The sequence below is a fragment of the Streptomyces sp. NBC_01433 genome, from assembly GCF_026340105.1.
Classification (GTDB): domain Bacteria; phylum Actinomycetota; class Actinomycetes; order Streptomycetales; family Streptomycetaceae; genus Streptomyces.
Genome location: NZ_JAPEPM010000001.1, coordinates 1,488,535 through 1,545,860, shown reverse-complemented (window position 1 = coordinate 1,545,860; position 57,326 = coordinate 1,488,535). Strand labels below are relative to the sequence as shown.

At 70.2% G+C, this 57,326-nt stretch carries 52 protein-coding genes and 1 pseudogene (2 of these 53 only partly in view); 33 read left to right on the top strand and 20 right to left on the bottom strand.

From position 1 onward, the window contains the following. From nuoL to recQ, 4 genes are all read left to right on the top strand, one after another. Positions 1-1,619, top strand: partial view of an NADH-quinone oxidoreductase subunit L gene (gene nuoL, locus OG413_RS06830; RefSeq protein WP_266803482.1) — the 3' portion only. It extends 277 nt beyond the left edge of the window; 1,619 of the gene's 1,896 nt are visible here — the last part of the coding sequence; its start codon lies beyond the left edge, outside the window; it ends in the stop codon at positions 1,617-1,619. 5 nt (positions 1,620-1,624) lie between these two features. Beyond that, positions 1,625-3,196 carry an NADH-quinone oxidoreductase subunit M gene (locus tag OG413_RS06825; RefSeq protein WP_266803481.1) on the top strand — a complete coding sequence of 524 codons (1,572 nt, stop codon included), beginning with the start codon at positions 1,625-1,627 and terminating at the stop codon, positions 3,194-3,196. Beyond that, positions 3,193-4,854 carry an NADH-quinone oxidoreductase subunit NuoN gene (gene nuoN, locus OG413_RS06820; RefSeq protein ID WP_266803480.1) on the top strand — a complete coding sequence of 554 codons (1,662 nt, stop codon included), beginning with the start codon at positions 3,193-3,195 and terminating at the stop codon, positions 4,852-4,854. Before OG413_RS06825 ends, nuoN begins: the two co-directional genes overlap by 4 nt. 202 nt (positions 4,855-5,056) lie before the next feature. Continuing rightward, positions 5,057-7,138, top strand: a complete 2,082-nt coding sequence (gene recQ, locus OG413_RS06815) for a DNA helicase RecQ (RefSeq protein WP_266803479.1) — start codon at positions 5,057-5,059, stop codon at positions 7,136-7,138. 40 nt (positions 7,139-7,178) lie between these two features. Here the strand turns inward: recQ and OG413_RS06810 are convergent. The 5 genes and pseudogenes from OG413_RS06810 to OG413_RS06790 form a co-directional block, all read right to left on the bottom strand. Beyond that, positions 7,179-7,778 (bottom strand): annotated as a pseudogene (locus OG413_RS06810) (Uma2 family endonuclease); the annotation flags it as partial. A 123-nt stretch (positions 7,779-7,901) separates the two neighbouring features. Then, positions 7,902-8,588, bottom strand: a complete 687-nt coding sequence (locus tag OG413_RS06805) for a GPP34 family phosphoprotein (RefSeq protein WP_266803478.1) — start codon at positions 8,586-8,588, stop codon at positions 7,902-7,904. Then, the gene (fahA, locus tag OG413_RS06800; protein ID WP_266803477.1) at positions 8,585-9,814 is read right to left on the bottom strand and encodes a fumarylacetoacetase; all 1,230 of its coding nucleotides are present in this window, start codon (positions 9,812-9,814) and stop codon (positions 8,585-8,587) included. Before fahA ends, OG413_RS06805 begins: the two co-directional genes overlap by 4 nt. A 147-nt stretch (positions 9,815-9,961) precedes the next feature. After that, the gene (locus tag OG413_RS06795; protein WP_266803476.1) at positions 9,962-11,956 is read right to left on the bottom strand and encodes a CocE/NonD family hydrolase; all 1,995 of its coding nucleotides are present in this window, start codon (positions 11,954-11,956) and stop codon (positions 9,962-9,964) included. Positions 11,957-11,965: 9 nt separating this feature from the next. Next, positions 11,966-13,465 (bottom strand): peptide MFS transporter, encoded by a 1,500-nt coding sequence (locus OG413_RS06790; protein WP_266803475.1) that lies wholly within the window; start codon positions 13,463-13,465, stop codon positions 11,966-11,968. Between the two features lie 156 nt (positions 13,466-13,621). Here OG413_RS06790 and OG413_RS06785 point away from each other — a divergent pair, with 156 nt between their 5' ends. From OG413_RS06785 to OG413_RS06760, 6 genes are all read left to right on the top strand, one after another. Beyond that, entirely contained in the window at positions 13,622-14,632 is a 1,011-nt protein-coding gene (locus OG413_RS06785; protein ID WP_266803474.1) for a polyprenyl synthetase family protein, read from the top strand. 218 nt (positions 14,633-14,850) lie between these two features. Next, positions 14,851-16,125, top strand: a complete 1,275-nt coding sequence (locus OG413_RS06780) for a DUF2092 domain-containing protein (protein ID WP_266803473.1) — start codon at positions 14,851-14,853, stop codon at positions 16,123-16,125. A gap of 124 nt (positions 16,126-16,249) precedes the next feature. After that, positions 16,250-17,311 carry an ABC transporter ATP-binding protein gene (locus OG413_RS06775; protein ID WP_266803472.1) on the top strand — a complete coding sequence of 354 codons (1,062 nt, stop codon included), beginning with the start codon at positions 16,250-16,252 and terminating at the stop codon, positions 17,309-17,311. Continuing rightward, positions 17,298-18,257 carry an ABC transporter permease gene (locus tag OG413_RS06770; RefSeq protein ID WP_266803471.1) on the top strand — a complete coding sequence of 320 codons (960 nt, stop codon included), beginning with the start codon at positions 17,298-17,300 and terminating at the stop codon, positions 18,255-18,257. The genes OG413_RS06775 and OG413_RS06770 overlap by 14 nt, the downstream gene beginning before the upstream one ends. A gap of 274 nt (positions 18,258-18,531) precedes the next feature. Further along, a complete protein-coding gene (locus OG413_RS06765) occupies positions 18,532-19,122 on the top strand; it encodes a TetR/AcrR family transcriptional regulator (protein WP_266803470.1) in 591 nt (196 codons plus the stop codon). A gap of 372 nt (positions 19,123-19,494) precedes the next feature. Then, the gene (locus tag OG413_RS06760; RefSeq protein ID WP_266809947.1) at positions 19,495-21,528 is read left to right on the top strand and encodes a SpoIIE family protein phosphatase; all 2,034 of its coding nucleotides are present in this window, start codon (positions 19,495-19,497) and stop codon (positions 21,526-21,528) included. Positions 21,529-21,586: 58 nt separating this feature from the next. Here OG413_RS06760 and OG413_RS06755 read toward each other — a convergent pair whose 3' ends face one another. The 3 genes from OG413_RS06755 to OG413_RS06745 form a co-directional block, all read right to left on the bottom strand. Further along, the gene (locus tag OG413_RS06755; RefSeq protein ID WP_266803469.1) at positions 21,587-22,393 is read right to left on the bottom strand and encodes an HAD family hydrolase; all 807 of its coding nucleotides are present in this window, start codon (positions 22,391-22,393) and stop codon (positions 21,587-21,589) included. Positions 22,394-22,567: 174 nt separating this feature from the next. Further along, on the bottom strand, positions 22,568-22,912 hold the full coding sequence (locus tag OG413_RS06750; RefSeq protein WP_266803468.1) for a hypothetical protein: 345 nt from the start codon (positions 22,910-22,912) through the stop codon (positions 22,568-22,570). Between the two features lie 223 nt (positions 22,913-23,135). Beyond that, the gene (locus OG413_RS06745; protein ID WP_158074362.1) at positions 23,136-23,309 is read right to left on the bottom strand and encodes a hypothetical protein; all 174 of its coding nucleotides are present in this window, start codon (positions 23,307-23,309) and stop codon (positions 23,136-23,138) included. Between the two features lie 232 nt (positions 23,310-23,541). Between OG413_RS06745 and OG413_RS06740 the strand changes: the two genes are divergently transcribed. From OG413_RS06740 to OG413_RS06695, 9 genes are all read left to right on the top strand, one after another. Continuing rightward, on the top strand, positions 23,542-25,137 hold the full coding sequence (locus OG413_RS06740) for a recombinase family protein (protein ID WP_266803467.1): 1,596 nt from the start codon (positions 23,542-23,544) through the stop codon (positions 25,135-25,137). Beyond that, entirely contained in the window at positions 25,122-25,283 is a 162-nt protein-coding gene (locus OG413_RS06735; RefSeq protein ID WP_266803466.1) for a hypothetical protein, read from the top strand. The genes OG413_RS06740 and OG413_RS06735 overlap by 16 nt, the downstream gene beginning before the upstream one ends. A gap of 882 nt (positions 25,284-26,165) precedes the next feature. Next, positions 26,166-26,402: a hypothetical protein gene (locus OG413_RS06730; protein ID WP_266803465.1), complete on the top strand. Its 237-nt coding sequence runs from the start codon at positions 26,166-26,168 to the stop codon at positions 26,400-26,402. 2 nt (positions 26,403-26,404) lie between these two features. Continuing rightward, positions 26,405-26,902 (top strand): hypothetical protein, encoded by a 498-nt coding sequence (locus OG413_RS06725; RefSeq protein WP_266803464.1) that lies wholly within the window; start codon positions 26,405-26,407, stop codon positions 26,900-26,902. Between the two features lie 1,085 nt (positions 26,903-27,987). Continuing rightward, positions 27,988-28,233, top strand: coding sequence for a hypothetical protein (locus OG413_RS06720; RefSeq protein ID WP_266803463.1), 246 nt, complete (start codon positions 27,988-27,990; stop codon positions 28,231-28,233). After that, positions 28,202-28,726, top strand: coding sequence for a DUF6879 family protein (locus OG413_RS06715; protein ID WP_266803462.1), 525 nt, complete (start codon positions 28,202-28,204; stop codon positions 28,724-28,726). The genes OG413_RS06720 and OG413_RS06715 overlap by 32 nt, the downstream gene beginning before the upstream one ends. A gap of 12 nt (positions 28,727-28,738) precedes the next feature. Beyond that, a complete protein-coding gene (locus OG413_RS06710) occupies positions 28,739-29,590 on the top strand; it encodes a helix-turn-helix transcriptional regulator (protein ID WP_266803461.1) in 852 nt (283 codons plus the stop codon). Positions 29,591-30,315: 725 nt separating this feature from the next. After that, a complete protein-coding gene (locus OG413_RS06700) occupies positions 30,316-30,771 on the top strand; it encodes an NUDIX domain-containing protein (protein WP_266803459.1) in 456 nt (151 codons plus the stop codon). Between the two features lie 59 nt (positions 30,772-30,830). Beyond that, positions 30,831-31,757, top strand: coding sequence for a hypothetical protein (locus OG413_RS06695; RefSeq protein WP_266803458.1), 927 nt, complete (start codon positions 30,831-30,833; stop codon positions 31,755-31,757). Positions 31,758-31,803: 46 nt separating this feature from the next. Here the strand turns inward: OG413_RS06695 and OG413_RS06690 are convergent, their stop codons facing one another. Further along, the gene (locus tag OG413_RS06690; RefSeq protein ID WP_266803457.1) at positions 31,804-32,076 is read right to left on the bottom strand and encodes a winged helix-turn-helix domain-containing protein; all 273 of its coding nucleotides are present in this window, start codon (positions 32,074-32,076) and stop codon (positions 31,804-31,806) included. A gap of 161 nt (positions 32,077-32,237) precedes the next feature. Here OG413_RS06690 and OG413_RS06685 point away from each other — a divergent pair, with 161 nt between their 5' ends. Further along, positions 32,238-32,543, top strand: coding sequence for a hypothetical protein (locus OG413_RS06685; RefSeq protein WP_266803456.1), 306 nt, complete (start codon positions 32,238-32,240; stop codon positions 32,541-32,543). A gap of 298 nt (positions 32,544-32,841) precedes the next feature. Here the strand turns inward: OG413_RS06685 and OG413_RS06675 are convergent, their stop codons facing one another. After that, a complete protein-coding gene (locus tag OG413_RS06675; protein WP_266803455.1) occupies positions 32,842-33,288 on the bottom strand; it encodes a VOC family protein in 447 nt (148 codons plus the stop codon). Between OG413_RS06675 and OG413_RS06670 the strand changes: the two genes are divergently transcribed. Next, positions 33,287-33,922 carry an ABATE domain-containing protein gene (locus tag OG413_RS06670; protein ID WP_266803454.1) on the top strand — a complete coding sequence of 212 codons (636 nt, stop codon included), beginning with the start codon at positions 33,287-33,289 and terminating at the stop codon, positions 33,920-33,922. The genes OG413_RS06675 and OG413_RS06670 overlap by 2 nt on opposite strands. 100 nt (positions 33,923-34,022) lie before the next feature. Here OG413_RS06670 and OG413_RS06665 read toward each other — a convergent pair whose 3' ends face one another. The 3 genes from OG413_RS06665 to OG413_RS06655 form a co-directional block, all read right to left on the bottom strand. Next, a complete protein-coding gene (locus tag OG413_RS06665; protein ID WP_266803453.1) occupies positions 34,023-34,541 on the bottom strand; it encodes a hypothetical protein in 519 nt (172 codons plus the stop codon). An 18-nt stretch (positions 34,542-34,559) separates the two neighbouring features. Continuing rightward, a complete protein-coding gene (locus OG413_RS06660; protein ID WP_266803452.1) occupies positions 34,560-36,251 on the bottom strand; it encodes an FAD-dependent monooxygenase in 1,692 nt (563 codons plus the stop codon). Positions 36,252-36,334: 83 nt separating this feature from the next. Beyond that, complete coding sequence (locus OG413_RS06655) at positions 36,335-36,745, bottom strand: helix-turn-helix domain-containing protein (protein WP_073718981.1); 411 nt, start codon at positions 36,743-36,745, stop codon at positions 36,335-36,337. Positions 36,746-37,135: 390 nt separating this feature from the next. Between OG413_RS06655 and OG413_RS06650 the strand changes: the two genes are divergently transcribed. Beyond that, the gene (locus OG413_RS06650; RefSeq protein WP_266809943.1) at positions 37,136-38,569 is read left to right on the top strand and encodes an MFS transporter; all 1,434 of its coding nucleotides are present in this window, start codon (positions 37,136-37,138) and stop codon (positions 38,567-38,569) included. Here the strand turns inward: OG413_RS06650 and rarD are convergent. Continuing rightward, positions 38,512-39,549: an EamA family transporter RarD gene (gene rarD, locus OG413_RS06645; RefSeq protein WP_266803451.1), complete on the bottom strand. Its 1,038-nt coding sequence runs from the start codon at positions 39,547-39,549 to the stop codon at positions 38,512-38,514. The two genes, OG413_RS06650 and rarD, sit on opposite strands and share 58 nt — an antisense overlap. Before the next feature lie 221 nt (positions 39,550-39,770). Continuing rightward, positions 39,771-40,631 (bottom strand): SDR family oxidoreductase, encoded by an 861-nt coding sequence (locus OG413_RS06640; RefSeq protein WP_266803450.1) that lies wholly within the window; start codon positions 40,629-40,631, stop codon positions 39,771-39,773. A 110-nt stretch (positions 40,632-40,741) separates the two neighbouring features. On the opposite strand from OG413_RS06640, the gene OG413_RS06635 reads away from it, so the two are divergent. Further along, positions 40,742-41,125 carry a helix-turn-helix domain-containing protein gene (locus OG413_RS06635; protein WP_266803449.1) on the top strand — a complete coding sequence of 128 codons (384 nt, stop codon included), beginning with the start codon at positions 40,742-40,744 and terminating at the stop codon, positions 41,123-41,125. Positions 41,126-41,280: 155 nt separating this feature from the next. On the opposite strand, the gene OG413_RS06630 is transcribed toward OG413_RS06635, so the two are convergent. The 5 genes from OG413_RS06630 to OG413_RS06610 all read right to left on the bottom strand — a co-directional run bounded on the left by OG413_RS06630 (position 41,281) and on the right by OG413_RS06610 (position 48,398). Then, on the bottom strand, positions 41,281-42,339 hold the full coding sequence (locus tag OG413_RS06630; protein WP_266803448.1) for a 2-oxoacid:ferredoxin oxidoreductase subunit beta: 1,059 nt from the start codon (positions 42,337-42,339) through the stop codon (positions 41,281-41,283). After that, the gene (locus OG413_RS06625; RefSeq protein WP_266803447.1) at positions 42,332-44,287 is read right to left on the bottom strand and encodes a 2-oxoacid:acceptor oxidoreductase subunit alpha; all 1,956 of its coding nucleotides are present in this window, start codon (positions 44,285-44,287) and stop codon (positions 42,332-42,334) included. Before OG413_RS06625 ends, OG413_RS06630 begins: the two co-directional genes overlap by 8 nt. Before the next feature lie 249 nt (positions 44,288-44,536). After that, a complete protein-coding gene (locus OG413_RS06620; RefSeq protein ID WP_266809941.1) occupies positions 44,537-45,196 on the bottom strand; it encodes a response regulator transcription factor in 660 nt (219 codons plus the stop codon). Between the two features lie 453 nt (positions 45,197-45,649). Next, entirely contained in the window at positions 45,650-47,005 is a 1,356-nt protein-coding gene (locus OG413_RS06615; protein ID WP_266803446.1) for a sensor histidine kinase, read from the bottom strand. 205 nt (positions 47,006-47,210) lie between these two features. Next, positions 47,211-48,398, bottom strand: coding sequence for a sensor domain-containing protein (locus tag OG413_RS06610; RefSeq protein ID WP_266803445.1), 1,188 nt, complete (start codon positions 48,396-48,398; stop codon positions 47,211-47,213). Between the two features lie 175 nt (positions 48,399-48,573). Here OG413_RS06610 and OG413_RS06605 point away from each other — a divergent pair, with 175 nt between their 5' ends. From OG413_RS06605 to OG413_RS06560, 10 genes are all read left to right on the top strand, one after another. Then, entirely contained in the window at positions 48,574-48,969 is a 396-nt protein-coding gene (locus tag OG413_RS06605; protein WP_266803444.1) for an NADH-quinone oxidoreductase subunit A, read from the top strand. Further along, a complete protein-coding gene (locus tag OG413_RS46875; RefSeq protein ID WP_323137815.1) occupies positions 48,960-49,649 on the top strand; it encodes an NADH-quinone oxidoreductase subunit B family protein in 690 nt (229 codons plus the stop codon). The genes OG413_RS06605 and OG413_RS46875 overlap by 10 nt, the downstream gene beginning before the upstream one ends. Positions 49,650-49,768: 119 nt before the next feature. Then, a complete protein-coding gene (locus OG413_RS06595; protein WP_323137908.1) occupies positions 49,769-50,866 on the top strand; it encodes an NADH-quinone oxidoreductase subunit C in 1,098 nt (365 codons plus the stop codon). After that, on the top strand, positions 50,863-51,831 hold the full coding sequence (locus OG413_RS06590; protein ID WP_266803443.1) for a complex I subunit 1 family protein: 969 nt from the start codon (positions 50,863-50,865) through the stop codon (positions 51,829-51,831). Before OG413_RS06595 ends, OG413_RS06590 begins: the two co-directional genes overlap by 4 nt. Beyond that, on the top strand, positions 51,831-52,454 hold the full coding sequence (locus tag OG413_RS06585; protein WP_266803442.1) for an NADH-quinone oxidoreductase subunit I: 624 nt from the start codon (positions 51,831-51,833) through the stop codon (positions 52,452-52,454). The genes OG413_RS06590 and OG413_RS06585 overlap by 1 nt, the downstream gene beginning before the upstream one ends. After that, positions 52,451-53,167: an NADH-quinone oxidoreductase subunit J gene (locus OG413_RS06580; protein ID WP_266803441.1), complete on the top strand. Its 717-nt coding sequence runs from the start codon at positions 52,451-52,453 to the stop codon at positions 53,165-53,167. The genes OG413_RS06585 and OG413_RS06580 overlap by 4 nt, the downstream gene beginning before the upstream one ends. Next, positions 53,167-53,592, top strand: coding sequence for an NADH-quinone oxidoreductase subunit NuoK (gene nuoK, locus OG413_RS06575; RefSeq protein WP_266803440.1), 426 nt, complete (start codon positions 53,167-53,169; stop codon positions 53,590-53,592). Before OG413_RS06580 ends, nuoK begins: the two co-directional genes overlap by 1 nt. Beyond that, entirely contained in the window at positions 53,589-55,589 is a 2,001-nt protein-coding gene (locus OG413_RS06570) for an NADH-quinone oxidoreductase subunit L (RefSeq protein WP_266803439.1), read from the top strand. Before nuoK ends, OG413_RS06570 begins: the two co-directional genes overlap by 4 nt. A 27-nt stretch (positions 55,590-55,616) precedes the next feature. After that, positions 55,617-57,182, top strand: coding sequence for a NuoM family protein (locus OG413_RS06565; RefSeq protein WP_266809937.1), 1,566 nt, complete (start codon positions 55,617-55,619; stop codon positions 57,180-57,182). A gap of 101 nt (positions 57,183-57,283) precedes the next feature. Next, on the top strand, positions 57,284-57,326 hold the 5' end (the start) of the coding sequence (locus OG413_RS06560) for an NADH-quinone oxidoreductase subunit N (RefSeq protein WP_266809935.1). 1,514 nt of this gene lie beyond the right edge of the window; the window shows 43 of its 1,557 coding nt (coding positions 1-43); the start codon lies at positions 57,284-57,286; its stop codon lies beyond the right edge, outside the window.

Here is a 57,326-nt window from a genome sequence, read left to right as displayed (position 1 = left end):
TGATCACCGGTGTGGGCACACTGATCCACATCTACTCCATCGGCTACATGGAGCACGACGAGCGCCGACGCCGCTTCTTCGGCTATCTGAACCTGTTCCTCGCGGCGATGCTCGTGCTGGTCATCGCCGACAACTACCTGCTGCTGTACGTCGGGTGGGAGGGCGTCGGTCTGGCGTCGTACCTGCTGATCGGCTTCTGGCAGCACAAGCCCACCGCGGCCACCGCCGCGAAGAAGGCCTTCCTGGTCAACCGGGTCGGCGACATGGGCCTGTCGATCGCCATCATGCTGATGTTCACCACCTTCGGCACCTTCGCCTTCGGGCCGGTGCTGGGGGCGACCGGCGAGACGAGCCAGGGCAAGCTGACGGCCATCGGCCTGCTGCTGCTGCTCGCCGCCTGCGGCAAGTCGGCCCAGGTGCCGCTTCAGTCCTGGCTCGGTGACGCGATGGAGGGCCCGACCCCGGTCTCCGCCCTCATCCACGCCGCCACCATGGTGACCGCGGGCGTCTATCTCATCGTCAGGTCCGGCGCGATCTTCAACGCCGCCCCGGACGCCCAGATGGTCGTCGTGATCGTCGGAGCGGTCACGCTCCTGTTCGGTGCGATCGTCGGTTGCGCGAAGGACGACATCAAGAAGGCCCTCGCCGGGTCGACGATGTCCCAGATCGGCTACATGATCCTGGCCGCGGGCCTCGGCCCCATCGGCTACGTCTTCGCGATCATGCACCTGGTGACGCACGGCTTCTTCAAGGCCGGGCTCTTCCTCGGTGCCGGTTCGGTCATGCACGGCATGAACGACGAGGTCGACATGCGCAAGTACGGCGGCCTGCGGAAGTACATGCCGGTCACCTTCATCACCTTCGGCCTCGGCTATCTCGCGATCATCGGTTTCCCCGGTCTGTCCGGCTTCTTCTCCAAGGACAAGATCATCGAGGCGGCCTTCGCCAAGGGCGGCACCGAGGGCTGGATCCTCGGCTCCGTCGCCCTGCTGGGCGCCGCGATCACCGCGTTCTACATGACGCGGGTGATGCTGATGACGTTCTTCGGCGAGAAGCGCTGGCAGCCCGACGCCGAGGGGCACGAGCCGCACCCGCACGAGTCCCCGAAGTCGATGACGATCCCCATGATCGTGCTGGCCTTCGGTTCGGTCTTCGCCGGTGGCTTCTTCTCCATCGGCGACCGGTTCATGCACTGGCTGGAGCCCGTCACCGGACACGACCACGGCGATGCCCCGGTCAGCGCGACCACCGTCACCGCCGCCACCATGGTGGTGCTCGTCATCGGTGTCGCCATCGCCTGGCTGAAGTACGGGCGCAAGCCCGTCCCCGTCGTCGCCCCGCGCGGCTCGCTGCTCACCCGGGCCGCCCGCCGTGACCTTCTCCAGGACGACTTCAACCATGTGGTCCTGGTCCGCGGCGGCGAGCACCTCACCCGCTCCCTGGTCTACGTCGACCACACCCTGGTCGACGGCGTCGTCAACGGCACGGCGGCCTCGGTCGGCGGGCTCTCCGGCCGACTGCGCAAGCTGCAGAACGGCTACGCCCGCTCCTACGCGGTTTCGATGTTCGGCGGTACGGCCGTGGTCATCGCCGCAACCCTGCTGATGAGGGCGGTCTGATCACCATGTCCTTTCCCCTCCTGACAGCGACGGCCGCGCTCCCGGCGATCGGCGCGATCGTCACCGCCGCCGTCCCGGCCGCGCGGCGCACCGCGGCCAAATGGCTCGCGCTGCTCTTCTCCCTCGGCACGCTCGTCCTGGCGGGCATCGTCTTCGCCCGCTTCGAGCCCGGCGGCGACCGCTACCAGCTCACCGAATCGCACTCCTGGATCGCCGACTTCGGGGTTCGCTACGAGCTGGGCGTGGACGGCATCGGGGTGGCGCTCCTCGCGCTCACCGCCCTGCTGATCCCGTTCGTCATCGTGGCGGGCTGGCACGACGCCGACCCTCTGGAGACGAAGTCCTCGCGCTGGCGGCCCACCCAGGGCTTCTTCGCCCTGATCCTGATGGTCGAAGCGATGGTGATCCTCTCCTTCGAGGCCACCGACGTCTTCCTCTTCTACATCCTGTTCGAAGCCATGCTCATCCCGATGTACTTCCTCATCGGCGGCTTCGGGGACCGGGCCCACTCCGGCAGCGACGAGAACGCGGCGACGCAACGCTCGTACGCCGCCGTGAAGTTCCTCCTCTACAACCTGGCCGGCGGCCTGATCATGCTGGCCGCCGTCATCGGCCTGTACGTCGTCGCGGGGAGCTTCTCGCTCGCCGAGATCGCCGAGGCGCGGGCCAACGGGTCGCTGGAGATGGCGACCAGCACCGAGCGGTGGCTGTTCCTCGGGTTCTTCTTCGCCTTCGCGGTGAAGGCCCCACTGTGGCCGCTGCACACCTGGCTGCCCAACGCCATGGGGGAGGCCACGGCACCGGTCGCCGTGCTGATCACCGCGATCGTCGACAAGGTCGGCACGTTCGCGATGCTCCGCTTCTGCCTCCAGCTCTTCCCGGAGGCCAGCAAGTGGGCGACGCCCGTCGTCCTCGTCCTGGCGCTGATCTCCATCGTGTACGGGGCGCTGCTCGCGGTCGGCCAGCGGGACATCAAGCGGCTGATCGCCTACGCCTCGATCTCGCACTTCGGCTTCATCATCCTGGGCATCTTCGCGATGACCAGCCAGGGCCAGTCGGGCGCCACGCTCTACATGGTCAACCACGGCATCTCGACGGCCGCGCTGCTGCTGGTCGCCGGATTCCTGATCACCCGGCGCGGTTCGCGGCTCATCGAGGACTACGGAGGGGTGCAGAAGGTGGCACCCGTGCTGGCCGGGACCTTCCTGATCGGCGGCCTGGCCACGCTCTCGCTGCCCGGCCTCGCGCCGTTCGTCAGCGAATTCCTGGTGCTGGTCGGCACGTTCAGCGCGTACCCGGTGGCGGGCATCATCGCCACCTCCGGCATCGTGCTCGCCGCGCTCTATGTCCTCGTCCTCTACCAGCGGACGATGACCGGCCCGGTGAAGGCCTCGGTCCGGGGGATGCCGGACCTCAAGGCCCGGGAGCTGGTGGTGGCACTCCCGCTGATCGCGCTGCTGATCTTCCTGGGGGTCTTCCCGAAGCCGCTCACCGAGGTCGTCAACCCCGCGGTGCAGCACACCATGAATGACGTACAGAAGAAGGACCCCCAGCCCGAGGTGGAGGCCGCCAAGTGAGCGCAACAGCTGTCCACAGCCTGTGGACGACGGCGGGCGGGTGGGCGACGGCCGCCCCGGGCCAGAAGTTCGAGGCGCCGAACATCGAGTACGGCCAACTCGCGCCCGTACTGATCGTGATCGGCGCCGCCGTTCTCGGCATCCTGGTGGAGGCATTCGTCCCGCGCCGGGCCCGCTACCACACGCAGGTCTTCCTGACCGTCGTGGCACTCGCCGCCTCGTTCGCGGCGGTCCTCGCCCTGGCGGCCGACGGGTACGCCTCCGATCCGCACCTCGCCGCGATGAAGGCCATCGCGATCGACGGCCCCACGCTGTTCCTCCAGGGCACCATCCTGCTCGTCTCGGTGGTGTCGGTCTTCACCTTCGCCGAGCGGCGCCTGGACCCCGAGTCGCACGGCAACCGGGTCGACTCCTTCGTCGCCCAGGCCGGTTCCGTCCCGGGCAGCGACAGCGAGAAGGCCGCGGTCAGGGCCGGATTCACCACGACCGAGGTCTTCCCGCTGGTCCTCTTCTGCATCGCGGGCATGCTGGTCTTCCCGGCCGCCAACGATCTGCTGACCCTCTTCATCGCGCTCGAAGTCTTCTCGCTCCCGCTCTACCTCCTGTGCGCCCTCGCCCGCCGCAAGCGGCTGATGTCGCAGGAGGCCGCGGTGAAGTACTTCCTGCTCGGCGCGTTCTCCTCGGCGTTCTTCCTCTTCGGGATCGCCCTGCTGTACGGGTACGCGGGCTCACTCTCGTACGCCCAGATCGCCAATGTGGTCGACGGCTCCGTCATCGAGATCGACCCGGCGCTCGCCGACACCATGGGCAACGACGCGCTGCTGCTCATCGGCGGCGCGATGGTCCTGACCGGGCTGCTCTTCAAGGTCGGCGCGGTCCCGTTCCACATGTGGACCCCGGACGTCTACCAGGGCGCGCCGACCCCGGTCACCGGCTTCATGGCCGCGGCCACCAAGGTCGCCGCGTTCGGTGCGATGCTGCGGCTGCTGTACGTGGTGCTGCCGGGGCTCACCTGGGACTGGCGCCCGGTGATGTGGGGCGTGGCCATCGTCACGATGCTGGGCGGGGCGATCGTCGCGATCACCCAGACCGACATCAAGCGGATGCTGGCCTACTCCTCCGTCGCGCACGCGGGCTTCATCCTCTCGGGGGTCATCGCGACCAACCCGAACGGCATCTCCTCGGTCCTCTTCTACCTGGCCGCGTACTCCTTCGTGACGGTCGGCGCGTTCGCCGTCGTCACGCTGGTGCGCGACGCGGGCGGCGAGGCCACGCACCTGTCCAAGTGGGCCGGACTCGGCCGGCGCTCGCCGCTGGTCGCCGCGGTCTTCGCGGTGTTCCTGCTGGCCTTCGCCGGTATCCCGCTGACCTCGGGCTTCTCCGGGAAGTTCGCGGTCTTCAAGGCGGCGGCGGAGGGCGGCGCGGGCGCCCTGGTCGTGGTCGGTGTGATCTCCTCGGCCATCGCCGCGTTCTTCTACATCCGGGTCATCGTCCTGATGTTCTTCAGCGAGCCGAAGGTGGACGGCCCGACGGTCGCCGTCCCGTCCCCGCTGACGATGACGACGATCGCCGTCGGTGTCGCGGTCACCGTGGTGCTGGGCCTGGCCCCGCAGTACTTCCTGGACCTGGCGGGTCAGGCGGGAGTGTTCGCGCGGTAGCCGCACCGCGGCACGCGCCACGGCATCGCACCACGCCACCGTGGCGCCGACACCGTCCGCCGGGCGGGCCCGATCTCCGGGCCCGTCCGGCGTTGTCATCGGTGGCGCTTATCGTGGCAGGAGACGGTGAAGCGGTGAGACGGTGCGGAACAGAGCGGGACGGACCCCGGGGGACAGAGCGATGAGCGGGACGGGCGTAACCATGGATGTGACCGAGAGCGATGCGCAGCGGACACTGCATCGCGTATTCGGGTACGAGTCGTTCCGCGGCGAGCAGGGTGCCGTCATCGAGCATGTGGTGGCGGGCGGTGACGCCGTCGTGCTCATGCCGACCGGTGGCGGCAAGTCCCTCTGCTACCAGATCCCGGCCCTGGTCAGGCCCGGCACCGGCATCGTCGTCTCGCCGCTGATCGCCCTCATGCAGGACCAGGTGGACGCCCTGCGGGCGCTCGGGGTGCGGGCCGGCTTCGTCAACTCCACGCAGGACTTCGACGAGCGGCGCTCGATGGAGGCGCAGTTCCTCGCGGGCGAGCTCGACCTGCTGTATCTGGCACCGGAGCGGCTGCGCCTGGACTCCACGCTCTCGCTGCTCGCCCGGGGCGAGATCTCGGTCTTCGCGATCGACGAGGCGCACTGCGTGGCCCAGTGGGGCCACGACTTCCGCCCGGACTACCTGGCCCTGTCCGTGCTGGGCGAGCGCTGGCCCGACGTCCCGCGGATCGCGCTGACGGCCACGGCGACCGACGCCACGCACCGGGAGATCACCCAGCGCCTGGGGATGCCCGACGCGAAGCACTTCATCGCCAGCTTCGACCGGCCCAACATCCAGTACCGGGTCGTGCCGAAGGCCGACCCGAAGAAGCAGCTGCTGACGTTCCTGAAGGAGGAACACGACGGGGACGCGGGCATCGTCTACTGCCTCTCGCGCAACTCGACCGAGAAGACCGCCGAGTACCTCTGCCGCAACGGCATCGAGGCCGTGGCGTACCACGCGGGACTGGACGCCGGGACGCGCGCCGTCAACCAGGCGCGCTTCCTCCGCGAGGAGGGCCTGGTCGTCGTCGCGACCATCGCCTTCGGCATGGGCATCGACAAGCCGGACGTCCGCTTCGTCGCCCACCTCGACCTGCCGAAGTCCGTCGAGGGCTATTACCAGGAGACCGGCCGCGCGGGCCGTGACGGTGCGCCGTCCACGGCGTGGATGGCCTACGGCCTCCAGGACGTCGTCCAGCAGCGCAAGCTCATCCAGGGCGGGGAGGGCGACGAGGCGTTCCGCCGCCGGGCGGCCTCCCACCTGGACTCGATGCTGGCCCTGTGCGAGACGGTGCAGTGCCGCCGGGCCCAGCTGCTGACGTACTTCGGCCAGGAGCCCACGGCGGAGTCCTGCGGCAACTGCGACACCTGCCTCACCCCGCCCGAGACCTGGGACGGCACGGTGGTCGCGCAGAAGCTGCTGTCGACCGTGGTGCGGCTGAAGCGGGAGCGCGGGCAGAAGTTCGGCGCGGGCCAGATCATCGACATCCTGCTGGGCCGCAAGACCGCGAAGATCATCCAGTTCGACCACGACCAGCTGTCCGTCTTCGGTATCGGCGAGGAGCTGGCCGAGGCCGAATGGCGCGGTGTGGTGCGCCAGCTGCTGGCCCAGGGGCTGCTCGCCGTCGAGGGCGAGTACGGCACGCTGGTGCTCACCGAGGAGAGCGGTACGGTGCTCGGCCGGGAGCGCGAGGTGCTGCTGCGCAAGGAGCCCAAGAAGCCCACGTCCCGGTCCACGAAGAGCGAGCGCACCTCGAAGGCGGCGGCCGCCGTCGCGGAGCTGCCCGAGTCGGCCGTCCCGGTCTTCGAGGCGCTGCGCGCCTGGCGCGGCGCGACGGCGAAGGAGCAGGGCGTCCCGGCGTACGTCATCTTCCACGACGCGACGCTGCGGGAGATCGCCGTGCTGCGCCCGGGTTCGTCGGCGGAGCTGGGCGGCATCAGCGGCCTCGGCGAGAAGAAGCTGGCGACGTACGGGGAAGGCGTGCTGGCCGTGCTCGCGGAGCTGGGCCCGGCGCCGGACCAGCCCGAGACCGTGCCCCCGGCCGCGGTACCGGCCCCGGCTCCGGCACCTGCTGCGGTACGGACCCCGGCTCCCGCACCGGCCGCGGTACCGGCCCCGGCTCCCGCACGGACCCGGGCCGCCGCGCCTGCGGCCCGTCCGTCCGTGGCCCGTCCGTCAGCTGCCCGCCCGTCCGCCCCGGACAGCGATGCGGAGTTCGGCTGGGACGAGGAACCGCCCGAGTACGAGTGAGTACCGGGCGGTGACGGGAGGGCGGTGGGACCCAACCCAGGTCCGCCGCCCGGTGGCGAGGCGTGATCGCCGTGAGGTCCAGGTCGACGGGGAACGGCACCGACACCTTCATCCGGTCGTGGAAGATCCCCGTCGAGGTGTAGGCGCCGGTGGCCGGCTCCCGCTCGAAGACGTAGACCACGGCCCGGCCGTCGTGGTTCTCGACCCGCCAGTAGTGGGGGATGGCCGCGCGGGCGTATTTCACGGGCTTGGTCTCCCGGTCGCGGGTCAGGGACTCGTCGGAGACGACTTCGATCGCCAGCAACACGGCTTCGGCGGGGAACCGTGTCTGCTCCAGGCTTTCGACCGCGTCCCCGCGCACGACGACGACATCGGGCTCGGGCCTGTTCTGCCGGTCGATGTCGATGGTGAACCGGCTCACGACCTCCAGTTCGGGCGGAGCCAGAGACTGCAACTGCCAGTCGAAGAAGTCGACCGCCCGCGAATGGAACACGGTCTGGGGGCCGACGAAGACCAGGCTCCCGTCGATCAGCTCCGTGTGCGGAGGCAGATTCGGGAGTGTGTCCAGGTCATCGGCGGTCCAGCCGCCCTCGGGCGGGACCGCCCACCGTGGCTCGGGGGCCACGGGGTCGACGCTCATCGATGCTCCCGTGGGACGGAGTCTCGCGGGTCCGATCAGCGCATCCGCCGGGAACCGGATGCGACTCCCCCGAACGTGTGAGCGTCTCGCGCACCGCTGACCACCGGCCCCGCGGGACAGCCCTCAGTCGCCTCCGCCGCCCCCGCCGCTCCCTCCGCCGTCCCCGCCGCCGCTCCGGTTCGACCTGTCCTGGCTGACGTTGCGGTGCACCGCGTGCGCGGCCCACTCCTCGCGGCGCAGCGTCCTCATCGCCGCCCGTCCGCGGCGGCCGTCCGCGGTCATCTCCGTTGCCAGCCCGGTCGCCGAGAGCAGTGCGGCCAGGAGTCGGTCGCGGCGGTCGGGGAAGCCGGCCCGTTCGGCGGCGGTGAAACGGTCCCGTATCCGCTCGGCGTCGTCCCCGGGGCCCGCCGGGTGGCGGTGGTAGGGGAACAGGCCGAGGAAGCGGCGGGTCTCCCTGCGCAGGGTGCCGCGCTCCACCAGGGAGTCCAGATACAGCCCCCCGGTCTGCCGGGCGGTCTGCCGGATCCAGCGTTTCGCGGACACACCCGAGCCGAATGTGCTCTTCCCCGGTGCGGGCAGGCTGCGCAGGAAGACGGCCAGCAGTGGATCGGCCGGGTCCAGCGGGTTCGCCACCAGCACCCGGCCGTGCTGTTCGGTGATGCGGCCCTGGAGCTCCAGCTCGGCCAGGACCGCCCCCGCCATCCCGTACTCCAGGAAGCGGGCCCGGCACAGGGGCTTGCCCCGCTGCGGGTCCAGGGCGAGCAGCAGCAGTTCCTCGGGGAGCGTCGGCCCGGGTGTGTCCTGGGTCATGGCGCGGGAACGATCCGGCCGGTCACTTCGCCGAGGCCGACGCGCGTCCCGTCCGGGCCCGGGGCCCAGGCCGTCAGCGTCACCGTGTCGCCGTCCTCCAGGAACGTCCGCTTGCCGTCGGGGAGGTCCAGCGGGTCGCGGCCGTTCCAGGTGAGTTCGAGCAGGGAGCCGCGCTGGCCCGGCTCGGCGCCGCTGACCGTGCCGGAGCCGTACAGATCGCCGGTGCGCAGCGACGCTCCGTTCACCGTCATCTGCGCCAACTGCTGGGCCGCCGTCCAGTACATGGTGGAGAACGGCGGCTCGGCCACCACCTGGCCGTTGATCGCGACGGAGATCCGCAGGTCGATGCCGCCCGGCTCCTCCTCCCGCGCGTCGTCGAGGTAGGGCAGCAGCGGGAAGTCGCGGGCGGGCGGTGCGGTGCGGGCCGCGTCCAGGGCCTCCAGCGGAGTCACCCACGGCGATACGGAGGTGGCGAAGGACTTGCCGAGGAACGGGCCCAGCGGCACGTACTCCCAGGCCTGGATGTCGCGCGCCGACCAGTCGTTGAGCAGGGAGAGCCCGAAGACGTGCTCGCGGAAGTCGCCGAGCGCGACCGGGGTGCCCTGCTCGGAGGGGACGCCCACGACGAAACCGACCTCGGCCTCGATGTCCAGTTTCACCGAGGGGCCGAAGACCGGTGCCGGATCGGAGGGGGCCTTGCGCTGGCCGGAGGGCCGCACCACATCCGTACCGGAGACGACGACCGTGCCGGCCCGTCCGTGGTAACCGATCGGCAGGTGCTTCCAGTTGGGCGTCAGTGCGGCACCGTCCGGGCGGAAGATCCGGCCGACGTTGGTGGCGTGGTGCTCGCTCGCGTAGAAGTCGACGTAGTCCGCCACCTCGTAGGGCAGGTGCAGCGTCACCGCGTCGACGGGGTGCAGCAGCGGCTCGATGTCCGCGCGGTGGGCCGGGACCGTCAACCAGGCGGTGAGCGCCCGGCGGACGTCGCGCCAGGCGGTGCGCCCGGCCGAGAGCAGCGGCGTCAGGCTGGGCCGGTCCAGCAGTCCGGCGTAGGGCGAGCCGAGCGCGTGGGCGGCGGCTCCGGCGTCCAGTACATGGTCGCCGATGCGGACGCCGACCCGGCGGTCGTCGGGGTGGCCGGGGGTGGAGAACACTCCGTACGGAAGGTTGTGCGGGCCGAAGGGATCGCCCTCGGCCAGATCGAGCGGGCTGCTCTGCTCGGACATGTGTTGCTGCCTCGCTTTCCAGGTCGCTTGGGGGACACGTTACGTCGGTCCCCCTACCCCGCGGCAGTGCCCCAACTATGCGCAATGCCCGGAAAGTTCTGTGGGGCACCCGGAAATCCGGGTGCCCCACGCGTACCACCGGGCGGCTTACCCCGCCGTGCGCGGAATGCGCTTCTCCCAGGTGCGGTGGAAGACGACCTCGCCGCCGTCCTTGCAGACCACCTCGTTGGACGTGATGAAGTCGTCCGCGTCCGCGCTGATCTCGGAGCGCGTCTCGATCAGCACGTCCCAGGCCATCTCCGGCCGGTGCAGCCGGATCGTCCAGTCGGAGCGGGTCCGGGCGGAGAGCGGGTCGTTCTCCCGGATCGTGTACGTCTCGACCGCGTCCTCGGTGAATTCGAGGCCGTCCGGGTAGACCCGGGTACCGCCGTAGCGCGGGTCGACCTCCATCCGCCATTCGCCCTTGGCGACATCGCGGACCACCAGCCGCTCGGGGCGCTGCTCGTCGAGGGTCACCGGGTAGACGACGCCCAGCGGTTCGGACTGCTCCGGTTCGCCGAAGGTGATCGCGGGGTCCTCCGTGTGGCGGCGCACCGGGAGTTCGACGAAGCTGCCGTCCGCGTCGAGGGTGAAGCCCGCCGAGCCGGCCTGCGGCCAGATCCAGGGCCAGTACGAGGAGGAGATCGCGATCCTGATCCGGTGGCCGGGCGGGAAGGTGTGCCCGATGCCGTTCAGCTCGAAGGTCACGTCCTCGCTCTCGCCGACGGGCCAGTCGTCGCAGCGGTCGCGCCCGTGGCGGGCCGAGAGGTTGAGCACGCCGCGGGTGACCAGGGTGGAGGAGCCGTCCGGGGCCACGTCGCAGAGCCGGGCGATGGCCTGGCCGCGCGGCACGTCCATCCGGACCCGGAGCTTCACCCGGGGGCGGCCCAGGATCTCGATGGGGGAGTCCTCGACGGGGAACTCGAACGACACCGACTTGGCGTCCTCGTCGCGCTGGTCGGGCGGCAGGTCGGCGTCGTTGCCGAACGGGAAGAAGCGGCCCGCGTCCACCCCGGTCTGCTGCGGCGAGCGCACGATCCGCTCGCCGCCCTGGAGGGCGTACGCGACCGGTGCCACGGTCTCCGAGGGCCAGCTCGCGTCGCCCACCCAGCGGCCGGGCAGCGTCTCGTACACCGTGGCGGGCCGGTGCGAGCCGCTGATCCAGGACCGCAGCAGCGGCTCCCGCATCACTCCGGTGTCCTTGTTCTTGAGGTGCTGGTCCCACCAGCGCAGCGTCTCCTGGAGGAAGCCGATCGCCGGCCCCGGCGGCAGCCCCCGGTCCGGGTACTGGTGCGACCACGGCCCGATCAGCCCGCGTACCCGGCCGGGGTCCAGGTGCTCGACGAGCCGCAGCACGGTGTCGCGGTACGGGTCGTGCCAGCCGCCCACCGCGAGGACGTTCGCCTTGATGGCGCCGTAGTCCTCGCAGACGCTGCCGTGCCTCCAGTAGTCGTCGCGGGTCTGGTGCGCCAGCCAGGTGTGGATGAAGGGGTCGACGGCCTCCAGCCGCTTGAGCCACATGGCCTTCCAGTCGTCGCCGACCTGCGCCGGGTCCGGCGGCCGGGAGACGAAGGCCAGCATCGTGGCGGCCCAGGCGTGCATGTCGACGGCGAGGACCGAGCCGCCCATGTAGTGGACGTCGTTGTCGTAGCGGTCGTCGGCCGAGCAGACGGTGACGATCGCCTTCAGCGGCTCGGGGGCGAGCGCCGCGATCTGGAGCGAGTTGAAGCCGCCCCAGGAGATGCCGAACATGCCGACCCGGCCGGAGCACCACTCCTGCTGGGCCAGCCAGTGGATGACGGCGACCCCGTCGTTCAGTTCGGTCGCGTCGTACTCGTCGCCCGGCATGCCCTCGCTGTTGCCGTGGCCGCGGACGTCGACCCGTACGGAGGCGTAGCCGTGGCCCGCGTACCAGGGGTGGCGCTGCCAGTCGCGGGGGGCCGTCCAGTCGCTGAGCCGGTAGGGCAGGTACTCCAGGAGCGCGGGGACCGGCTCGTCCGTGAGAGGCCGCCAGATCCGGGCGTACAGCTGCGTGCCGTCCGGCAGCGGAATGTAGACGTCCTCGCGGAACGTCTCGTACGGGAACTCGGTGCTGATGTGCATGGCGGTACCTCAGTGGACGGGGTGCATGGTGCGCTTGAGCCAGGGGGCGGCGGCGATCATCGCCACACCGGCCACCACCGCGATCGCACCGTTGACACCGAAGTAGGCGGGGTTGGAGACCTCGCCGTACAGCTTCACGATCTGGGCCTGGATGCCGTTGGCGAGGGCCAGCGACAGGAACCACAGCGCCATCGTCTGGCTGGCGAAAGCCTTGGGGGCGAGCTTGGTGGTGGCCGACATGCCGGAGGTCTCCAGCAGGACGTCGCCGAGCCCGAGCAGCAGATATGAGCCGACGATCCACCAGGCGGCCATCTTGAAGGTGTCGTCGGAGTGCCCGGACGTGGGCAGGACCATCAGCAGGAACGAGAGCCCGCCGAGGATCACCCCGAACGCGATCTTGTTGGAGGCGTGCGGCTGGCGGGGGCCCATCCGGGCCCACACGGTGGCGACCACGGGCGCCAGCGCGACCTCGAAGGCGCCGAGCGCGGAGGCGTACCAGCTGGCCGGGAAGTGGAAGCCGAAGATCTCGGTACGGGCGTTGGTCGACGCGAGCAGCATCATCGTCGAGTACGCCTGGAAGAGGATGAAGTTGAAGACGACGGAACCCAGGAACAGCACCACGTACGGACGGAGCCTGCCGCGCTCCTCGGCGCTCACCCGGGGGCTTTTGAACATGACGACGAAGTAGACGACCGGGGCGATCACCGAGATCACGGTCAGGACGTCGACGAACCGGTCCATCGTCAGCCAGCCGGCCAGCGCCAGCACGGTGGCGAGGGCGGCGAACACGACGGCCCCGACGACGATCAGCCGCACGGCACGGCGCATCGGTCCGGGGGCGAGCGGGAACTCCGCCCCGTGCTTACGCCCGGCCAGGTGACGCCTGCCCGCCACGTACTGGATCAGGCCCAGCGTCATGCCGACGGCGGCGGCCGAGAAGCCCCAGTGCCAGCTCGCGTGGTCGCCGAGCCAGCCGGTGATCAGCGGACCGGCGAAGGCGCCGATGTTGATGCCCATGTAATAGAGGGCGAATCCGGCGTCGCGCCGCTCGTCGTCAGTGCGGTAGAGCTTGCCGACCATCGAGGCGACATTGGGCTTGAGCAGGCCCGTTCCGGCGCTGATCAGGCCCAGGCCTACCCAGGTCATGGTGTCGGTCGGCACGGCCATCGAATAGTGGCCGCAGGCGATGAGGATGCCGCCGTACAGGACGGCGCGGTACGAACCGAGGATGCGGTCGGCCAGCCAGCCGCCGGCCACGGAGACCAGATACACCAGGGTGCCGTAGGCGGCGGAGACGGACGCGGCGGTGCCGGCGTCCATGCCCATGCCGCCGTTCGACACCTTGTCGGCGAAGAAGAGGACCAGGATCGCCTGCATCCCCAGGAACGAGAACCGCTCCCAGACCTCCAGCCCGGACAGGGTCATCAGACCCCGTGGCTGGCCGAAGAAGGCGTGGTCGTCCCCGGGCGGGGGCTGGGTCGACTCGGTGTCGTTGGCGGTGTGCGACAAAGCGGCAACTCCTGATCGTATGAGCTGATCCCGAACATACCGGCGGTGGCGGGAAGGCGCCCACGGTGATCCAAAGCGGACCGGATACGCTGAGTTGAGTGATGACAGCGACACATCGACAATCCGTGTGATCGTCAGTAGACAGGAGATCCCCTCGTGACCGTCGTCGGGCCGTTCGGACTGCGCGTGCGGGACCAGGCTCTTGAGGCCGATGTCCAGACGGGTTTGGCCGCTGTCGAGGCGGGGCTGCTCGAAGCGACCAAGAGCGAGGTCCCGTTCATCACGGAGGCCGCGCAGCACCTTGTACGCGCGGGGGGCAAGCGCTTTCGGCCGCTGCTGGTCATGCTGGCGTCCCAGTTCGGTGACCCGGACGCGCCCGGGATCGTTCCCTCGGCCGTGGTCGTCGAGCTGACCCATCTGGCGACGCTCTACCACGACGACGTGATGGACGAGGCGGACGTACGCCGCGGGGTCGACAGCGCCAACGTCCGCTGGGGCAACTCCGTCGCCGTCCTGACCGGCGACTTCCTCTTCGCCCGCGCCTCGCACATCCTGGCCGACCTCGGCCCGGAGGCCGTACGCATCCAGGCGGAGGCGTTCGAGCGCCTGGTCACCGGCCAGATCCTGGAGACCGCGGGCCCGCGCGACGGCCGCGACCCGGTCGACCACTACCTGGACGTCCTGAGCGGCAAGACCGGCTCGCTGGTCGCGGTGTCCGGGCGGTTCGGCGCCATGATGTCCGGCGCCGACGAGCGGGTCGTCGACATCCTGACCCAGTACGGGGAGCGCCTCGGCATCGCCTTCCAGCTCGCCGACGACGTCCTCGACATCGCCTCCGACTCCCACGAGTCCGGCAAGACCCCCGGCACCGACCTGCGCGAGGGCATCCCGACGCTGCCGGTCCTGCGGCTGCGGGCGCAGGCGGCGGCCTACGGCAAGCCGGAGGACCTGGAGCTCGTGGAGCTGCTGGACGGCGACCTGAGCGACGACGGCCGGCTGGCCGAGGCGCTGCGCGGGCTGCGCGGCCACCCGGCGCTTGAGCAGGCCCGTCAGGACACCGTCCGGTACGCGCAGGAGGCGCGGGCCACGCTGGCGCCGCTGCCCGAGGGTTATGCCAAGTCCGCGCTGGCGGAGCTGTGCGACGCCGTGGTGCACCGGGCCGGCTGACACACCGTTCGGCCCTACCCCTACTGGACGGCCGATCCTGAGCCGTCGGTTGTCATACCGGAGCAGTAGACGCAGTTGATCCCGCGGGCTGACGCTTCGTGCCGCCCGATTTGGTCAGATGGAGAACAACCACTCCTGACCACATCGGGTGAGAATGGCGGCAGGGAGTGGATGTGAGCAACCGGACGGACGCCGCCGACCACGGAGGTAAGGCACACATGGCACCGAACGACAGCGCAGAGACCACCGGCAAGGCCACGGGCACTGTCGTGGGCCGTCGCAAGGCCGCGCGATACATCGTCCCCGTCGCGGTGGCGGGGGTGGCGGCCGCGACGATCGGACTCGTCCCGGCCCTCGCGGACTCCGGTGACCCCGAGCTGCCGAAGATCAGCGCACAGGAACTCATCGAGAAGATCGCCGCGTCGGACGAGCAGCAGCTGTCCGGCACGCTCAAGATCAGCACCGACCTCGGCATCCCGTCCCTCGGCGGGCTCGCGAGCTCCTTCGCTCCGGGCGGCGCCGGTACGGACGGCGGCGGTTCCGCCGCTCCGGAGGACAAGCTGATGGAGCTGGCCTCCGGTACGCACACGCTGCGGGTGGCGGCCGACGGCCCCGACAAGCAGCGGCTCTCGATCCTCGGGGGCGCCGCCGAGTACAGCCTCATTCACAACAAGGGTGAGGTCTGGGCGTACGACAGCAAGTCCGGCGAGGCGTACCACGCGACGACGGGCGCCGAGAAGCAGAAGCAGAAGCAGCACAAGGCGCCCGCAGGCGTGCCGACCACCCCGAAGGAGTTCGCCGAGCAGGCACTCGCGGCGGCCGGGGACACCACCTCGGTCACCGTCGACGGCACGTCGCGGGTGGCGGGGCGCGACGCGTACCAGCTGCTGATCAAGCCGAAGCAGTCCGGTTCGACGGTCGCGTCGGTCCGGGTCGCGGTGGACGCGGCCAACGGCGTCCCGCTGAAGTTCACCCTGTCCGCGAACGGTGGCGGCAAGGCCGTGGTCGACGCCGGATTCACCAAGGTCGACTTCTCCCGGCCCGACGCCTCCTCCTTCTCCTTCACCCCGCCCAAGGGCGCGAAGGTGACCGAGGCCGACGACCTGAAGGACGCGGCGGAGCAGCAGGGCGGGGAGGGGAAGGCGCCGGAGGGCCTCGCCGAGCTGGGAGGCATGAAGGGCCTGGAGGGCCTGGACGGCCTGGACGGTTCCAAGGGCCTGAACGTGATCGGCGACGGCTGGACCTCGATCGCCCAGATCAAGGCTCCCGGGGGTTCGGGTCTGCCCACCGGCGGTTCGCAGGGCTCGGGCGACATGCCGGCCGAGGCGCAGGGCTTCCTGGACGCCCTGGGCGACAAGGTCACCGGGAAGTTCGGCTCGGGCACGGTCTTCAAGACCCGCCTGGTGAACGCCCTGCTGACGGATGACGGCACGGTCTACGTCGGAGCGGTGACGAAGGACGCGCTGGTGCAGGCGGCCAACGGCGCCAAGTAGGCGTCGGGGTGCTTCACTGCCCGCAGTGAACGACAGCCGCCCCGCCGCGCGCACCGCGCGACGGGGCGGCCCGCCGGGCCGGGCCGGGGACGGTGTGAGCTGAGCCGAGCTTCGAGGGGTACGCATGACCGGGACAGAGGCGGCCGCGGACGGACGGGCGGCGGCCGGGAATGCGACGGCGGCCGGGAATGCGACGGCGGCCGGGGACGCGGCGGTGGTCGGGGGAGTGGCGACGGCGACCGGGGACGCCGCGGCCGTGATCGAGACCCGGGGTCTCACCAAGCGCTACCGGGGCGGCCAGCTCGCCGTCGACGGCCTCGACCTCACCGTCCCCGGCGGCAGCGTGTTCGGCTTCCTCGGCCCCAACGGCTCCGGGAAGACCACCACGATCCGGATGCTCATGGGCCTCATCGACCCGACGTCCGGCACCGCCCGCGTCCTCGGCCGCCCGATGCCGGGCGGCGCCCGTACCGTACTCCCGCAGGTCGGCGCGCTGATCGAGGGCCCGGCCCTCTACGGCTTCCTGTCCGGCCGGGACAACCTCGTGCGCTACGACTCCGCCGACCCGGCCGCCGACCCGCGTACCCGCCGCGCCCGCGTCGCGCACGCCCTGGACCGGGTCGGGCTCGCCGCCGCCGCGGGCAAGAAGGCCAAGGCGTACTCGCTCGGCATGAAGCAGCGCCTCGGGCTCGCCGCCGCCCTGCTCCAGCCGCGCCGCCTGCTCGTCCTGGACGAGCCCACCAACGGCCTGGACCCGCAGGGGATGCGGGAGATCCGCTCCCTGATCCGGGAACTGGCGGCCGAGGGCACCACGGTCTTCCTCTCCTCCCACCTCCTGGACGAGATCGAACACGTCTGTACGCACGCCGCGGTGATGGCCCGCGGCCGGCTGATCGTCCAGGGGCCCGTCGGCGACCTCGCCGCGGGCGCCCGCGGCCGGCTCGCCGTCACCACCCCCGACCCGGGCGCCGCCGCCCGCATCCTCAAGGAACACGGGATCACCGGCCTGAGCGCCGACGGCGAGCGGCTGACCGGTGACGCCCCGCCCGGCGGCACGGAACTGGCCGACCTCAACGCCGCCCTGGTACGCGGCGGCGTCCGGGTCCGGTCCTTCGGCGTCGAACGGGCCTCGCTGGAGGACGCCTTCGTCGCACTGACCGGAGAGGGATTCGATGTCGCGGGCTGAAGCAACCGGCGTACGGGGTGAGACCGACGGCGTACGCGGTGAAGCGAACGGCGTACGAGATGAAGCCGACGGCGTACGCGGCGCGGGAGCGCCCCGCAACCCGCTATGGACGTTCGGAATCCTCCGTTCCGAAGTCACCACCACCCTGCGCCGCTGGCGGACCCTCGCCCTGCTCGGGGTGCTCGCCGCCGTTCCCGTACTGATCGGGATCGCGGTCAGGATCGAGACGGGCGGCGGTGGGGACGGCGCCGACGGCGGACCCGGGGTCGCGGCGGGCCCGGCGTTCCTCACCCAGGTCACCAACAACGGCCTCTTCCTCGTCTTCGCCGCCCTCGCCGCGACGCTCCCGGTCTTCCTCCCGATGGCCGTCGGCGTCGTCGCGGGCGACGCGATCGCGGGGGAGGCGAGCGGCGGCACCTTGCGCTACCTGCTGGTCGCCCCGGCGGGCCGGACCCGGCTGCTGCTCGCCAAGTACGCCTCCGTGCTCATCTTCTGCCTGGTCGCGACGCTGGTCGTGGCGGCATCGGCGCTGGCCGTGGGGGTGCTGCTCTTCCCCCTCGGTGAGGTCACCACGATCTCCGGGACCCGGATCGGCTTCGGCGAGGGGCTGGTGCGGGCCGGACTGATCGCGGTGGTGGTCGCGGCCTCACTGATCGGCTTCGCGGCGCTGGGCCTGTTCATCTCGACGCTGACCAGCAGCGGGATCGCGGCGATGGCGGCCACGGTCGGCGTGCTGATCACGGTGCAGATCCTGGGCTCGATCCCACAGCTGAGCGCCATCCATCCCTATCTCTTCCCGCACTACTGGCTGTCCTTCGCGGACCTGCTGCGCGACCCCGTCTACTGGGACGAGGTCGTCAAGAACCTCGGCCTGCAGGGTCTGTACGCGGCGGTGTTCGGCTCGGCGGCCTGGGCGCGCTTCACGGCCAAGGACATCACTGCCTGAGCGGGCGCGGAGCCTGAGCGGGACGGGCGGGTGGCGGATGAGCCAGATGCTCGACGCCGAGGCTGCTCTGGCTTGATCCGGCCGGTGCGGGCCCGTCCGCGCCGTCGGCCGGGCGAGCCGTCCCCCGATCGGCTCGTCGCGGCACGAACGGCACGAACGGTGCGGGCAACGGGAACGACACGACACGGTACGTTCCGTTTCCGCCTGGGTATTGTTCGACTTCTGGCGACGACCTGTCAACAAGAGATGGCTTGAAGACCCCTATGCTCACCGAATGATCACATCGCCGAGTTCCCTGCGCCGCAGCGAGAGATCACGACGTGCGACCCTCCAGGCCGCGCTCGACCTGTGTACGGAGAAGGGGTACGGCCGCGTCACGATCGAGGCCATCGCGGCCCGCGCCGGTGTGAGCAAGAAGACGATCTACCGCTGGTGGCCGTCGAAGAGCGCGGTGCTGCTGGAGGCGTTCGCCGAGGCCGTGGCCGACGCGACCCCGTTCGTCGACACCGGTGACATCGGCGCCGACCTGCGCACCCATGTCACGGGCGCGGTGAAGCTGCTCTCGACACCGCCGTACGGCCCGGCGTACGCGGGCATCCTCTCCGAGGTCCACCATGACGACGTCCTCGCGGAGGCGGTCAGGGACCAGTTGGTCGGACCGCGCGTCGAGGGTGCGGTGGGGCGGCTGCGCAGTGCTCAGGAGCAGGGCCAGATCCCGGCGGGCGCGGACCTTCCGCTGGCGGTGGAGATGCTCTACGGCCCCGTCTACTACCGCCATCTGCTGCGCAAGCCGGCCCAGGACGAGGCGACGGTCGCCGCACTGGTGGCGCATGTGCTGCGCTCGCTGGGGGCGCGGGGCTACTGAGGTCCTGCCATGTCGGCGAAGTTCCGCCTGAGCCCGGCTGAGCCCGCCTGAGCCCGGAAGCGCGCCACCCGGTTGGGGCCACCCGGCTGCCGCCATCCGGTGGCAGGGGTGCGTGTGACGGGTGATGCTGTTCTGGCGCGTGGGGGTTCCCCGGTGCGCCGGAGAGCCTGAGGGTGGGGTGAAGCCGTGTCGGACGCCGAGGGAACGGCAGCTGAGGGAACAGCGGCTGAGGGAACGCGAGCCGCCGGGACGGCGCCGGATGCCGCCTCCGACTCAGCTTCCGCTTCCGACCCCGCTTCCGACCCCGCTTCCGACTCCGCCCCCGAGTCCGCCTCTTCGGATGTCTTCACCGTTCCGGGCGCCCCTGCCGTCCTGGACGCGGCCCTCCTCGACGCGCTGTTCGCCCAGTCCGCGGTGGGCCTGATCGTGCTCGATCCGGACCTGCGGGTGCTGCGGGCCAACTCCCTCGTCGACGCCGCCCACGTCCGGGAGATGATCGGCGATCACTTCACCGACGTGTACCGCCTCGACAGGCCGGACAGGGTGGCCGAGGTGCTGCGCGGTGTGCTCGATGGCGAAGGCCCCGTGCACGGCCGTCCGGTCCGCGGCCGGCTCAGGCGGCTCCCCGGACCGGACCGCAGCTTCAAGGTGTCCGCGTACCGCCTCGACGGCCCCGGCGACCGGCCCCTGGGCCTGCTGGCGGCCGTCGTCGATGTCACCGGGCGGGAGCGGGCGCGCTGCCGGGAGGAGTGTCTGGCGGCGGTGCGCGAGGCGGTGGGCGGATCACTCGATGTGGCGGACACCTGCCGGGCGCTCGTCGGGGCCCTGGTGCCGGGGTTCGCCGATCTGGCCGTGGTCGAGGTGGTGGACGACGTCCTGCGCGGTGCGGAGCCGCCGGTGGGGCCGCTCGGGCCCGACGTCCCGCTGCGCCGGGCCGACCCGGACGGCGGTACCCGCCACCTCCCCTTCCGTACGCCGTACGCGCTGGCGGTGTCGGACCTCCGGCCCCGGCTCGTCCAGCTCACGCCGGACACCGCGTGGCTGGACGCGGACCCGGACAGTGCCCGTCTGATCAGGTCGACCGGCGCCCACTCGCTGATCGCGGTCCCCCTGACGCTGCGTGGCGCGGTCCTCGGGCTGGTGAGCCTCTACCGGTGCGGGGACACCGAGCCCTACGGCGAGGACGACGTCTCCCTCGCGCGGACGGCGGCCACCCGCACCGCGCTGAGCATCGACAACGCCCGCCGCTACGAGCGCGACCATGTGATCGCCTCGACGGTCCAGCGTCGGCTGCTCCCGCAGGACGACGGGGACCAGGCCGCCGTCGAGACGGCCCATGTCCTGCTGCCCGGACACGACAGCGGCTGCTGGTTCGACACCATCGCGCTGTCCGGCGCCCGTACCGCCCTCGTCGTCGGCAGTGTGGCGGGGCAGGGCCTCCAGACGGCCATCGCCATGGGGCAGTTGCGTACGGTCATCCAGGCGCTGGCCGGTCTCGACCTGGAGCCCGACGAGATGCTGGCCCGGCTGAACGACACGGCCGAACGCCTCGCCGTCGAACGGGCGGCCCTGCCCCGGGCCGACGCCCTGCACAGCGAACCGCTGGCGGCGGCCTGTGTGTACGGGGTCTACGACCCGTTCACCCGTACCTGCACCCTCGCGCGGGCCGGGAACCCGGCGCCGGTCGTCGTCGCCCCCGACGGGAGCGCGCGGCCCCTCGACGTACCTGAAGGGCCCAGCCTCTTCTCCGCCGACAGCGCGCCCTTCGCGACGGCCACCATCACCCTCGAAGAGGGCAGCCTCCTCGCGTTCTGCACCGAGGCCCTGTTGCCCGACGCCGAGGCCGCCGCTCGTATCGGCGAAGCGCTCGCCGAGCCCGGACGCGGTCTCCGTGACCTGTGCGACGCCGTCGTCTACGGGCTCCCGGCCGGCTCCCGCCCCGACGGCGCCGCGCTGCTCCTCGTCCGCACCGGCACCGTTCCGGCGAACCGGGTCGCGACCTGGGACCTGGCGCACGACCGTACGACTCCCGCCACGGCCCGGGTCCTCGTACGCGACCGGCTCCAGGGCTGGAACCTGGACGAGGACACCATCGACGCGACCGAACTGATCGTCAGCGAGCTGGTCACCAACGCCGTCCGCTACGGCACCCCGCCGCTGCGGCTGCGCCTGCTGCTGGGCGCCACACTGACGTGCGAAGTGCACGACAGCAGCGAGGTGGCACCGCATCTGCGCCATGCCCGTACCGCCGACGAAGGCGGCCGGGGACTGTTCATCGTCTCCCAGCTCGCCACGCACTGGGGGACCCGGCACGGTCCGCAGGGCAAGACGCTGTGGACCGAGCAGGACCTGCCCCTGCCCCCGGGCCGCGCGGGCGCCGGACGCGGCCGACCGCAGGGGGAGTGAGCTCCCGGGGCCCCGGAGCCCCGGACCTCAGGCGACAAGGCCCCCCGGAGCCCCGCCCTCAGCCGAAGAGCCGCTCCAGTACCACCGCGACGCCGTCGTCCAGGTTGGACGCGGTCACCTCGTCGGCCGCCGCCCTGAGCCCCGGGTGCGCGCCGGCCATCGCCACCCCGTGTCCGGAGAGGCGGAACATCGGCAGGTCGTTGGGCATGTCGCCGAACGCGACCGCGCGGGCCGGATCGAGCCCCAGCACCTCGGCGGCCAGCGCGAACCCGGTGCCCTTGTCCACGCCGTAAGGGGCCAGTTCGACCGTGCCGGGGCCCGCCATCGTGACGGTCGCCAGATCGCCCACGGCCGCGCGGGCGGCGGCCGTCAGCGCGTCGTCGCCGAGCTCCGGGTGCCGTACCAGGACCTTGATGACCGGTTCCGCCCACAGGTCCGTACGACGCCCGACCCGTACCGCGGGGAGCGTGGGGTGCGGCATCCGGTAGCCCGGTTCGATCAGGGTCCGGCCGAGTGGGCCGTCCTGGTCCACGGCGGCGAAGACCGCGCCTACCTCCGCCTCGATCTTGCCGAGCGCGGCATCGGCCAGTTCCCGGTCGAGGGTCACCGAGTGGAGCATGCGGTCCGGCCCGGCGTCGTACACCTGGGTTCCCTGTCCGCAGACGACCGGGCCGCGGTAGTCCAGGTCCGCGAGCAGCCGCCGTATGCCGGGCACCGGCCGCCCGGTGACGATCAGGTGCCGAACTCCGGCCGAGGCGGCCAGGGCGAGGGAGGCGCGGGAGCGCGGGCTCACGGTGTCGTCCGGGCGCAGCAGGGTGCCGTCCAGGTCCGTGGCGACGAGGGCATATGCGGGTGGCGTGGGCATGGACCCAGCCTAGGAGGCCACCGATGGCCCCTTGCGCGACCCAAAAAGATCCGGTACGTACGCCCTTCGGCGTCGTACCGGATCTTGGCAGGAGCCCAGGAGCCCAGGAGCCCAGGAGCCCAGGAGTCAGGTAGTCAGGCTGTCAGGAGCGCGGGCCCCTGAAGGCGGCTCGGGTCAGCTGAACACCACGGAGCGGACCTTGAGGCGCTCGGAGGCGTGACCGCCGTTCGGGCGGAGGCTGAAGTAGGGGCCCTCGCAGTCGGCGTCGGCGAAGACCGTGGCCGTGGAGTCGGTGTTGTTGCGCGGGGAGTGGGCGGGCTCGGTCCACCCGTGCTCGACCTCGGGCAGGGTGATGCAGACCCCGCTCGGCGGGTCGATCAGGCCGCCGATGTGCGGGGTGCCGCCCAGGTCGCTGTAGCGGTACGTGAAGTCGCCATCGGCCGCGGAGGCGGAGCCGGGAGCGGCGAGGAGCACGGCGAGGCCGCAGGCGGCGGCGGTGGCGAGGGCGCGCAGGCGCATGGAAAATCGTCCCATTCGTTTGTCGGGGTTCGGTCGGGCCGCCCCAGTTTTCCCCGGAACGATCTTGAGATGGACCTCCGAAGGCCGCAGAAACGATCTTGCATCACTCGTACGAGGGGCTTTTCGGGCTTCGCGGCCGCGCGGCGCACCCGCAGTGCCTCGCCGGGACCCTGTGAGTGCGTGCGGTGCGTCCCCCGGCGGGGGCGGGTGCCGGGGGCGGCGGCTACCGCACCACGTGGGGGCCTTGCTGGGGTACGCAGTGGGTGAGCCCTTCGCTGTCCACCAGTTGGGTACGGCTGTACGCCTCCCATTGGAGGCCGATTCCGCACGCGGCGCAGTCACCCGCGAAACGGCGGTAGCCCGGCGCGGGCTCGGAAGCGTGATCGGCAGTAGTCATCCGCCCACGTTAGGGCACGGCACCGACAGCGGGCGTCGTGCGCCCTGTCGACCGCCCCGGGGCCGCCCCGTCCGCGGTGGCCTTTCCCGCCCGGCCGCGCCCCTACTGGACGCAGAACTCATTGCCCTCCGGGTCTCCCAACACTCCAATCTAGCGGTTCTGGAGTGCGGGCATGGTGGCATCAACGCTGGTCAGGGACGGTAGCGGGAACCCTTCGCTCTCTACAGAGGGCATGGCCAACACATCCCGAAACCCTCTCGCGGGCACGGTCTACGAAACCGAGACCCTTCGGGGTGTCCGGTGCGTGCGCCTGTCCGTCCTTACTGACGAGACCACCAGCCCCGAGCGGCAGCGCGAGGCCGACGACATAGCGGCGGCAGCACTCGGCATTGACTTTGGCGAGGGTGACCAGCTCCGCGAGGCTGTAGACCTTGACGTGAGCGCGTCCGCGTTCGGCCCGTTCGACCGTCCGCAGCTCGGCGGGTGGCTCGCGCGCCCCGATGACTTTGACGCGCTGGTGTGGTGGCGCTTTGACCGCGCTATCCGGTCCATGGCGCACATGCACGAACTCGCCAAGTGGGCGAAGCAGCACCGAAAGATGTTGGTCTTTGCCGAGGGCATCGGCGGGGGTCGGCTGGTGTTCGACTTCCGCAACCCCATGGACCCCATGTCGGAACTCATGATGTTGATGTTGGCTTTCGCCGCTCAGGTGGAGTCGCAGAGCATCAAAGACCGCGTTACCGGCGCCATGGCAGCCATACGGAAAATGCCGCTTAGGTGGCGCGGTGGCGGTCGCCCCCCGTACGGCTACATGCCCGCGCCCATGCCCGCGGAACACGGTGGGATCGGCTGGACGCTCGTACCGGACTCCGATGCGGTCAAGGTCATTGAACGTATCGTCCGAGAGCTGTTGGAAGGCAAGACCGTTTCCGCGGTTGCCCTCGGGCTCAACGCGGACCAGGTCCCGAGCCCGCGCGATCACTGGGCAGTGAAGAACGGCCGTGCAAAGGGCGGGAAGACCGGCGGGGAAACCGGGCTCACTAAGGACGCGTTCAACTGGAACCCGACCGTTCTCGGCCGGATGCTCCGTAACGCAACGTTGCTCGGCTGGAAGATGCACAAGGGCAAGCCCGTGCGGGACGCCGAGGGCAACCCCGTCATGAGCACCGAAACCCCGATCATGACGCGGGAAGAGTTCGACCGTATCGGGGCGCTGCTCGACTCCCGCAGCATCGAGAACGGGGACCGTAAGGACACCGACGCGCTTCTGTTGCGCGTGATCCACTGCGACTCCTGCGGCGGACGTATGTACCTGAACAAGCAGGAGAGCAAGAAGAACCAGGCCCCTGTCTACAAGTGCGACTATCACGCGCGGGGCGACAACTGCGAGGCGCCCGCGCACGTCCGGGGCGATTGGGCGGACGAGTACGTAACCGCCGAATTCCTGCGGCTGGTCGGCAGCGTCCAGACCACACACGTGGTCGAGATCCCCGGGTACGACCCCGAGCCCGAGCTACGCGCCACCCTCGCGGAGTTCGAGGAGCACCAGCAGCAGAAGGGACGCCAGAAGTCCAAGCACGCCGCGCACGCGTGGCAGGAACGGGCCGGCGCGTTGGACAACCGCATAGCCGAGCTGGAGTCCCGCGAAAAGGTCGAGCCGCAACGCGTCGTCACCCCGACCGGCCGCACCTTCGCGGACGAGTGGGCCGAGAAGGACACAGCGGGCCGACGCGCCATGTTGGTTGAAGCAGGGTGCGGCTGGACGTGCGGCGCGGTGTCCGTGGCGGGTGGCGGAAGCTCGACACTCGGTGCGTGGACTTCACCATGACGGGAGAGCTGGACCCCGCCGCGGAAGCACTCACAGCAGTTGCAACGGCGCTGGAATCCGTCGTACGCGGGGACAGCCCGACCCCGGGCAGCAGCGTGCGCCTGGTCGCCCACGCAGCAGCCGAGCGGGTGCCCGTCGCCGCGTAACGGCCCCTGTAGGGCCCGAGACAGCCCCGGTTGGTCCACGGACCGCCGGGGTTTTCTACTGCCCGCAGAGAACGTCTCAGCGGGATGCCGACAGCGAGGATGAGAGGTGGTGGAGTGACGGTTCTACCGGTTTTTTGGGGACAACTAGAAAAACCAAGAGAGAAGAGGGACCGGGTCTCTGTTCGTCATCGCATCACTCACGCTGTCCTTGCCTGCCAACTCGGCGGCAACCGCGAGCCACGGACCGAGCCGTCCGCACCTTTCATCCGAGTTGTTATGTGATGTACACCACACTTGATGTCCCGTTTGCCCGTCCTGGGCGGCTTTGAGGGCAACCACCGCTCTCCATCAATACCGGGAGGGAAACCGGCCTTGCCATCCACGGGCCGAACGCAGGAAACCACCACTCTCCCGTAAAGGACAGAGGGAAAGCCGCGAGGATCAACCCGCCACCATGAATGCAGCGAGGGACTGATGGACACCACACGACACCTTGAAGTGCGCGCGCTGCTGTGGCGCGCCGAGAACGCTGCGCAAGAGGCACTGAACGGCGACCAGGACGCCGCCCGCGCAACACTCCGCCTCGTTTCCAACGCACGGCAGCGCGCCGAGGAAAAGGGCCCCGGGACCTGCGCGCACCCCGATTGCTCTAACGAACTATAGGGGCCCGGGTCGTCCGCCCCGGTTCTGCTCGCCGTACTGCCGCACGGACGTGTACAGGGCGACGCAGATTGCGGCGCGGGAATTGCTCAAGAATCCGGGTATTGCTCCGCAGTAGAACTGACTCCCACACATCAGGTAACGCCCTGAACTATTTTCGTCCCCTGGCGTGATGCACACAGGGGCTTTTTCATGCCCGAACACACAGCAAGGACAAAAAACATGAGTGACACTCTTGGTCGAGTCTCTTTCCTGGACGGCTTTCCTGACAAGGATCGGATGCGCGCGGAAGAATTCGAGAGGGATGAGTGCATGGAAGAACTCGCCACATTGTGCGACTCGCGTCCCGAGGTATTCGACCGGATGGGCACCACGGCCCGAATCGGTCTCGGCTACTACGAGAACGACAAGAAGAATGCTGCCGCGCACGGCGTTGATGTGACGAAGGAGAGCAACTGATTATGACGATCGAAATTGAGAAGGCCGCGGAGCGCGTTGCGAAGCTCCGGGCGCAGGCGGAAAAGCTGTCCACTCCGCTCGCCAACGCACAGGCCGAGTTGGAAGCGGCGCAGGAAGCCGAAACGACCCGACGTGCGGAGCGAGGGGCGGTCTATGACCGCCAGTTTGCCGACACTTGGCACGAACGGGCGGACGAGGCTGCCCGCTCCGGCGACGAGGCCCACGAGCGGTTCATGGAGGCCCTGTCGGTCGAACCGTGGTTCGCCGCATATGTCGAATACCGTGCGGCCCGCTACCGGCGCGGACACGTGCTCACCGAAGCAGAACGAGCGCAGCGAGCCATTAGGGAACCGAACACGGTGCCCGAACAGCGTTGGTATGACGCGCAGATCCTTGATGAGATTCAGCGAGCGGTCGAAACGCAGGCTGCCGAAATCGGTGCACAGTTCGCCGAAGAAATGACGAAGGCTCGCGAGGGTCACCTTTACGGAACGAACTAACGATGGCTACAGACGCACTCGACCCCGGACCGAATGGGGATTACCCGTACTTCCCCCGTGATGAGCACGGCCGGCCCGCATGGGCTGATACGGGAACGCATGCAGAGACCGTAATGCCGAAGGGGATTCAGCGAATGCGGCATGCTGGCCGGCTCACGGTTATTCATCTCACGCCCCGACACCCGGATGAGACTCCGCTTGATCCCCCGGCCATTCCACCTAATGGCCCCCATGCCGCGTAAGCCCGTACCCCCTTCCCGATACCCGGGTGCCCTGAGTTGACGGCAGGGTGGTAGGTCGGCACCTGGGGGCAATCCATTGCATTGCATTACGCATAAATGCAATGCAATGGATTACGTTTAGTTTCGTTCGGGAAACGAAACTAAACGGCCTTGCCGTGAAGGTGGAGAGACTTAGCGTTAATGGGAGTTCGGCGGTGAAAAGCTGCTACGGTCCTCGCCATGGAACCAGCTACCTACGGGCTGCCGATGACTGGATTGGTGGCGCTACTGTCCTCGCTCGCTATCGTCGCGCTGGCGCACCCAGATCCACGAGTAAGGCAGCGCGCATTAGTGATCATCCGCACTGTCTTTGGGCGACGCGAGTGACCCAGGCGGGTGCCCCCATCGCCCGGTCCAAAAGAGCGGCAGGGAGGTGACTTTCTCGCGTGGCTAATTAGAGCGTTCCTGTGGGGGTGATTTCATGGGGTTGCTTGGGATACTCGACCCGCGAGACCTTGCCAGAATGGAAATTCAGTCGCTCCCGAGCGTTGATGGCGTTCCATGCATTCTATGGACCGGTGCTCTCGTTAAGGGATACGGCTGTATTGGCCGGGATGGCAAGACACTTCGGGCACACCGGGTTATATGTACGAGGCTATGCCCGCCCCGGACGCACTGTGCGCTGTCGCACCTGTCCCGGGTCGCCTGCGCCCTTGCCCCCGATTGCTGCCCGCGCTGGGTGGTCGTCGGGGGCTTCGGCATGTCCGGGGCAAGTGCCCAGGGGGCAGGCGGTCTTGACGCTGTGCACCCGACGGGGTAACGCTCGTGCAACCAGGTAGAACCGAGTAGGCAGGGGTCAAGGTCATGGCTCTAATGTTCTTCGGCAAGGACCCGAACACCAACGGCGACAACTGCCCGACCGTGTGGGTAGACGAGAAGTGTGCCGACATGGTGTTCCAGGGGTGGAAGGCGGACGAGGAGACGGAAGCGGAGTGCCTGACGGTCGGGCACATCCCCGACTCTGAGGCGGTGATCCGTGTTCCAGCGAGCATGGTGCATCTGATCAGGAAGGCGTGTGATGAGGCCGAGCAGCGTTCCGCCGTTCAGTGAGCTGATCGGGAACTGTCACCGCTCCGCTGTCCACCTCGAACTACGGGACACTTACGAGGGGTACGACGACGGGGGCCGCTTCGCTGAGTGGAAGCAGGCGGGCGGGATCACTCCGGCCTTTGTCGCGGACTTCCAGGCGTGGACCGATCTAGTGCGGGGAGCGGTTGCCCGTGGCGTGGAGATGCGCCGGGCTCGGGTTGTCTCTGAGCCGGTCACTGACTACATCCGGTTTGAGTACGAGGCAACGCACCTCAACCAGGAAGCCGGGGAACAGGTGCGATGGCTACCGCGCAGGGACGCCGCAACGTTCCTTCTGCCGGGCGCTGATCTGTGGATCTTCGATGACCGGCTGATCAGGTTCGGGCACTTCACGGGAAACGGTGCGCTGGACTGCCAAGAGATGTGCGATGACCCGGTAGTGATCAAGAAGTTCAGCGAGGCATTCGAGGCTGTGTGGCAGCGCGCCACCCCGCACGAGAGGTTCACGGTCTAACCGCGCAAGCTCATGCCCCAGTACCAGTCATCAAGTGTCGAGAGCGCCCGCAAGGCTGTTGCGGCACGGCTCCGGGAAGCGCGCCTAGACGCTGGCTTGAAGGGGCACGAGCTGGCCGCACGCTGCGGCTGGCACAAGTCCAAGACCTCTCGCATTGAGAGCGCCCGCACGCCCCCGTCTGACGCAGATATCCGCGCATGGTGCGCCGCCTGCGGGACGGATGATCAGGCGGCCGACATAGTGGCCGCGTCGCGTACGGCGGACTCGATGTATCTGGAGTGGAAGCGGCTACAGCGCACCGGCCTGCGCCGCCTGCAAGAGGCCCGCATCCCGCTGTATCAGCGCACCAAGCTGCATCGGGGCTACGCCTCGCACGTCGTGCCGGGACTGTTCCAGACGCCCGCCTACGCCGCCGCGCTGCTCTCGTCCATCAGCCGGTTTCATGGCACCCCCAACGACACGGCGGAAGCGGTAGATGCCCGCATGGACCGTGCCCGCGTGCTGCACGAGGGAACGCACCGTTTCGCGCTGTTGGTTGAGGAATCCGTGCTGCGCTACCAGGTGGGCAACTCGGCAGCCATGGCTGGCCAGTTGGGACACCTGCTGTCGATCATGTCGCTGCCCGCTGTCTCCCTCGGGATCATCCCGTTCGCCGCGAGTGAGCGGGGCATGTGGACGCTAGAGACGTTCGACATCTTCGATGATCAGCGCGTTCATGTGGAATTGCTGACGGCTCAGGTGACGCTCACCGCGCCGGGTGAAGTGGGCATGTACGTCAAGGCATGGGGTGACCTAAAGGGGTTGGCCGTCTACGGGTCGGAAGCCCGCGCATTGGTGGCTGCTGCCCTTGGCGCGCTGCGGTGAGAAGTCGCGTGCAACAACGTAGAACTCACTAGGCGTTGGGGTTCCGCACTCCCTAGCGTGGTCGTCATCGGACCACGTGAGGGGACGGCCGGCATGAAGATGCAGACAACACAGGGGAGTCCCGTGAACCTCCCGCTGGGACTGGACCCCGACCCTGCGCCGGTTCCGGGCTGCGCCCACTGTGACAACGTCGCCCAGGAGCGCGACCGGTCCAAGGTGAACGGCGACGCGAGCGGCGTGAGTGATTGCAACGTGAGGTTGCGGCGGCACCTCACGGCGGATCACCAGTGAGCACCCCCGTACGGCCGCAGGGGCGTTGTACTCCGCCCCTCCCGCCCCTGGAGTTGGTGTGCCTCATAGGCGACCCCAATGGTCCGTACGCGGGATCTCCTGCCGGTTGGTGGGATCAGTACGGCGGTGCTGTGGACGGGAGTTCCGGCGTGGTTCACCTTCCCGGCCCGAAGCATCCCCCGTCGTCCTTCCACCCGGACGGCTGCCCCAACTGCATTCCGCGGCGTGGTGACGCGTGAAGTGTGCGCGGCATGTTGCCTGGTCGGTTCTGGTGTTCGCCGCGGCTGCGGCAAGCATCGCGCTGCCCGTACTGGCTCCAACCTGGCCGTCTCTCACTCCGAGCCGGCGGGCTGGGGCGTGACCCACTCCCCACCGCTCCGGTTGAATCAGCTACCGCAGGCGCCCCCGGCGCTTGCCCTATCGAAGGGGTGCGCATGAAAAGGATCGTTGCCCGGGTGTGGAAACTCATTCGCGGGCCTCTGCAATGGCGCGTCCTGTGGTTTGCACACGCCAAATTTATGGTTGGCGTGACGGGTGTGGTGCGAAACGAACAAGGTCAAGTCCTCTTGCTCAAGCACCGAATGTGGCCCGCCGGCCGTCCATGGGGTCTTCCTACCGGATACGCCGTCAAGAGCGAGGAATTCCCGAAGACGATCGTTCGGGAGGTTCGGGAAGAGACCGGCCTCGAAGTTGTTCCGGGAAGACTGGTTCAGGTAACCAGCGGCTACAAACTGCGCGTGGAAATCGCCTACGAGGCGCTTCACACAGGTGGAACTCTCAAGCTCGACGGGTTCGAGATTCTGGAGGCGAAATGGTTCAGCCCGGATGCACTTCCGGAGGGGATTCAAGAGAGTCACGTTCAGCTCATCAAGGCGGGCTCGCCGACTTAGCGGAACTCGCGCCGAACGAGTACGTGACCGGCGCTAAGGCAATCGCCGCACCGGCAGCTATGCGCACCGACGCGTCTCCGCTGACGGAAAAGCATCCCGCCCACGTCTTCCGGCCCCTCTCGGAAATGCTCAGCCGGTGGGCGGCAGACGGAATCGACACCACCCCGTTTCATTCTGGTGTCGAAAACGCCACACGCCGGTATGCCGGGTACGGGCTGGCCAAGATGCTGCCGCTTGATCGCGTGATGGTCGGCTGTGACTCCTCGCGTGCCGGTGCCTTCGGTGGATTTCACCACCCGGACCAGGGATACCGGCACTTTCAGATGGTGGCCGTCATCACTATGTACGGACCCATGGAGCAACGGAATCCAGATCGCCCCGCGCTGGCCCTGCTCGACCTTCTTCGTGCGTACGCTCATGACTGCCTTCACTACGGGTCGCGTCGGCGGTATGTGGAAGTGGCGGGCGTGCCCGTCCGAACTCAGTATGGAATCAACTACCGCCGGTCAACCGGACAGTCTTATTCGGCTGCCGACCAGCGCGGAAGTCACCACACCCGCAATATCGGAATCGTCATGGAAGGTGCGTGCGACAAAGAGGCGCGTTCCATCACTCGGCAGACGGTAGAGCGCTTCGGCGTGCCGGAGCCCTCAGACGTTCTCGATTCCCTCGCGTTTCGGGACGTGACGGGAACGCTGACGGAAGGGGACGCCGACCGCGCGGCGGGGATGTCGGGAAGCGACGAGCAGACGCGATACGCGGCGGCCCTCACCGGCTACGAGAATGGCGTCAATCGCCGCTACGCGCGCTTCCTTGAGGAGTTCGCACCCGGCGAAGAAGGCGCGTGCCACACACGGCTCCTCGGGGCCATCATCAGCGGTGACGCGACCGCACTGGGGGCATGGCTGGACGAGCGGCACGGCCCCGGGACCTTCACCGGCCTGTTCCGTACGCCGGGGTACTTCGACCCTGGCTTGACCGCGTAAGTGGTCTCCCGGCGACCTGCGCTGCCCCGTGGCGCATGGGCGGGGTCTACTGCGTGCCCTGGTCCTGCTGTCCGTCCTGGCTGCGGTCGCGTACGTAGGTACCTCGCTGCGGCACGGTGTAGACGTACCCGAGTTCCCGCAGGTGCCGCACCGCACGGCGGGCGGTGTCCCGCGCCACGCCCCATCGCTGGATCAATGAGGACTCCGAGGGGATCGGGCGGTCCACAGGGAGGGTGCCTGACTCGATATCCCGGATGATCTCCGCCGCGATCTGCTGATACGGCGGCATCGGGGCTTCGTAGTCAATGCTCGGGCTCATGGGGAGAGCGTAGACAACAGGACACGCATACGACCGTCTCCATACGTGGGTAGACGTGGCTATAGGAGTTGTCTTACCGTCGCAGGTGAAACGCCCCGACAGACCGATTAGGCCCGGTCCATCGGGGCTCGCCGAACAGCTGTCTAGGAGCTGAACGACGTATGCGCGACCTTATCGCCCGCTCCCTTACGTGGGTGCTGCGGCTGCTGCTGCCCGCCCAAGGGCAGCACAGCACAACGGCCACCCCGACGACTCCCGAGCCCGCGCCCGTGTCGCCCTGGTCCCGCCCGTGGACCGCCCCGTCATCGCAGGAAGTCCGAGCGATCTTCCAAGACGAGCGCACGCAAGAGCTGCCCCCGCTCCAGCGCGAACGGGTCTGGGCCGCCGAGTTTGCCGATCTCGGGTTGGACTACGACTTCCCGACCATGCCTCTCGGCAGCCTTGTGGGCCGCAAGGGGGCAGCGTGACCGCCCCCGAGTTCATATCCGCGATGCTTCGCCCCGAGCCCGCCCCCGAGCCGCGCGGGGCCGTGTGCTGCCGCTGTGATCAGTGGACGTACGCCCCTATCCCAGTCCGGTACATCGAGCGCCCGAGCGGCCCCGGAGTGACCCTGTACGCGTGCCCGAGTCACGCCGTGGCGATCGGTGCGGGCCCGACCCCCGATGACGAGCTACGCGCCCCGTAGCGACCCCGCAGACAGGAAACCGCCCCGTTCGGCCAAGTGCCGGGCGGGGCTCTGCCGTTGGCGCTGACGTGCAGGTATTCTCAGAACCGGTAGTCAGAAGTGTTGGGGTCGCTGAGGACGAGCCAGCTCCCGCCCGGTTCGTCCACCGTACGCAGCAGGCCCGCGCCCAGTTCCCGCAGTCGTGCCACCTCCGCGTCGCGCTGTCCCGGTGCGGCGTGCACGTCGATGTGGAGGCGGTTCTTCACCGCTTTCGGTTCCGGTACCCGCTGGAAGAGCAGCCGCCGCCCCTGTCCCGTACCGCTCAACTCCTCGTACGGATCGTCCGGGTGGCGTGCTGCCGCGAGATCGCGCCAGGCGCGGCGGCCGTGGGCGTGGACGGTGATGGCCTCGGGCACGGCCCCGGCCGCGAGCAGTTGCTCGACCAGGGCGCTGTTGTCCTCGACGAGGTAGCCCAGGGCCTCGGCCCAGAAGCCGGCCTGGGCGTGCGGGTCGGCGCTGTCGATGACGAGTTTCCAGTGCAGGGTCATGGAAACCGTTTATGGTGGTTACGTGACTGAGAGGGCAAGGGGCGCGCCGGGGCTGGTCCTGAGGCACCCGGACGGCAGCTCGTTCCGCTTCGATCCCGGCTCCCTGTGCCTGGAGTTGCTGCCCACCGGCGGCCCCGGCCCGCTCGCCCGCTTCGAGGTGCTGAACGAGCCGGTGGATCTGACCGGGTGGGCGGCGGAGAGCAGGCTGCCCGGCGGGCTGCGGCTCACGGTGTGCGCGGCCGAGGTGTCCGCCGCCCGTGAACTGCGCGATGCCCTGTGGCGGTTGACCGCCGACCGGGCGCACGGCCGCGAGCCGGACCCGGCCGACCTCGACGCGGTGAACGACGCCGCCGCGCACCCGCCGCTGACGGCCCGGCTGACCGGGGGCGGCGACCGGGCCTGGGCCCCTGGGGCCACCGGCTCCCAGCTGCTCTCGACGGTCGCCCGCGACGCCGTGGACCTGCTCACCGGACCGTACGCCCACCGGGTCCGGGAGTGCGGCGCCCATGACTGCCGCCTGCTCTTCGTCGACACCTCCCGCCCCGGCAGGCGCCGTTGGTGCTCGATGGAGCGCTGCGGGAACCGGCACAAGGTGCGGGCCCACCGCGCCCGGCTGACCGAAACCGGCGAGTGAGGGAAGCGGCTCCGTGCGGATGGGGCTTCGTGCGGATCAGGTTCCGTACGGATCAGGTTCCGTACGGATCAGGTTCCGCGCGGATGAGTCTGCGTGCCGATCAGGCTCCACGCGGGGGACAGGCCGCGCAGACGTGTCCGTCGATCGCGGCCAGCAGTTCCGCCGCGGCCTTCGCCTCGGACGGCGCCTGTGGTTCCGGTTCTGGCGTCGGCACCGGCACCGTTACTGGTGTGGACTGCTGACGGGACGCCGGTGCCGCGGCCAGCCGTTCGGCCGTCGCGCGCCCCGCCACGACCGCTTCGTGCGCCCCGCGCGCCCACTCGGGGTGGTGATGATGCCCGGCGGAGAGGATCGTCCTCAGCAGCTCCAGCACCCCGGCCCGGTCCCTGACCGTCTCCGTGCCGGCCAGCTCCCACAGGAACGGCACCGCGGCCACGGTCGCGTCGAAGACCGCCAGCGCCCCGATCCACTGCTCCAGATCGCTCAGCGCGTCCTCGGCACTCGGGGCGTCGCCCCAGGCGATCCGCGACAGCATGCCGGGGACCTGGGACGCCGAGCCGCGGGCATGCTGGAGTTCGTGCCACTGAACGTTGCTCATGCCCTTGAGAACTGTCCCCATCCGGGCACTCAATCAGCCTTACCGCACGGCGTCCACCATGCCGGCGGCACCGTCCGCCCGGTGCAGCAGGTCCAGGTACTCCCGTACGGAGCGGGGGGCGTCCGCCGGGGCGACGATCCCCACGTGGTTGTCGGGCCGGATCACGACGACCGCGCCGGAGCCGCCGACCCCGTACGCCGCCCGCGCGTGCCCCTGATGGTCGATCACCGCGTGCGCGTCGGCGCCGGGTGTCTCCCCCGCTCCGTACACCCGGCAGGCCCGTACCGCGCCACTGCCCCCGTACGCGGCCGTCACCCCCCGCAGCGCCGTCGCGCTGCCGGGGCCGAAGCCGAGCACGGTCAGGTGCGGTCCGGCGAAGGAGCGGAACAGGCTGGTCGGCGCGCCCGTCGCGGCGACGAGGCAGGGGGCGTCCGGAGCCCGGTCGCCGGAGTGCGGGCCGTCTCCGGGGCCCCCGCCGCCCGGCGCGCTCCGGTGCTCGGCGGCCAGCGAACTCCACCGGTAGCCGGTGCCGAGCCCGGCCGTTTCCGGAGTGATGGCCGAGTCCAGACCGCCGCCGGGCTTCCTGATCGCCGCCAGCGTGGCCCGCAGCCTCTCGGACGTCAGGTCCAGGGTCCGGGCGGCGACCGGCAGCCGCTCCTCCTCGTACGTGTCCAGCAGCCCCGGCTCCGCCCGCCCGGCCAGCACCTGGGCGAGCTTCCAGCCCAGGTTGAAGGCGTCCTGGAGGCCGGTGTTCATGCCGAGGCCGCCCGCGATCGCGTGCACATGCGCGGCGTCCCCGGCCAGGAAGACCCGGCCCACCCGGTAGCGGTCGGCCAGGCGGACGTTGACGCGGTACGTCGACAGGAGGGTGGCGTCGGTGAGGTGGCTGCCGGGGAGTCCGGTGTGCCGGGTGAGCAGCCGCCGGAACCCTTCCCGCGACGGGGCGAGGGGGCGGCCCTCCTGGTCGCGCTCGGGCCCGGCCTGGAACCACCAGCCCGAGGGCGTACCGGGGATGGGGCAGAGCATGACCGCACCGTCCTCGTCGAACCACTGGTGCCAGCGGTCGCGGTCCAGCACGCCGTCCGTGAGGGCGACATCGCCGCAGACCATCATCTGCTCGGCGTGCGTCTCCCCGTCGAAGCCGATCCCGAGGAGTTTGCGTACGGGGCTGTGGGCGCCGTCGCACCCGACCACGTACCGCGCGCGGACGGGGGGACCGGCGGCGAACGTCACGGTGACGTGCCCGCCGTCGCCCGATTCCCCGCCGTCGCCCGTTCCCCCGTCCGCGCGCGTGATCTGCGCGATCTGCGTGATGCCCACGACCTCGGCGCCCAGTTCGACGCCGACGCCGGACGTGGCCAGCCGGTCGCGCAGGATCTCCTCCAGCCGCCACTGGGCGATCAGCCATCCCCTGTCGTAGGGCGCGTCCGGCGTCGGGGTGCTGTCCGCGTACGGGTCGGTGTCCATGACCGGCAGCCTGTCCCGGTACTTGCGCATCGGCAGCGGCGCCGACCCGGCGGCCAGCACCCGGTCGATGACACCCAGGTCCGCCAGGACTTCCAGGGACCGGGGGTTGGGCCCCTTGGCGCGCGAACTGCGCGGGTACGCGGGGGACTTGTCGACGATCCGTACGGCGATGCCACGCCGGGCGAGATCGCACGCCAGGGTCAGTCCGGTCGGGCCCGCGCCCACGATCAGTACGTCCGCCGGTGTGCCGGCCGTGTCGGTCATGCCCGCTCCTCGGTTCGTGTTCCGGAGCACCCAGAAAAACGTAACCAAGTAATAAAAGCAACCCAGTAACTATCGCGAGAGTGTCAGTGGTCCTCCAGGGCCGCCCGCCCGTCGTACGAAGCGCGCGCCGCCGCGATCTCGTTCTGGTGCTCCTCGGTCCAGGTGACCAGGGAGCGGATGGTGGTGTGCAGGGTGCCGCCGAGCGGGGTGAGCTCGTACTCCACGCGGGGCGGGACGACCGCGTGGACCGTCCGCTCGACCAGGCCGTCGCGCTCCAGCTGGCGCAGGGTGACGGTGAGCATCCGCTGGCTGATGCCGTCGATCTCCCGGCGCAGCTGGGTGAAGCGGAGCTTGCGGCGGTCGAGCAGGGCGATGACCAGCAGTGACCACTTGTCGGCGACCCGGTCGAGGATCTGCCGTACCTCGCAGCCCTCACGGGTGTCCCACTGGAACGGATCCGGGTCGCCGCCGGTCAGATGCCCGTCGTCGCTCACGGTCGCGCCTGCGGTCTGGGTCGCGCCCGCGGTCTGGGTCGCGCATACGGTCTCGCCCGCGGTCGCGGCCACGGTCTTGTCCGCGGTCGCGGCCACGGTGCCTTCGAAGTGACTCGGTGACTTAAAAGTGCCTACTTCCATGACATCTGATGGTGGCGCAGGATTCCCATGGTTACAAGAGGGAACTGACCCTCTTGTGCGTAACCGACCCGGCTGTCCGGCCGGTCCCGGAAGGGGACACCTGTGTCTGCCGACGTACCCACGCCACCCGTGCCACCCGCACCGGCCACCCCGGCACCCGCTTCCGGTGGCGCTTCGGGTTCCGCTTCCGGTCCCGCCGCAGGTTCCGCTTCAGCTTCCGCTTCCGGGTTTTCGCCCCGCGCACGGCTCCTGCTGCTCGTCCTGTGCGGCACGATCTTCCTGGAGGGCATCGACGTCGCCATGCTCGCCGTGGCCGTTCCCTCCATCAGGTCCGACCTCGATCTGTCGACCGGTACCGCGGCCTGGGTGATGAGCGCCTACGTCCTCGGCTACGCGGGCTTCACCCTCCTCGGCGGGCGGGCGGCCGATCTGCTCGGCAGGCGCCGCATGTTCCTCGTCTGGCTCACCGTCTTCCTGCTCTTCTCCGGGCTGGGCGGCTTCGCCACCGAGGGCTGGACGCTGGTCGTCGCCCGCTTCGTCACCGGAGTGGCCTCCGCCTTCATGACCCCCGCGGCGATGTCGCTGATCACCACCTCGTACGCGGAGGGCCCGCAGCGCAACAAGGCGCTGCTCATCTTCGCGGGCACGGCGGCCGGTGGTTTCTCGCTGGGGCTCGTCATCGGCGGGCTGCTCACCCAGCTCGGCTGGCGCTGGGTGTTCTTCGCGCCGGTGCTGCTGGCGGCGCTCCTCCTGATCGCCGCGCTGCGGACCGTCCCCGTCGAACCGCGTCCGGTCCGCACCGGCGGCTTCGACCTGCCGGGTGCCGCCGCGGCGGCCGGGGCGATGCTGCTGCTCACCTACGGAATCGTGCGGCTGGAACACGGTCTCGACGGAGGGCTGTGGACGGCCGGGGCGTTCGCCGCCGGGCTGGTCCTCATCCCGCTCTTCGTCGCCATCGAACGGCGCGCGTCCGCGCCGCTGGTCCGGCTGTCGATGCTGCGCCGGGCCGCGATGATCCGGGCCGACCTCGGGGCACTGCTCTTCGTGGGCTCCTTCTTCGGCTTCCAGTTCGTGATGACCCTGTACCTCCAGGAGCTGCGCGGCTGGTCCTCGCTCCAGACCGCGCTGGCCCTGGTGGTGATGGGTTCCGACGCGGTCCTCGCGCCGACCCTCACCCCGCGCCTGGTCGACCGCTACGGCAACACCAAGGTCATCCTCGGCGGCTTCGTCCTCGCCATCGCCTCGTACGGGCTGTTCCTGCCGGTCGGGCTCGACTGGTCGTACGCGGCGATGTTCCCGACCCTGCTCCTCACCGGCTTGGCCTTCGCCCTCGCGTACGGCCCGCTGTCGATCGCCGCGACCGACGGTGTGCCCGACAGCGAACAGGGCCTGGCGGGGGGCCTGCTGCACACCTCGACCCAGTTCGGCTCGGCGGTCGGCATCTCGGCGGTGACGGCGGTGTACGGGATCGTCTCGGCCGGAACGGACGGCTCCGCCGGGGCGACCCTGACCGCCTTCCGCGCGGCCCTGGTGGTGCCGGTGGTGATGGTGGTGCTGGGCGCCCTGATCACCGCACTCGGGCTGCGCCGGCGGAACGGGAAGCGTCCGCCGTCCGCCGGGTCACCTCAGGAGCTCGGTGCCCGTTCCGGGGGCGTGGCGCCGGGCGCCGTCCCCGTACCGTGAGCGACAGCGGTGGCGGCCGCCGCCGGGTCCGTCGCTGCCGGGTCCGTCGCCGCCGAGTCCGCCCGCGCCGCGGCCAGGCGCACCGCCTCGCCCCGGTTGCGCCGCGCCGTCCGCAACGCGTCCCAGGTCAGCAGCGACAGCGCCAGCCAGACCAGCGCGAACCCGGACCACCGCTCGGGCGGCATCTCCTCGTGGAAGTACAGGATGCCGAGCACGAGCTGGAAGACCGGGGCCAGGTACTGCAACAGCCCCAGGGTGGAGAGCGGCACCCGGATCGCCGCCGCGCCGAAGCAGACCAGCGGCACCGCCGTGACGATGCCCGTCGCGGCGAGCAGCACCCCGTGCCCCGCGCCACCGGACGTGAACGTCGTCTCGCCCCGGGCCCCGAGCCACAGCAGGAATCCGAGCGCGGGCAGGAAGAGCACCGCGGTCTCGGCGGCCAGTGATTCCAGGCCGCCCAGGTTGACCTTCTTCTTCGCCAGGCCGTACGTGGCGAAGGAGAAGGCAAGCGCCAGCGAGATCCAGGGCGGGTGGCCGTACCCGATCGCCAGCACCAGCACGGCGAGGAAGCCGGTCGCGACCGCGATCCACTGGACGGGGCGCAGCCGCTCGCCGAGCAGCAGGACGCCCATGGCTATGGTGACCAGCGGATTGATGAAGTAGCCGAGCGAAGCCTCGACGACCTGGCCGTTGTTGACGGACCAGATGTACAGGCCCCAGTTGACGGTGATGACCGCCGCCGCCAGGGCGATCAGGCCGAGCTTGCGGGGTGTGCGGATCAGCTCGCCGATCCAGGCCCAGCGGCCCACGACGAGCAGGGCCATTCCGACGACGCCCAGGGACCAGACCATCCGGTGGGCGAGGATCTCCATCGCCCCGGACGGCTCCAGCAACGGCCAGAAGAGGGGGACGATGCCCCACATCCCGTATGCGCCGATTCCGTACAGCAGGCCAGCCCGCTGTTCTGTCTTCCCCTTCACGGGCCCTCCCGGCGTACCTGCGTCGACGGATCGGCCGACTGCATGAAGGTAGCGCCGGAAGGGCCGGGTGTCATAGCCGTCTCACGGAAACACTCGTGACACGAGCCTCTTCCCGGTCGGGCCGTTGAGGAGGGGGCTTCCCGGTCGGGCCGCTGTGTGTGGGGGGCTTCCCGGTCGGGCCGGGCGGGGGGCGTCCCGACCGGGAAGGGGCTCTTCTCCGGTCAGGCCGTGGCGAGGGCCGCGGTCACCGATTCGGCGAGCGGCGTCGTCGGACGGCCGATCAGCCGGGCCAGGTCGCCGCTCGTCCCGGCGAGCAGCCCGCGCCCGATCGCCTCGTCGACGTCGACGAGGATCGCCGCGAAGCCCTCGGGCAGGCCCGCGCCGACAAGGATCTCCTGGTGGACGGCGGCGGGGACGTTGTTGTACGCGATCTCCCTGCCGGTCGCCCGGGACAGCAGCGCGGCGTACTCGGCGAACGACCAGGCGGTGTCGCCGCTCAGCTCGTACGCGGTGTTCAGGTGGCCGTCACCGGTCACCGCGACCGCCGCCGCGGCGGCGTAGTCGGCCCGGGTGGCGGACGCGACGCGCCCGTCGCCCGCGTTGGAGACGACCGCGCCGTGCTCCAGGACGGGGGCGAGGTTGGCCGTGTAGTTCTCGGTGTACCAGCCGTTGCGCAGGAAGGTGTACGGCAGCCCCGAGTCGAGGATCAGCTGCTCGGTGACCTTGTGCTCGGCGGCCAGCTCGAAGTCGGCGCCGGGGCCGCCGAGCACCCCGGTGTACGCGAGCTGCGCGACGCCCGCGGCCCTCGCCGCGTCGATGACGGCGGTGTGCTGCGGCACCCGCTTGCCCACCTCGCTGCCGGAGATCAGCAGCACCCGGTCACCGGCGCGGAACGCCCCGGTGAGGGTCTCGGGGCGGTCGTAGTCGGCGATACGCAGCTCGACGCCACGGGCGGCGAGACCGGCGGCCTTTTCCTTGTCGCGGACGACCGCGGCGATCCGGTCGGCGGGGACCGTGGTGAGCAGCTGCTCGACGACGAGGCGGCCGAGTGCTCCGGTGGCTCCGGTGACGACGATGCTCATGGTGGGTTTCTCCTCTTTGGGGGGTTCGGTCCGTTTCCGGGCCGTCTGGAACCCACCCTACGACGCACACTAACCAAGAGAAAGTACCCACTTTGAAGTAAGGTACTGATATGGGAGTTAGTGAAACGGGCCGTGACCCGGACGTCAATCAGGCGATGTGCCCCTCCCGCCTGGTGCTGGAGCACGTCACCAGCCGTTGGGGGGTCCTGGTGCTGGCCGCGCTGCTGGAGCGCTCGTACCGCTTCAGCGAGCTGCGGCGTTCGGTCGGTGGGGTCAGCGAGAAGATGCTCGCCCAGACCCTCCGGACGCTGGAGCGGGACGGCTTCGTGCACCGCGACGCGAAGCCGGTGATCCCGCCGAGGGTGGACTATTCGCTCACCCCGCTCGGCCGGGAGGCGGCCGAGCAGGTGTGGGGGCTGGCGCGCTGGACCGAGCGCCGGGTGGACGCCGTGCACGCGGCGCGCGAGGCGTACGACGGGGCCGCCCGGACCTGAAGGGCGTACGACGAGGCCCGGACCTGAAGTGCCGGGTCCGGGCCTCGTCGTGGGTGCTCGTGATGCGTGCGTGACGCTCGTGGTGCGTGTGATGGCGCTTGCATAGTGCTCGTGGTGCGTGCGGTGATGCTGTGGTGGCGCTTGCCGCCGGGCTGTCAGCCGACGACCGTCCAGGTGTCGTTGCCCGCGAGCAGCGCGCCGAGGTCGCCCTTGCCGTCCCGCTCGATCGCGGCGTCCAGCTGCTCGGACATCTGGCTGTCGTAGACCGGCCGTTCGACACTGCGCAGCACCCCGATGGGCGTGTGGTGCAGCGTGTCCGGGTCGGCGAGCCGGGAGAGTGCGAAGGCCGTGGTCGGTGAGGCGGCGTGCGCGTCGTGGACCAGGATCTGCGACCGGTTCTCCTCGGTGACCGCGACGACCCGGAGATCCCCGGTCGCCGGATCCCGTACGACACCCTTCGTGCCCTCGGCTCCGAAGAGGATCGGCTGCCCGTGCTCCAGCCGGATCACCGCTTCCTGGGCCTTCTCCTTGTCCTTGAGGACCTCGAAGGCGCCGTCGTTGAAGATGTTGCAGTTCTGGTAGATCTCCACCAGCGCCGTGCCCGGGTGGTCGGCCGCCGCGCGCAGCACACTGGTGAGGTGCTTGCGGTCGGAGTCGACCGTACGGGCCACGAAGGACGCCTCCGCGCCGATCGCCAGCGACACCGGGTTGAAGGGCGCGTCGAGCGAACCCATCGGCGTCGACTTGGTGATCTTGCCGACCTCGGAGGTCGGGCTGTACTGCCCCTTCGTCAGCCCGTAGATCCGGTTGTTGAACAGCAGGATCTTCAGGTTCACATTGCGGCGCAGCGCGTGGATCAGGTGGTTGCCGCCGATGGACAGCGCGTCGCCGTCACCCGTGACGACCCACACCGACAGATCGCGGCGCGAGGTGGCGAGCCCGGTGGCGATGGACGGGGCGCGGCCGTGGATGGAGTGCATCCCGTAGGTGTTCATGTAGTACGGGAAGCGGGAGGAGCACCCGATGCCGGAGACGAAGGTGATGTTCTCCTTCGCCAGGCCGAGCTCGGGCATGAAGCCCTGCACCGCGGCGAGGACCGCGTAGTCGCCGCAGCCGGGGCACCAGCGCACTTCCTGGTCCGACTTGAAGTCCTTCATGGACTGTTTCGCCTCGGCCTTGGGCACCAGGTGCAGCAACTCGTTGGTGTCAGGCATCGATGGCCTCCTGAAGAGCGGTGGCGAGCTGCTCGGCCTTGAACGGCATTCCGTTGACCTGGTTGTAGCTGTGGGCGTCGACCAGATACTTCGCCCGGAGCAGCATGGCGAGCTGCCCCAGGTTCATCTCCGGAACGACCACCTTGTCGTAACGCCCCAGGACCTCGCCGAGATTCCTCGGGAAGGGGTTGAGGTGTCTCAAGTGCGCCTGGGCGATGGGCTGTCCGGCGGCGCGCAGCCTGCGTACGGCGGCGGTGATCGGCCCGTACGTCGAACCCCAGCCCAGCACCAGGGTGCGCGCGCCCGAGGGGTCGTCGACCTCCAGGTCCGGGACGGTGACGCCGTCGATCTTGGCCTGGCGGGTGCGGACCATGAAGTCGTGGTTGGCCGGGTCGTAGGAGATGTTGCCCGTGCCATCCTGCTTCTCGATGCCGCCGATACGGTGTTCGAGGCCCGGGGTGCCCGGTACCGCCCAGGGGCGGGCCAGGGTCTGCGGGTCGCGCTTGTACGGCCAGAACACCTCGGTGCCGTCGGCCAGTTCATGGTTGGGGCCGGTGGCGAACCGCACCCGCAGGTCGGGGAGCCGGCCGACATCGGGGATCCGCCACGGCTCGGAGCCGTTGGCCAGATAGCCGTCGGAGAGCAGGAACACCGGAGTGCGGTACGTCAGCGCGATCCGGGCCGCTTCGAGCGCGGCGTCGAAGCAGTCGGCCGGGGTCTGCGGGGCCACGATCGGCACCGGGGCCTCGCCGTTGCGCCCGAACATCGCCTGGAGCAGGTCGGCCTGCTCGGTCTTGGTGGGCAGCCCCGTGGACGGTCCGCCGCGCTGGATGTCGATGATCAGCAGCGGCAGTTCGAGGGAGACCGCGAGCCCGATGGTCTCCGACTTCAGCGCCACGCCCGGACCGGACGTGGTCGTCACCGCCAGCGAACCGCCGAAGGCGGCGCCGAGCGCGGCACCGATGCCCGCGATCTCGTCCTCCGCCTGGAAGGTCCGCACGCCGAAGCTCTTGTGCCGGCTCAGCTCGTGCAGGATGTCGGAGGCCGGGGTGATGGGGTACGAGCCCAGGTAGAGCGGCAGATCCGCCTGCCGGCTCGCGGCGATCAGCCCGTAGGACAGCGCGAGGTTCCCGGAGATGTTGCGGTACGTCCCGGTGGGGAACGCCTGCGTCGCGGGCGCCACCTCGTAGCTGACCGCGAAGTCCTCGGTGGTCTCGCCGAAATTCCACCCGGCCCGGAACGCGGCCACGTTCGCCTCGGCGATCTGCGGCTTCTTCGCGAACTTCTGCCGCAGGAACTTCTCCGTGCCCTCGGTCGGCCGGTGATACATCCACGACAGCAGCCCGAGCGCGAACATGTTCTTCGAGCGCTCGGCCTCCTTGCGGGGGAGCCCGAACTCCTTCAGCGCCTCCAGCGTGAGCGTGGTCAGCGGCACCGGATGGACGTTGTACGCCTCCAGCGACCCGTCCTCCAGGGGACTGGTCGCGTACCCCACCTTCGCCATCGGCCGCTTGGTGAACTCATCGGTGTTGACGATGACTTCGGCGCCGCGCGGCACATCCGCGATGTTCGCCTTCAGGGCGGCCGGGTTCATCGCCACCAGCACGTTGGGCGCGTCGCCCGGCGTGAGGATGTCGTGATCGGCGAAATGCAGCTGGAAGGAGGAGACGCCGGGCAGGGTGCCCGCGGGGGCCCGGATCTCGGCCGGGAAGTTCGGCAGCGTCGAGAGGTCGTTCCCGAAGGAAGCCGTCTCGGAGGTGAACCGGTCACCCGTGAGCTGCATGCCGTCACCGGAGTCACCCGCGAAACGGATGATGACCCGGTCCAGGCGGCGGACCTCTTTCTCGCCGGCGCCCGTGGTTCCTGGCAGGGGGGCTCGCTGCTCCCCGACGACGGGTTCGCTGGCCTCATCGGCCCTTTCGGCCGGGCTACTGACCTGGCTGGTCACTGAACTGGACCTCCCTCGGGGCGGCGGTTCGGGACCGGCCGACCCGCCGGTGGTCCCACGGCCCACCCTACTTCCGCAAGGGCCGCCCTCCAGGGACCGATCACATGGCGGACATCATTTTGAGACACCCTTTTGGCCCGGTTTGACATATTTTTCAAGCCCCCCAGTCGTTCGCCTACAACGCTGCGTGCTCATTCTTTGGTGCTAGGTCCTCGGTTCTCGCCAGCAATCTGACACAGTGTCAGATGCTTAGGATTTCAGGTAGGTCAGGACGGCCAGGACGCGTCGGTGATCCCCGTCGCTGGGGGAGAGCCCCAGTTTCAGGAAGATGTTGCTGACGTGCTTCTCCACGGCGCCGTCGCTCACGACCAGCTGCCTGGCCACCGCCGAGTTCGTCCGCCCCTCGGCCATCAGACCGAGGACCTCCCGCTCGCGCGGTGTGAGTCCGGCCAGCACGTCCTGCTTACGGCTCCGGCCCAGCAGCTGAGCCACCACTTCCGGGTCCAGCGCCGTCCCGCCCTGCGCCACCCGCACCACGGCGTCCACGAACTCGCGGACCTCCGCGACCCGGTCCTTCAGCAGATAACCGACGCCCCGGCTGCTTCCGGCCAGCAGCTCGGTGGCGTACTGCTCCTCGACGTACTGCGACAGCACCAGCACCCCGATCCCGGGGTAGTCCTTGCGCAGCCGCACCGCCGCCCGTACGCCCTCGTCGGTGTGGGTCGGCGGCATCCGTACGTCGGCCACCACCACATCGGGCAGCGCCTGCTGCGCGTCGAGATCCGCCACGGTCTTGATCAGCGCCTCGGCGTCCCCCACCCCCGCGACGACGTCATGCCCGAGATCGGTGAGCAGCCGGGTGAGTCCTTCCCGGAGCAGTACCGAATCCTCGGCGATGACCACCCGCACCCTGTCCTCCACGACGCTGTTTCCCCTGCTGTTCTCGATGTGTGTCCGGCCTCTGTCGTCCCCAGCATCCCAGGGCCGGCGCGTGGATGGGGCGGCGCCCGGAACGGGGGTGCGACTTGGAGAGGTTTCCCCGATCCAGGGCTGGGCACTCAGCGTGACGGGAAACTCACCGCAAGGTGTGGTGTCGCCGGACTGCCCCGCCCCCGGAGCGGGTGTCCGGGGGCGGGGCGGGGCCGCGAGAGAGCCGTGGGCGGAGGCCGCGGACCAGAGGCGCGGAAGCAGGGGCAGAGGCGCGCGGGACCCGGTGGCCGCGCGGGGCCGGTGGTCGCGCGGGACCCAGCGGTCGCGCGGGGCCGGTGGTCGCGCGGGACCCAGCGGTCGCGCGCGGGAAGCGGACAGCCGGCGCGGGCGGGGCTCAGCCGCACCGGGGCAGCTCAGCCGCATCGGGGCAGCTCAGCCGCGCCAGGGCAGCTCGGCCGTGACCGTGGTGGGGCCGCCCACCGGGGAGTCGACCACCAGGATGCCGTCCACCGCGTCGAGCCGCTCCGTCAGACCGGCCAGACCGCTGCCCGCCGCGACATCGGCGCCGCCCCGTCCGTTGTCGGTGACCTGGAGCATCAGCCGGTCCGCGGTGTGCCACACGTCCACCGTGGCCCGGGTCGCGCGGGCGTGCTTGCTGACGTTCTGCAGGAGTTCCGAGACCGTGAAGTACGCGATGCCCTCGATGGCCTGGGCGGGCCGGGAATCCAGATCCACCTCGACCTTCACCGGGACGGTGCAGCGGGAGGCGATGGCGGAGAGCGCGGCGTCGAGGCCGCGGTCGGTGAGGACGGCGGGGTGGATGCCCCGCGCCAGGTCGCGCAGCTCCTGGAGGGCGACCTTAACCTCGCCGTGGGCCTCGTCGACCATGCGGGCGGCGGCCTCGGGGTCGTCGGTCAGCTTCTCCTTCGCCAGGCCCAGATCCATGGCGAGGGCGACGAGGCGGGCCTGCGCTCCGTCGTGGAGATCGCGCTCGATACGGCGGAGGTCCGCTGCCGCGGTGTCCACGACCACGCCCCGGTCCGACTCCAGCTCGGAGACCCGGCTGGCCAGCCGGGACGGGCCCAGCAGACCGGAGACCATCAGCCCGTCCACGGTCACCAGACCCCGGATGATCCAGGGCGAGACCAGGACCACGGCCAGGCCGATCGCGCTGGTCACGGCCAGGTCGGAGGGGGAGTCCAGGTAGACCTGGTGGGTGCCGTCGCCGTACAGCTGGACGCCGTCGACCCCCGTGTACGTCGGGAAGACCCAGTGCCACAGCGGATACGTGAGCGCCGTCCACCCGAACGACCAGAACGTGATGGCCACGCAGAAGGCGAAGACCGCCCACGGGAAGTGCAGCAGCGAGTAGAGCAGATGCCGCCAGGACACCCCGCTCTTCAGGACCGCGCCGACCCACGACATCATGCCGCCGGTCTTCCCGCGTACCGGTGCGGGGTCCGCCACGTCCAGCTTCAGCAGCCCGCGCGCCCGGCTCCGCTCCATCACGCCGAAGCCCCGGCACATCGTCAGTCCCACCGCGAGGATCGGAATGCCGAGGAAGGTGATCAGCATGCCGACGCCCAGCGTGGTCATCGTGAGCGCGAAGGCGAACAGCACCGAGCTGATCGGCAGGCTCAGCACCAGGTAGAAGAGCTCGCGCCAGGCCCGCGCCTCCAGCGGCGCACGCAGCGCGGCCGGGAGGAAGTGCTTGACCGGGGGGTGGTCCCCCACACCGGAGCCGGACCCCTGGTGGTCCCGCGTGTCCGGTCCGTATGCCGTGGCCATGAGTTCCGTCCGTTCCGTGTCCGCCGTTCCGTGTCTGCCGCGGCGGCTCGTTCTCCGAGGGCTGTACTTCACCAGCTGTGACAAGAGTGCGCGCCCGCCGGGGCTTGGCGCCATGAGGACGGTCTCAGTATCCGGCCGGGGGTTTTCCCCACCCCCGGTGCCCGTTAAGCGCGCGTAGAGGCACCCCCCGTGCGGCCGGAGAGCGTCAGGGCGCCTTCGTCGGCTCCGTACGGTCGCGCCAGGGCAGCTCCGCGGTGACGGTCGTCGGCCCGCCCACCGGAGAGTCCAGGACGAACAGGCCGTCCACCGCCCCCAGCCGCTCCGCGAGACCCGCCATGCCCGTACCGCCGTCCATCCGCGCACCGCCGGACCCGTCGTCCCGCACCTGGATCAGCAGCCGGTCACTGGAGCGCCACACATCGACGGACGCCGAATGGGCCCCGCTGTGCTTGCTGACGTTCTGAAGGAGTTCCGAGACCGTGAAGTACGCGCTGCCCTCGATGGCCTGGGCGGGCCGGGACTCCAGGTCCACCGACACCTTCACGGGCACGGTGCAGCGGGAGGCGATGGCGGAGAGCGCGGCGTCGAGGCCGCGGTCGGTGAGGATCGCGGGGTGGATGCCGCGGGCGAGGTCGCGCAGTTCCTGGAGGGCGACCTTGACCTCGCCGTGGGCCTCGTCGACCATGCGGGCGGCGGCCTCGGGGTCGTCGGTCAGCTTCTCCTTCGCCAGGCCGAGTCCCATGGCGAGGGCGACGAGGCGGGCCTGCGCTCCGTCGTGGAGGTCGCGCTCGATACGGCGGAGGTCGGCCGCCGCGGTGTCCACGACCACGCCCCGGTCCGACTCCAGCTCGGCGATCCTGCGCTCCAGCTCGTCCGAGGGCGAGAGCAGCCCCCGCACCATCGCCCGGTCCGCGTTGGCCAGGGCCCGCACGATGAACGGGAGCACCGGCCAGAGCACGAACAGGCCCACCAGCGTCACCGCGAACGTCACGAGGCCCCACGGCAGTCGGATGAACGAGAACAGCAACGTCCGCCAGGCCACCGGATCCTTCAGCCCCGACCACAGCCAGGGCAGGAACCCCTCCTCCCGGCGGCCGCGCGCGAGCGGGCTCGGCTCGTCGATGTGCAGCCCGAGCAGCGTCCGCGCCAGACCCCGCTCCGCCCGGCCGAGCAGCCGCGCGCCGTGCAGGCCGAGGACGAGCAGCGGCAGACCGATCACCGTGATGGAGAGCCCCATGCCGACACCGAGCATGAACATGGTGTAAACAAAGCCGACAATCGCCATGGGCAGGTTGGCCAGGAGATAAACGATCTCCTTCCAGGTCCACCGGTCGAAGGCGAAACGTGCGGGCGGCGGCCGGTCGGTGTCCGGCACAGGGGGGCTCATGGTCATGCCACCACCCTGCCGGGCCGGACCCGCGCACGCCATGGGGTACGTGGGTGGGGCGAAGTAGGGATAACCCCACCTGTCGCCCGACGCGGCTGCTTACCACTTCTTTAACAGGGCCTAGACTCCCGTGCGTACAGATGGGGCCGGACAGGCGTGTTCGAGGGAGCGAGGGGCGGACGTGGGGATCGAATCGACCGTTCTCGCGTCGGAGTACTTCCAGAGCTATTCAGTGGTCGGACTGCTCGCCCTGATCGGCGTGCTGTTCGTCGCCGTCGCCTTCGGGGCCGGCCGACTGCTCAGGCCCGTGGTCCCGACGCCGGAGAAACTCCTCACCTACGAGTGCGGCGTGGACCCCGTCGGGGAGGGGTGGGCGCACACGCAGGTGCGCTATTACGTCTACGCCTTCCTGTACGTGATCTTCGCCGTCGACTCGATCTTTCTCTTTCCCTGGGCGACGGTATTCGCGGCACCCGGATACGGCGCGACGACGCTGGTGGAAATGTTCATTTTCCTCGGCTTCCTGGCCGTGGGACTGCTCTACGCATGGAAGAAGGGCGTCCTCGAATGGGCGTGACGAGCCGGCCGACTCCCGAACCGCAGCCCGAGCCGCAGCCCGACCCCGCGCACCAGCCGGTCGCACCGCAGCCGGTCGCGCTGCCGGAACCGGTCGTGCTGCCGGAGCCGAAGCGGCTCGGTGTGCTCTCCCGGCTCGCTCCCGAACCGATGAAGGTGGTCCTCAACTGGGGCCGCCGCTACAGCCTCTGGGTCTTCAACTTCGGACTCGCCTGCTGCGCGATCGAGTTCATCGCCGCCTCCATGGCCCGCCACGACTTCATCCGGCTCGGAGTGATCCCGTTCGCGCCGGGCCCCCGGCAGGCCGACCTCATGATCGTTTCCGGCACGGTGACGGACAAGATGGCCCCGGCCGTGAAGCGCCTCTACGAACAGATGCCCGAGCCGAAGTACGTCATCTCCTTCGGCGCCTGCTCCAACTGCGGCGGCCCCTACTGGGACTCGTACTCCGTCACCAAGGGCGTCGACCAGATCATCCCGGTCGATGTGTACGTACCCGGCTGCCCGCCCCGGCCCGAAGCGCTGCTCCAGGGCATCCTGAAGCTCCAGGAGAAGATCGCCCGCGAGTCGCTCGCCGAGCGGTACGCGCCCGAGGGCGACGGCCCCGGCCGCCCGTCCACCGCCGCCCTGCGCAGCGGACTGGTCGCAGGCCCCACCGCGCCGGGGGAGGACCAGAAGTGACCACCTCCGACGCCACTCCCGACTCCGCCCCGGACTCCGGCGCGGCCCCGACGTCCGGCCCCGCCCCGGACTCCGCCCCCGCCCCGGTCCCGACCGCCGCCGAGGACGCGTACGACCGGTTGCCGGACGCCGTCACCGAGATCTTCGGCACGGACGCCACGGCCGAGCGCGCCTACGACCTGCTGACCGTCGACGTCCCCGCCACCGACTGGATCGGCGCCCTCGAAACGGCCCGCGACCGGCTGGGCTGCGGCTACTTCGACTGGCTCAGCGCCGTCGACGAACCGGGCATCGGCTTCCGTGTCTGCGCCCACGTCGCCGCCCTGCGAGCCGGTACGGTGCGGCGCCTCCTGGTCCGTACGACCGTCCCGCACGAGGCCGCCACGCTGCCCAGCGCCATCGACGTCTACGCGGGTGCCGCCTGGCACGAGCGCGAGACCCACGAGATGTTCGGCATCGCCTTCGAGGGCCACCCGCACCTCGTCCCGCTCCTGCTGCCCGAAGGCTTCGAGGGCCACCCGCTGCGCAAGGACTTCGTCCTGGCCGCCCGGGTCGCCAAGGCGTGGCCCGGCGCCAAGGAGCCGGGCGAGTCGGAGCACGGCGGCCCCAAGCGCCGCACCATGCTGCCGCCCGGCGTCCCCGACCCGAACGAATGGGGTCCGCTGAAGGGCACGCTCCCGGATGCCCCGGCCCGCCCGGCCCGAGGCGCCCGCGCCGCGGGCGGCGACCGCCCGGTGCGCCGCGCCCGCAGCGTGAGCGAGGGCTCGGCCGGTCAGCGCACGACGCCGGACGCGACCGGTACGGCCGACCCGACGGGTCCGCCCGCGGAGCCCACGGCCCCGGCTCCGGCCACCGCACGGCCGAGGCGTTCGCGCAGCGTGTCCGAGGGCTCGGCGAGCCAGCAGCGCGAGGCGACGCCTCCGGTGCCCACGCCGGAGCCGGTTCCGCCCGCACCGGCACCGGAGCCGGATTCGGACAGCACGACGAGCGCACCGGCGCCCGCGCCCGCGACCGCCCCCGAGCCCCAGCGCGCACCGCGACCGCCCCGCGGCACGGACGCCCCCTGGCACGATGCCCGCCCCGCGTTCGACCCCGCCGCTCCCGACCCCGACGCGGCCTCGGACAGCGAGCCGACCACCGACGCCGAGCCGGTCACCGACACCGACACCGACTCCGACACCCGACCCGACCGTCCCGCCGGAGGCGATACCGCGTGAACGACGTACTCGACGTCGCCCTCCGGCTCGTCATCGTCTTCGCCGTGTTCATGGTCGTCCCACTCGTCGTGGGTCAGACCGAGCACAAGGTGATGGCCCACATGCAGGGCCGCCTCGGCCCCATGTACGCGGGCGGCTTTCACGGCTGGGCCCAGCTCGTCGCGGACGGTGTGAAGTTCGCGCAGAAGGAGGACGTGGTCCCGGCGGCGGCCGACCGCCGCGTCTTCCAGCTCGCGCCCGCCGTCGCGCTCCTCCCGTACCTCCTCGTCCTCGTCGCCATCCCGATCGGCCCCGGTGAGGGCGCGGTCGGCCAGGTCGTCGACGCGGGCATCTTCTTCGTACTCGCCGTGATGGGCATCGGCGTGCTCGGCTCGCTGATGGCCGGATGGGCGTCGGCCAACAAGTACTCGCTGCTCGGCGGACTCCGTACCGCCGCCCAGCTGCTCGCGTACGAACTGCCGATGCTGCTCGCCGCCGCCTCCGTGGCCATGGCGGCGGGCACCGTCTCGCTCCCCGGCATCCTCAACGCCTTCGAGTGGTGGTGGCTGCCCTGGCAGATCGTCGGAGCCCTGGTCTTCTTCGTGGCCGGACTCGCCGAACTCCAGCGCCCCCCGTTCGACATGCCCGTCGCCGACTCCGAGATCATCTTCGGCGCGTACACCGAGTACACCGGCCTGCGCTTCGCCCTGTTCCTCCTGGCCGAGTACGCGGGCATCGTCGTCCTGTGCGCCCTGACCACCGTCCTGTTCCTCGGTGGCTGGCACGGACCGCTCGGGGCCGACGGACTCGGCTGGGTCTGGACCCTCCTCAAGACCGGCATCCTCGCGTTCGTCGTCATCTGGCTGCGCGTCAGCTATCCCCGGCTGCGTGAGGACCAGCTGCAGAAGCTCGCCTGGACCACGCTCATCCCGCTCGCTCTCGCGCAGATCGCGCTCACCGGCATCGTGAAGGTGGCGATCAACTAGTGCCTCCGATCCCTGGCTCCGGCCTGGCCAAGGGCCTCGCCGTGACTCTGCGCACGATGACGAAGAAAACCGTCACCGCGCAGTACCCGGACGTACAGCCCGACCTGCCGCCCCGCAGCCGCGGCGTCATCGGCCTGTTCGAGGAGAACTGCACGGTCTGCATGCTCTGCGCCCGTGAGTGCCCCGACTGGTGCATCTACATCGACTCCCACAAGGAGACGGTGCCCGCCGCGGCCCCGGGCGGGCGCGAACGCAGCCGTAACGTTCTGGACCGCTTCGCGATCGACTTCTCGCTCTGCATGTACTGCGGTATCTGCATCGAGGTCTGTCCTTTCGACGCGCTGTTCTGGTCACCGGAGTTCGAGTACGCCGAGACGGACATCCACGAACTCACCCACGAGCGGGACAAGCTCCGCGAGTGGATGTGGACCGTGCCGGCGCCGCCCGCGCTCGATCCGGGGGCCGAGGAGCCGAAGGAGATCGCGGCGGCCCGCAAGACCGCGGAGAAGCTGGAGGCCCAAAGCGCCCAACGCGCACAGGAAGCACGGGAGGCGCAGGAAGCCCAGGAAGCGCGGGAAGCGCGCGACGCCCAGCAGGCACCGACGCAGGAGGGGGACCAGTGACCCTCGCCGCCACGGCTGCCGCCGCCACGACCGCCGCTCTCACCGCCGCCGCGGGCCACCCCGGTTTCCTCTCCCCGACCGGTGTCGAGATCGCCTTCCTCCTGGTCGGCCTCGCCACCTTCGGCGCGGCGCTCATCACCGTCACGACCAAGCAACTGGTGCACGCCGCCCTCTGGCTGGTCGTGGCGCTCGGCGGACTCGCCGTCGAATACCTCCTGCTCACCGCGGAGTTCATCGCCTGGGTCCAGGTCCTGATCTACGTGGGTTCCGTCGTCGTCCTCCTCCTCTTCGGACTGATGCTCACCAGAGCGCCCATCGGCCGTTCCCCCGACGCCGATTCCGGCAACCGGTGGATCGCGCTCGGCGTGGCCGCGACCGCCGCGGCCGCCCTCGTCTGGGTCGTCGTGGACGCCTTCCGCACCACCTGGATCGACCTGGACGGACCGGCCCAGGGCTCCACCGCGGCAACGGGCGAGTTCCTCTTCCGGCACTGGGTGCTGCCGTTCGAAGCGCTGTCGGTCCTGCTGCTCGCGGCCCTGGTCGGCGCGATCGTCCTGTCGCGCAAGAACCAGCCACCCACGCAGGCCGGAAAGCCCGCGCAGGCCGGAAAGCCCGCGCGGTCCCGGCAGTCCGCGAAGGCCCGGCAGTCCCCGCTGGACCAGCCGCCCGCGAAGAACCGGCCGTCGACCAAGAGCCGAGAGGACAAGAGCTGATGCACCTCGCCTATCCCGCCGTGCTCGCCGTCCTCCTCTTCTGCACCGGGCTGTACGGAGTACTCGCCCGCCGCAACGCGATCCTCGTCCTGATGTCCGTCGAGCTGATGCTCAACGCCGTCAACCTCAACCTCGTCGCGTTCGATGTCTGGCTCCGCGACGCCCTGCACTCCGGCCAGGCCCTCACCCTCTTCACCATCGCCATCGCCGCGGCCGAGATCGGCATCGGCCTGGCGATCGTCCTCGCCGTATACCGCAACCGCGGCAGCTCCGACATCGACCGCCTCCGCGACACCGCCGAGACCGACGCCGCCGAATCACTCCCCGACGACGGCACCGGCACACGTGCCGACGCGGGTACCGAAGACGCAGACCAGGCCACTGCTCCGGCAGGAAAGGCAAAGAAGGCAGGGGCCACCGCGTGACCACCACGACGCTCGCCGCCCTCGTCCCCCTCCTACCCTTCCTGGGCGCGGTCGCCGGTCTCCTCCTCGGCCGCACCGCCCCCGGTTACGTACGCCCCCTCGCGATCCTCCCCACCCTCACCGCGGCCGTCATCGCCGTCATCGTCGCCGCACGCCAGGGCGGCGGCCGGGCCATCGACGCCGCGACCCAGCTGACCCCCACCGGCTCGGTCCCCATCGACCTCGCCCTGCACCTCGACGGCTTCGCCGTCCTCGTCGCCGTCCTTGTCGGCCTCGTCGCGACCTGTGTGCAGATCTACTCGACGGCCTACCTGCGCGACGACCCCCGCTACCCCTCGTACGCGGCCCTCGTCTCCCTCTTCACCGCCGCGATGCTCCTCGTCGTCTACTCCGGCGACCTGATGGTGCTCCTGGTCGGCTGGGAGATCATGGGCATCTGCTCGTACTTCCTCGTCGGCCACTACTGGGAGACACCCGAAGCGCGCGCCGCCTCCCTCAAGGCGTTCCTGGTCACCAAGCTCGGCGACGTCCCCTTCCTCATCGGCCTGTTCGCCCTCGCGGCGGACACCGGAACCTTCCGGATCACCAAGATCCTCGGCGCCGTGGCCAACGGCGGTCTCGACCACCCCACCCTCATCGCCCTGCTGCTTCTCGCGGGCGTCGCGGGCAAGTCCGCGCAGTTCCCCCTGCACACCTGGCTGCCCGACGCGATGGCCGGTCCCACGCCCGTCTCCGCGCTCATCCACGCCGCGACGATGGTCGCCGCCGGTATCTACTTCGTGGCCCGGCTCCTCCCCGTCTTCGCCGCCTCCGGCGCCGCCCTCGTCGTCCTCGCCGTGATGGCCGCCGTCACGATGATCGGCTCGGGCCTCGCCGCCCTCGCCCAGGACGACATCAAGCGCGTCCTCGCCTACTCGACCATCGGCCAGCTCGGCTACATGTCCGGTGCCCTCGCCGTCGGGGACCGCGGTGCCGCCGTCTTCCACCTCCTGTCGCACGGTGCGTTCAAAGCGGTCCTCTTCCTTGCCGCGGGTGTCGTCATCCACGCCGCCGGGACGAACTCACTGGCCGTCATGTCCCGCATGAGCGGCCTCCCCAAGCGCATCCCGGACGCCTACTGGACGATGACCGTCGCGCTGCTCGCCCTCGCGGCGATCCCGCCGTTCGCCGGCTTCTTCTCCAAGGAAGCCGTACTCGTCGCCGCCGAACACACGGCCTTCGGCGACCGCGACGTCGCCCCGGCCGCCGCGGGCTGGACGATCCTCGTCGCCGGACTCATCGCCGCCGTCCTCACCGCCGCGTACGCCGCCCGCCTGTGGCTCCTCGCCTTCCGGGGCCGCGGTGCCGAGGCCCCGGAGCACGGCAGGCAGCCCGTCGCCATGACCTCGGTCCTGTGGATCCTGGCCATTCCCACCATCGCCTTCGGACTCGCCGTCGGCACGATCGGCGACTGGTTCGACGGCCACGCACTCACCCCCTCCCTCGCCACCGCCGTGCTCTCCACCGGCGTCGGCCTCGTCGGCGGACTGGTCACCTACGGCGCCTGGCGGCACACCACGGCCCTCGCCGCCCGCACCCCGATGGGCAGCGTCGTCGCCCACCCCGACGCCGAACCGGCCCTCGTCGAAGTCGAGGCGATGACCGCGCACACCGCCGCCTACGGCCACGACGGGGACGCCCCCGACCCCGCCGACCCCGGCCGCCTGCTGCTCGGCCCGCTCCACCGCCACGCGGCCGCGGGCTTCCACCTCGACGCCCTGTACGCGGCTCTGTTCGTCCGCCCCGTACTGGGCGCCGCCCGCGTCGTCCGTTTCCTGGACCGCGAGGTCGTCGACACCTACGTACGCGGCTCCGGCACCGGCGCACGCTGGCTCGGCACCGCGGTCCGCCGCGCCCAGACCGGCAACGTGCAGACCTACCTCAGCGCACTGCTCGCCGGTTCCCTTGTCCTGGCGATCGCCGCCGTCGTTTTTGCCAACGTCAACGCCGGGTCGTGAGCCGTGATCGATATCAGCGAATCCGTGATGCAGTTCCTTCTCGCGTTCATCGTCGTCGGCCCGCTCCTCGGCGCCGCCGCGGCCCTTCTCCCCGCACCTCCCGGACTGCGCGGCAGGAACCCCGACCAGGCCGTGCTCCGCCACGGAGTGACCGTCACCGGCGTCATCCTCATCGCCGCGATCGTCCTGGCCGTCGGCTTCGACCACGACCACCCGTCCAGGATGCAGGCCAGCACCGACATCAGCTGGATTCCGGCGCTCGACGTCCGCATCCATCTCGGCATCGACGGCATCTCGCTCCCCCTTCTCGTACTGACCGCGCTCCTGACCTTCCTCTGCGCGGTCTACAGCTACTTCAAGATGCCCCCGGGCCCGTCCCCGAAGGCATTCGTCGCCCTGATCCTCGTACTGGAGTCCGGCACCCTCGCCACCTTCGCCGTCCTCGACCTGCTGCTGTTCTTCCTCGCCTTCGAGATGGTCCTCATCCCGATGTACTTCCTCATCGCCCGCTGGGGCGGCGACCGGAAGCAGGCCGCCGCCTGGAAGTTCATCCTCTACACACTGCTCGGCTCGGTCGTCATGCTGCTGGGCCTGCTCCTCATCGGACTGAAGAGCGGCACCTTCGACATGGTGGCACTCGCCACTGACAACGGCCGTGGCCTCACCTCGTCCGTGCAGGTCATCGCCGTACTGGCGATCGGCGTCGGCCTCGCCGTGAAGACCCCGATGTGGCCGTTGCACAGCTGGCTCCCCGACGCCCACACGGCTGCCCCGACCGTCGGCTCCGTGCTCCTCGCGGGCGTCATGCTGAAGATGGGAACGTACGGGTTCGTCCGCATCCTGCTCCCCATCACCCCCGACGGGATGCACACGTTCGCGCCCTACCTCGCCGCTTTCGCGGTCGTCGGCATCATCTACGGGTCCCTCGCCTGCCTCGCGCTGGCACGCCCCGGGGCCAAGGGCGACCTCAAGCGCCTGATCGCGTACTCCTCGGTCGGCCACATGGGCTTCGTCCTCCTCGGCATCGCGACCATGACCCCCACCGGTGTCAACGGCGCGCTCTTCGCCAACATCGCCCACGGCCTCATCACCGGCCTGCTCTTCTTCCTGGTCGGCGCGGTCAAGGACCGCTACGGCACCGCCGACCTCGACACCCTCGCCGGTGCGACCGGAGCCGCCCTCTACGGCCGGGCCCCCCGCCTCGGAGCCCTCCTCGCCTTCGCCGCCGTCGCCTCGCTGGGCCTGCCGGGACTCGCCGGATTCTGGGGCGAAATGCTCACTCTGTTCGGCGCCTTCGATCCTGCGGACGGCCTCAGCCGCCCCGCGTTCCGCACCTTCATGGTCATCGGCGCGTTCGGCACCCTGCTCACCGCCGCGTACATGCTCATCGTCGTACGCCGCGTCTGCATGGGGGAGCACTCCCCGGCCCAGCAGCCCGGAAGCACGCGGCAGCTCGCCGACATCCAGACGTACGAATACGCCGCCTGGACCCCGCTCGCCGCCCTCACCGTCCTCGCCGGACTCTGGCCCGCCGTCCTTCTCGGCCTCACCGACCCGGCCGTGCAGAAGCTCCTCGCAGGAGGCAAGTCGTGACCGCGGACCTCGTGACCACAGCAGCCGGGACCACGCACCTCGCCGCGGGAACAACAGCCGGAGCCGGGGCGGGCGCAGGAACCGGAACCGGCGCCTCCGGCCTGCTCGCCACCGCGGCCGACAGCACCCCCAGCCTCGTCCAGT

Coding starts and splice junctions, on each gene's coding strand:
- OG413_RS06715 (WP_266803462.1), top strand. CDS start 28,202: ATGAGGCCGAGCAGCGTTCCGCCGTTCAGTGAGCTGATCGGGAACTGT.
- OG413_RS06690 (WP_266803457.1), bottom strand. CDS start 32,076: ATGAGCCCGAGCATTGACTACGAAGCCCCGATGCCGCCGTATCAGCAG.
- OG413_RS06660 (WP_266803452.1), bottom strand. CDS start 36,251: ATGACCGACACGGCCGGCACACCGGCGGACGTACTGATCGTGGGCGCG.
- OG413_RS06675 (WP_266803455.1), bottom strand. CDS start 33,288: ATGACCCTGCACTGGAAACTCGTCATCGACAGCGCCGACCCGCACGCC.
- fahA (WP_266803477.1), bottom strand. CDS start 9,814: ATGTCCGAGCAGAGCAGCCCGCTCGATCTGGCCGAGGGCGATCCCTTC.
- OG413_RS06745 (WP_158074362.1), bottom strand. CDS start 23,309: ATGACTACTGCCGATCACGCTTCCGAGCCCGCGCCGGGCTACCGCCGT.
- OG413_RS06635 (WP_266803449.1), top strand. CDS start 40,742: ATGGGAGTTAGTGAAACGGGCCGTGACCCGGACGTCAATCAGGCGATG.
- OG413_RS06805 (WP_266803478.1), bottom strand. CDS start 8,588: ATGACCCAGGACACACCCGGGCCGACGCTCCCCGAGGAACTGCTGCTG.
- OG413_RS06630 (WP_266803448.1), bottom strand. CDS start 42,339: ATGCCTGACACCAACGAGTTGCTGCACCTGGTGCCCAAGGCCGAGGCG.
- OG413_RS06795 (WP_266803476.1), bottom strand. CDS start 11,956: ATGCACATCAGCACCGAGTTCCCGTACGAGACGTTCCGCGAGGACGTC.
- OG413_RS06725 (WP_266803464.1), top strand. CDS start 26,405: ATGACGATCGAAATTGAGAAGGCCGCGGAGCGCGTTGCGAAGCTCCGG.
- OG413_RS06710 (WP_266803461.1), top strand. CDS start 28,739: ATGCCCCAGTACCAGTCATCAAGTGTCGAGAGCGCCCGCAAGGCTGTT.
- recQ (WP_266803479.1), top strand. CDS start 5,057: ATGGATGTGACCGAGAGCGATGCGCAGCGGACACTGCATCGCGTATTC.
- OG413_RS06825 (WP_266803481.1), top strand. CDS start 1,625: ATGTCCTTTCCCCTCCTGACAGCGACGGCCGCGCTCCCGGCGATCGGC.
- OG413_RS06775 (WP_266803472.1), top strand. CDS start 16,250: ATGACCGGGACAGAGGCGGCCGCGGACGGACGGGCGGCGGCCGGGAAT.
- OG413_RS06685 (WP_266803456.1), top strand. CDS start 32,238: ATGCGCGACCTTATCGCCCGCTCCCTTACGTGGGTGCTGCGGCTGCTG.
- OG413_RS06750 (WP_266803468.1), bottom strand. CDS start 22,912: ATGCGCCTGCGCGCCCTCGCCACCGCCGCCGCCTGCGGCCTCGCCGTG.
- OG413_RS06640 (WP_266803450.1), bottom strand. CDS start 40,631: ATGAGCATCGTCGTCACCGGAGCCACCGGAGCACTCGGCCGCCTCGTC.
- nuoK (WP_266803440.1), top strand. CDS start 53,167: ATGCACCTCGCCTATCCCGCCGTGCTCGCCGTCCTCCTCTTCTGCACC.
- OG413_RS06755 (WP_266803469.1), bottom strand. CDS start 22,393: ATGCCCACGCCACCCGCATATGCCCTCGTCGCCACGGACCTGGACGGC.
- OG413_RS46875 (WP_323137815.1), top strand. CDS start 48,960: ATGGGCGTGACGAGCCGGCCGACTCCCGAACCGCAGCCCGAGCCGCAG.
- OG413_RS06770 (WP_266803471.1), top strand. CDS start 17,298: ATGTCGCGGGCTGAAGCAACCGGCGTACGGGGTGAGACCGACGGCGTA.
- OG413_RS06730 (WP_266803465.1), top strand. CDS start 26,166: ATGAGTGACACTCTTGGTCGAGTCTCTTTCCTGGACGGCTTTCCTGAC.
- OG413_RS06695 (WP_266803458.1), top strand. CDS start 30,831: ATGCGCACCGACGCGTCTCCGCTGACGGAAAAGCATCCCGCCCACGTC.
- OG413_RS06615 (WP_266803446.1), bottom strand. CDS start 47,005: ATGGCCACGGCATACGGACCGGACACGCGGGACCACCAGGGGTCCGGC.
- OG413_RS06665 (WP_266803453.1), bottom strand. CDS start 34,541: ATGGGGACAGTTCTCAAGGGCATGAGCAACGTTCAGTGGCACGAACTC.
- OG413_RS06765 (WP_266803470.1), top strand. CDS start 18,532: ATGATCACATCGCCGAGTTCCCTGCGCCGCAGCGAGAGATCACGACGT.
- OG413_RS06565 (WP_266809937.1), top strand. CDS start 55,617: ATGCAGTTCCTTCTCGCGTTCATCGTCGTCGGCCCGCTCCTCGGCGCC.
- OG413_RS06670 (WP_266803454.1), top strand. CDS start 33,287: ATGGAAACCGTTTATGGTGGTTACGTGACTGAGAGGGCAAGGGGCGCG.
- OG413_RS06720 (WP_266803463.1), top strand. CDS start 27,988: ATGGCTCTAATGTTCTTCGGCAAGGACCCGAACACCAACGGCGACAAC.
- OG413_RS06740 (WP_266803467.1), top strand. CDS start 23,542: ATGGCCAACACATCCCGAAACCCTCTCGCGGGCACGGTCTACGAAACC.
- OG413_RS06780 (WP_266803473.1), top strand. CDS start 14,851: ATGGCACCGAACGACAGCGCAGAGACCACCGGCAAGGCCACGGGCACT.
- OG413_RS06700 (WP_266803459.1), top strand. CDS start 30,316: ATGAAAAGGATCGTTGCCCGGGTGTGGAAACTCATTCGCGGGCCTCTG.
- OG413_RS06610 (WP_266803445.1), bottom strand. CDS start 48,398: ATGACCATGAGCCCCCCTGTGCCGGACACCGACCGGCCGCCGCCCGCA.